47 protein-coding genes, 2 tRNA genes and 1 pseudogene (1 of these 50 running past the window's edge) are annotated in these 57,671 nt (G+C 67.2%); 38 read left to right on the forward strand and 12 right to left on the reverse strand.

Translation table 11 applies throughout. The features are described from left to right. Both HMPREF3165_RS05520 and HMPREF3165_RS05525 read left to right on the forward strand, forming a co-directional pair. Positions 1 to 311 (forward strand): annotated as a pseudogene (locus HMPREF3165_RS05520) (HNH endonuclease); the annotation flags it as partial. A gap of 21 nt (positions 312 to 332) precedes the next feature. After that, positions 333 to 3,731 carry an error-prone DNA polymerase gene (locus HMPREF3165_RS05525; RefSeq protein ID WP_070511434.1) on the forward strand — a complete coding sequence of 1,133 codons (3,399 nt, stop codon included), beginning with the start codon at positions 333 to 335 and terminating at the stop codon, positions 3,729 to 3,731. Positions 3,732 to 3,743: 12 nt separating this feature from the next. Here HMPREF3165_RS05525 and HMPREF3165_RS05530 read toward each other — a convergent pair whose 3' ends face one another. Further along, entirely contained in the window at positions 3,744 to 5,201 is a 1,458-nt protein-coding gene (locus HMPREF3165_RS05530; protein ID WP_070511436.1) for an AI-2E family transporter, read from the reverse strand. A gap of 69 nt (positions 5,202 to 5,270) precedes the next feature. Between HMPREF3165_RS05530 and HMPREF3165_RS05535 the strand changes: the two genes are divergently transcribed. Continuing rightward, entirely contained in the window at positions 5,271 to 6,182 is a 912-nt protein-coding gene (locus tag HMPREF3165_RS05535; protein WP_070511437.1) for a D-hexose-6-phosphate mutarotase, read from the forward strand. Positions 6,183 to 6,295: 113 nt separating this feature from the next. Continuing rightward, positions 6,296 to 6,386: transfer RNA gene (locus HMPREF3165_RS05540), tRNA-Leu, on the forward strand. A 66-nt stretch (positions 6,387 to 6,452) separates the two neighbouring features. Here the strand turns inward: HMPREF3165_RS05540 and HMPREF3165_RS05545 are convergent. Both HMPREF3165_RS05545 and HMPREF3165_RS05550 read right to left on the reverse strand, forming a co-directional pair. Continuing rightward, on the reverse strand, positions 6,453 to 6,950 hold the full coding sequence (locus HMPREF3165_RS05545) for a DUF805 domain-containing protein (protein WP_070511438.1): 498 nt from the start codon (positions 6,948 to 6,950) through the stop codon (positions 6,453 to 6,455). Between the two features lie 303 nt (positions 6,951 to 7,253). Next, positions 7,254 to 7,817: a DUF805 domain-containing protein gene (locus HMPREF3165_RS05550; protein ID WP_070511439.1), complete on the reverse strand. Its 564-nt coding sequence runs from the start codon at positions 7,815 to 7,817 to the stop codon at positions 7,254 to 7,256. Between the two features lie 209 nt (positions 7,818 to 8,026). On the opposite strand from HMPREF3165_RS05550, the gene HMPREF3165_RS05555 reads away from it, so the two are divergent. After that, on the forward strand, positions 8,027 to 9,289 hold the full coding sequence (locus HMPREF3165_RS05555; RefSeq protein ID WP_070511441.1) for an MFS transporter: 1,263 nt from the start codon (positions 8,027 to 8,029) through the stop codon (positions 9,287 to 9,289). Positions 9,290 to 9,298: 9 nt separating this feature from the next. On the opposite strand, the gene HMPREF3165_RS05560 is transcribed toward HMPREF3165_RS05555, so the two are convergent. Next, positions 9,299 to 10,648, reverse strand: coding sequence for a hypothetical protein (locus HMPREF3165_RS05560; protein ID WP_070511443.1), 1,350 nt, complete (start codon positions 10,646 to 10,648; stop codon positions 9,299 to 9,301). A gap of 119 nt (positions 10,649 to 10,767) precedes the next feature. Between HMPREF3165_RS05560 and HMPREF3165_RS05565 the strand changes: the two genes are divergently transcribed. Genes HMPREF3165_RS05565 through HMPREF3165_RS05575 form a run of 3 tightly spaced genes read left to right on the forward strand, consistent with a single transcriptional unit; the run spans position 10,768 to position 14,022 of the window. Further along, complete coding sequence (locus tag HMPREF3165_RS05565; RefSeq protein WP_070511445.1) at positions 10,768 to 11,907, forward strand: bifunctional GNAT family N-acetyltransferase/nucleoside triphosphate pyrophosphohydrolase family protein; 1,140 nt, start codon at positions 10,768 to 10,770, stop codon at positions 11,905 to 11,907. Between the two features lie 55 nt (positions 11,908 to 11,962). Beyond that, positions 11,963 to 13,477 (forward strand): MFS transporter, encoded by a 1,515-nt coding sequence (locus tag HMPREF3165_RS05570; protein ID WP_083303220.1) that lies wholly within the window; start codon positions 11,963 to 11,965, stop codon positions 13,475 to 13,477. Beyond that, on the forward strand, positions 13,474 to 14,022 hold the full coding sequence (locus HMPREF3165_RS05575) for a TetR/AcrR family transcriptional regulator (protein ID WP_070511449.1): 549 nt from the start codon (positions 13,474 to 13,476) through the stop codon (positions 14,020 to 14,022). Before HMPREF3165_RS05570 ends, HMPREF3165_RS05575 begins: the two co-directional genes overlap by 4 nt. A gap of 8 nt (positions 14,023 to 14,030) precedes the next feature. On the opposite strand, the gene HMPREF3165_RS05580 is transcribed toward HMPREF3165_RS05575, so the two are convergent. Further along, a complete protein-coding gene (locus tag HMPREF3165_RS05580) occupies positions 14,031 to 15,773 on the reverse strand; it encodes a pyruvate dehydrogenase (protein WP_070511451.1) in 1,743 nt (580 codons plus the stop codon). 124 nt (positions 15,774 to 15,897) lie between these two features. On the opposite strand from HMPREF3165_RS05580, the gene HMPREF3165_RS05585 reads away from it, so the two are divergent. The 7 genes from HMPREF3165_RS05585 to HMPREF3165_RS05615 all read left to right on the forward strand — a co-directional run bounded on the left by HMPREF3165_RS05585 (position 15,898) and on the right by HMPREF3165_RS05615 (position 23,532). Beyond that, complete coding sequence (locus HMPREF3165_RS05585; protein WP_070511568.1) at positions 15,898 to 17,949, forward strand: M3 family metallopeptidase; 2,052 nt, start codon at positions 15,898 to 15,900, stop codon at positions 17,947 to 17,949. A 48-nt stretch (positions 17,950 to 17,997) separates the two neighbouring features. Next, positions 17,998 to 19,098: an NAD(P)/FAD-dependent oxidoreductase gene (locus tag HMPREF3165_RS05590; protein WP_070511453.1), complete on the forward strand. Its 1,101-nt coding sequence runs from the start codon at positions 17,998 to 18,000 to the stop codon at positions 19,096 to 19,098. A 71-nt stretch (positions 19,099 to 19,169) separates the two neighbouring features. Then, on the forward strand, positions 19,170 to 19,502 hold the full coding sequence (locus tag HMPREF3165_RS05595; protein WP_070511455.1) for a DNA primase: 333 nt from the start codon (positions 19,170 to 19,172) through the stop codon (positions 19,500 to 19,502). Positions 19,503 to 19,690: 188 nt separating this feature from the next. Next, complete coding sequence (locus HMPREF3165_RS05600; protein ID WP_083303221.1) at positions 19,691 to 20,782, forward strand: siderophore ABC transporter substrate-binding protein; 1,092 nt, start codon at positions 19,691 to 19,693, stop codon at positions 20,780 to 20,782. Beyond that, the gene (locus tag HMPREF3165_RS05605) at positions 20,779 to 21,801 is read left to right on the forward strand and encodes an ABC transporter permease (protein ID WP_081386042.1); all 1,023 of its coding nucleotides are present in this window, start codon (positions 20,779 to 20,781) and stop codon (positions 21,799 to 21,801) included. The genes HMPREF3165_RS05600 and HMPREF3165_RS05605 overlap by 4 nt, the downstream gene beginning before the upstream one ends. Continuing rightward, positions 21,794 to 22,777 carry an iron chelate uptake ABC transporter family permease subunit gene (locus tag HMPREF3165_RS05610; RefSeq protein ID WP_141745019.1) on the forward strand — a complete coding sequence of 328 codons (984 nt, stop codon included), beginning with the start codon at positions 21,794 to 21,796 and terminating at the stop codon, positions 22,775 to 22,777. Before HMPREF3165_RS05605 ends, HMPREF3165_RS05610 begins: the two co-directional genes overlap by 8 nt. After that, on the forward strand, positions 22,774 to 23,532 hold the full coding sequence (locus HMPREF3165_RS05615) for an iron ABC transporter ATP-binding protein (RefSeq protein WP_070511459.1): 759 nt from the start codon (positions 22,774 to 22,776) through the stop codon (positions 23,530 to 23,532). Before HMPREF3165_RS05610 ends, HMPREF3165_RS05615 begins: the two co-directional genes overlap by 4 nt. Positions 23,533 to 23,570: 38 nt before the next feature. On the opposite strand, the gene HMPREF3165_RS05620 is transcribed toward HMPREF3165_RS05615, so the two are convergent. The 4 genes from HMPREF3165_RS05620 to HMPREF3165_RS05635 form a co-directional block, all read right to left on the reverse strand. Beyond that, complete coding sequence (locus HMPREF3165_RS05620; protein ID WP_029316682.1) at positions 23,571 to 24,551, reverse strand: aldo/keto reductase; 981 nt, start codon at positions 24,549 to 24,551, stop codon at positions 23,571 to 23,573. Positions 24,552 to 24,574: 23 nt separating this feature from the next. Continuing rightward, positions 24,575 to 24,796: a sulfurtransferase TusA family protein gene (locus tag HMPREF3165_RS05625; RefSeq protein ID WP_010615135.1), complete on the reverse strand. Its 222-nt coding sequence runs from the start codon at positions 24,794 to 24,796 to the stop codon at positions 24,575 to 24,577. 80 nt (positions 24,797 to 24,876) lie between these two features. After that, a complete protein-coding gene (locus HMPREF3165_RS05630; RefSeq protein ID WP_070511461.1) occupies positions 24,877 to 25,962 on the reverse strand; it encodes a YeeE/YedE family protein in 1,086 nt (361 codons plus the stop codon). A gap of 386 nt (positions 25,963 to 26,348) precedes the next feature. Next, entirely contained in the window at positions 26,349 to 27,278 is a 930-nt protein-coding gene (locus tag HMPREF3165_RS05635; RefSeq protein ID WP_233431527.1) for a RecB family exonuclease, read from the reverse strand. Positions 27,279 to 27,433: 155 nt separating this feature from the next. Between HMPREF3165_RS05635 and HMPREF3165_RS05640 the strand changes: the two genes are divergently transcribed. The 16 genes from HMPREF3165_RS05640 to pyk all read left to right on the forward strand — a co-directional run bounded on the left by HMPREF3165_RS05640 (position 27,434) and on the right by pyk (position 44,586). Continuing rightward, positions 27,434 to 28,555 (forward strand): CBS domain-containing protein, encoded by a 1,122-nt coding sequence (locus HMPREF3165_RS05640; RefSeq protein WP_070511574.1) that lies wholly within the window; start codon positions 27,434 to 27,436, stop codon positions 28,553 to 28,555. 160 nt (positions 28,556 to 28,715) lie between these two features. Then, positions 28,716 to 29,855, forward strand: coding sequence for a Dyp-type peroxidase (locus HMPREF3165_RS05645; RefSeq protein WP_070511576.1), 1,140 nt, complete (start codon positions 28,716 to 28,718; stop codon positions 29,853 to 29,855). Beyond that, a complete protein-coding gene (locus HMPREF3165_RS05650) occupies positions 29,852 to 30,646 on the forward strand; it encodes a family 1 encapsulin nanocompartment shell protein (protein ID WP_010615140.1) in 795 nt (264 codons plus the stop codon). The genes HMPREF3165_RS05645 and HMPREF3165_RS05650 overlap by 4 nt, the downstream gene beginning before the upstream one ends. Before the next feature lie 29 nt (positions 30,647 to 30,675). After that, positions 30,676 to 31,767 carry a tRNA (adenine-N1)-methyltransferase gene (locus HMPREF3165_RS05655; RefSeq protein ID WP_070511463.1) on the forward strand — a complete coding sequence of 364 codons (1,092 nt, stop codon included), beginning with the start codon at positions 30,676 to 30,678 and terminating at the stop codon, positions 31,765 to 31,767. Further along, positions 31,760 to 33,490 carry a proteasome ATPase gene (arc, locus tag HMPREF3165_RS05660; RefSeq protein ID WP_070511465.1) on the forward strand — a complete coding sequence of 577 codons (1,731 nt, stop codon included), beginning with the start codon at positions 31,760 to 31,762 and terminating at the stop codon, positions 33,488 to 33,490. Before HMPREF3165_RS05655 ends, arc begins: the two co-directional genes overlap by 8 nt. Next, positions 33,487 to 35,166: a proteasome accessory factor PafA2 family protein gene (locus tag HMPREF3165_RS05665; protein ID WP_070511467.1), complete on the forward strand. Its 1,680-nt coding sequence runs from the start codon at positions 33,487 to 33,489 to the stop codon at positions 35,164 to 35,166. The genes arc and HMPREF3165_RS05665 overlap by 4 nt, the downstream gene beginning before the upstream one ends. A 59-nt stretch (positions 35,167 to 35,225) precedes the next feature. Continuing rightward, entirely contained in the window at positions 35,226 to 35,438 is a 213-nt protein-coding gene (locus tag HMPREF3165_RS12840; RefSeq protein ID WP_083303222.1) for a ubiquitin-like protein Pup, read from the forward strand. A gap of 2 nt (positions 35,439 to 35,440) precedes the next feature. Then, positions 35,441 to 36,880 carry a Pup--protein ligase gene (gene pafA, locus HMPREF3165_RS05675; RefSeq protein ID WP_141745020.1) on the forward strand — a complete coding sequence of 480 codons (1,440 nt, stop codon included), beginning with the start codon at positions 35,441 to 35,443 and terminating at the stop codon, positions 36,878 to 36,880. 341 nt (positions 36,881 to 37,221) lie between these two features. After that, positions 37,222 to 38,391, forward strand: coding sequence for a hypothetical protein (locus HMPREF3165_RS05680; protein ID WP_256275074.1), 1,170 nt, complete (start codon positions 37,222 to 37,224; stop codon positions 38,389 to 38,391). Continuing rightward, positions 38,388 to 39,158 carry an imidazole glycerol phosphate synthase subunit HisF gene (gene hisF / locus HMPREF3165_RS05685; RefSeq protein ID WP_004564972.1) on the forward strand — a complete coding sequence of 257 codons (771 nt, stop codon included), beginning with the start codon at positions 38,388 to 38,390 and terminating at the stop codon, positions 39,156 to 39,158. Before HMPREF3165_RS05680 ends, hisF begins: the two co-directional genes overlap by 4 nt. Positions 39,159 to 39,568: 410 nt before the next feature. Beyond that, entirely contained in the window at positions 39,569 to 40,156 is a 588-nt protein-coding gene (locus HMPREF3165_RS12845) for a DUF4190 domain-containing protein (RefSeq protein WP_256275076.1), read from the forward strand. A 98-nt stretch (positions 40,157 to 40,254) separates the two neighbouring features. After that, entirely contained in the window at positions 40,255 to 40,644 is a 390-nt protein-coding gene (locus tag HMPREF3165_RS05690; RefSeq protein WP_070511580.1) for a DUF2752 domain-containing protein, read from the forward strand. Between the two features lie 27 nt (positions 40,645 to 40,671). After that, positions 40,672 to 41,034 carry a phosphoribosyl-AMP cyclohydrolase gene (hisI, locus tag HMPREF3165_RS05695; RefSeq protein ID WP_040321136.1) on the forward strand — a complete coding sequence of 121 codons (363 nt, stop codon included), beginning with the start codon at positions 40,672 to 40,674 and terminating at the stop codon, positions 41,032 to 41,034. 115 nt (positions 41,035 to 41,149) lie between these two features. Then, positions 41,150 to 41,974, forward strand: coding sequence for an indole-3-glycerol phosphate synthase TrpC (locus tag HMPREF3165_RS05700; RefSeq protein WP_009406010.1), 825 nt, complete (start codon positions 41,150 to 41,152; stop codon positions 41,972 to 41,974). Positions 41,975 to 41,998: 24 nt separating this feature from the next. Beyond that, the gene (gene lgt / locus HMPREF3165_RS05705; RefSeq protein ID WP_370991893.1) at positions 41,999 to 43,033 is read left to right on the forward strand and encodes a prolipoprotein diacylglyceryl transferase; all 1,035 of its coding nucleotides are present in this window, start codon (positions 41,999 to 42,001) and stop codon (positions 43,031 to 43,033) included. 122 nt (positions 43,034 to 43,155) lie between these two features. After that, positions 43,156 to 44,586 carry a pyruvate kinase gene (gene pyk, locus HMPREF3165_RS05710; protein ID WP_009405774.1) on the forward strand — a complete coding sequence of 477 codons (1,431 nt, stop codon included), beginning with the start codon at positions 43,156 to 43,158 and terminating at the stop codon, positions 44,584 to 44,586. A gap of 147 nt (positions 44,587 to 44,733) precedes the next feature. On the opposite strand, the gene HMPREF3165_RS05715 is transcribed toward pyk, so the two are convergent. Further along, positions 44,734 to 45,132, reverse strand: coding sequence for a cytidine deaminase family protein (locus HMPREF3165_RS05715; RefSeq protein ID WP_176747008.1), 399 nt, complete (start codon positions 45,130 to 45,132; stop codon positions 44,734 to 44,736). Positions 45,133 to 45,185: 53 nt separating this feature from the next. Further along, a tRNA-Leu gene (locus HMPREF3165_RS05720) sits at positions 45,186 to 45,262 on the reverse strand. A 54-nt stretch (positions 45,263 to 45,316) separates the two neighbouring features. On the opposite strand from HMPREF3165_RS05720, the gene HMPREF3165_RS05725 reads away from it, so the two are divergent. Continuing rightward, on the forward strand, positions 45,317 to 45,925 hold the full coding sequence (locus tag HMPREF3165_RS05725; protein ID WP_070511473.1) for an ANTAR domain-containing response regulator: 609 nt from the start codon (positions 45,317 to 45,319) through the stop codon (positions 45,923 to 45,925). A gap of 33 nt (positions 45,926 to 45,958) precedes the next feature. On the opposite strand, the gene HMPREF3165_RS05730 is transcribed toward HMPREF3165_RS05725, so the two are convergent. After that, complete coding sequence (locus HMPREF3165_RS05730; protein ID WP_256275079.1) at positions 45,959 to 46,597, reverse strand: PaaI family thioesterase; 639 nt, start codon at positions 46,595 to 46,597, stop codon at positions 45,959 to 45,961. A gap of 17 nt (positions 46,598 to 46,614) precedes the next feature. Here HMPREF3165_RS05730 and polA point away from each other — a divergent pair, with 17 nt between their 5' ends. The 6 genes from polA to HMPREF3165_RS05760 form a co-directional block, all read left to right on the forward strand. Beyond that, on the forward strand, positions 46,615 to 49,455 hold the full coding sequence (polA, locus tag HMPREF3165_RS05735) for a DNA polymerase I (protein ID WP_070511475.1): 2,841 nt from the start codon (positions 46,615 to 46,617) through the stop codon (positions 49,453 to 49,455). A gap of 310 nt (positions 49,456 to 49,765) precedes the next feature. After that, on the forward strand, positions 49,766 to 51,220 hold the full coding sequence (gene rpsA, locus HMPREF3165_RS05740) for a 30S ribosomal protein S1 (RefSeq protein ID WP_004564961.1): 1,455 nt from the start codon (positions 49,766 to 49,768) through the stop codon (positions 51,218 to 51,220). 201 nt (positions 51,221 to 51,421) lie between these two features. After that, a complete protein-coding gene (locus HMPREF3165_RS05745) occupies positions 51,422 to 53,167 on the forward strand; it encodes a hypothetical protein (protein ID WP_070511476.1) in 1,746 nt (581 codons plus the stop codon). Between the two features lie 99 nt (positions 53,168 to 53,266). After that, on the forward strand, positions 53,267 to 53,917 hold the full coding sequence (gene coaE / locus HMPREF3165_RS05750; protein ID WP_256275081.1) for a dephospho-CoA kinase: 651 nt from the start codon (positions 53,267 to 53,269) through the stop codon (positions 53,915 to 53,917). 423 nt (positions 53,918 to 54,340) lie between these two features. Continuing rightward, positions 54,341 to 56,437 carry an excinuclease ABC subunit UvrB gene (gene uvrB / locus HMPREF3165_RS05755; protein WP_070511480.1) on the forward strand — a complete coding sequence of 699 codons (2,097 nt, stop codon included), beginning with the start codon at positions 54,341 to 54,343 and terminating at the stop codon, positions 56,435 to 56,437. A gap of 239 nt (positions 56,438 to 56,676) precedes the next feature. Further along, positions 56,677 to 57,671, forward strand: the 5' portion of a protein-coding gene (locus HMPREF3165_RS05760; RefSeq protein ID WP_070511482.1) for a TerC family protein. It continues 10 nt past the right edge of the window; 995 of the gene's 1,005 nt are visible here — the first part of the coding sequence; its start codon is at positions 56,677 to 56,679; the stop codon falls past the right edge of the window.

Here is a 57,671-nt window from a genome sequence, read left to right on the forward strand (position 1 = left end):
CCCGCCTACCCAAGAGGATCGGGCCCCACCAGCGCCACGTCTCCGGCGCCGTCGTACCGGAGGACCTGAGCCAGCAGATCAGCCCCGACGTCCTCAACCGCCTCAACCGGGCCCTTGACAGAGCACTCGACGATCAGGTCCACGACCACACCGCTCTCGGCACCAACACCAACGGCAGCAGCAGGGCCCGGCTCGAGACTCGCGGCCCCCAACCCGGCCACAAACCCGGAGACTACGAGACCACCCCCTACCCGCAGGCCACCCACACCCTCGGACTCGCACCCCTCATCGACCAAACCCCACCCTTCTAACGCTCCAGGTGCCACCAATACATGACCGGACGTCACCGTTATGCCGAGCTCCACGCCCACTCCGCCTACTCCTTCCTCGACGGGGCCAACGAGCCCGATGACCTGGCCTCGGCCGCCGTCGAACTCGGGTTGGAGGCCCTCGCCCTGACCGATCACGACGGCGTCCCCGGCATCGTCAAGCACGCCCAAGCAGGCCGTGCCCACGGCCTGCCCACCATTCACGGCACCGAGCTCACCCTGGCCGACGGCTCCCACCTGCCCGTTCTGGCTCGCAACCCCACCGGCTACCGCCGCCTGGTGTCCGCCATCTCCCGGCACAACCTGGACGCAGGGCAACGTCAAGAACCGGCCCACGACCTGCCCACACTCGCCTCGGCTCTCCGCTCCGACCCCACCGGCCAGACCGAGGCGGCGGCGGGGACCTGCCTCGTCCTCACCGGTACCGCCAACGGCCCTTTGCGTCGGGCCCTGGGGGATCCACGTCGACCCGACGCCTGGGACCTGAAGGCGGCAGACACCTGCTTGGGACACCTGACCGAGCTCTTCGCCGCGCCTGACCGAGGCCGTCCAACCAGCACCACCACCGGTGACACACAGGTGGAGGGAGATGCCGCTGTGGGGCTGGCCGTCGAGATCACCCTGGATGGGGGCCCCACCGACGCCGCCCTCACCGAGACCCTGACCCGACTGGCTCACGCTCACCGGCTTCCCCTCGTGGCCACCGGGGCAGTGCGCTGCGCCCGCCCGGCCGACGCCCGCCTCGCCGATGTGCTCACCTCCACCCGCCTGGTCACCGACCTGGAAGGCGCCCGCGGTCACCTGCCCCCCATTGGCCGCTGGCTGCGAGGGGCCCAGGACATGGCGCTGCTCCACCGGCGCAGTCCCGGAGCCGTCGACCTGGCCGCCGAGCTCGCCGCAGACCTCGCCTTCGACCTGTCCCTCATCGCCCCCGACCTCCCCGACGCCGATGTCCCGGAGGGCCACACACCTGCCAGCTGGTTGCGTGAGCTCACCCGCCAAGGCGCCACCCGCCGCTACGGCACCCCGCAGGAGCACCCCCGGGCCTGGGAGGTGCTCAACCATGAGCTCGAGGTCATCGAGTCCCTGGGATTCCCCGGCTACTTCCTCATCGTGCACGCCATCGTCGAGTTCTGCGCACAGTCGGGAATCCTGTGCCAGGGGAGAGGCTCGGCGGCCAACTCCGCAGTCTGCTACGCCCTGGGCATCACAGCCGTCGACGCCGTCAGGCACCAGATGCTCTTCGAGCGCTTCCTGTCCCCGGGGCGAGCCGGCTACCCCGACATCGACCTCGATATCGAGGCCTGCCGCCGCGAAGAGGTCATCCAACACGTCTACTCCCGCTACGGCAGAGAACGTGCCGCCCAGGTCGCCAACGTCATCTCCTACCGCCCCCGATCCGCAGTCCGTGACGCCGCCCGGGCCCTCGGCCACCCCGCCGGAGTACAGGACGCCTGGGCCAAGCAGATGGAGCGGTGGACCTCAGTGCGTCCCGGAGGACTGTCCGGGCAGAACGACGAGGTCCCTGAGCCGGTCCTCGACATCGCGGAGAAGCTGCTGAGACTGCCCCGCCACCTGGGGGTCCACCCCGGAGGCATGGTCCTGTGCGGCCGCCCCGTCACCGAGGTCTGCCCGGTGCGCTGGGCCGCCATGGACAACCGCTCGGTCCTCCAATGGGACAAGGACGACTGTGCCGAGGCCGGCCTGGTCAAGTTCGACCTTTTGGGCCTGGGAGCGCTCACCGCCCTGCGCCTGGCCTTCACCACGCTGGCACAGCGGGGGCAGACCGTTCCCGACGCCGTGACGGAAGGAGAACTGCGCACCTCCCAGTCCGGCCGTCCCTGGGGGCTGCACACCCTGCCCGAGGAGGACCCGGCCGTCTACCGGCTGCTCACGGCCGCGGACACGGTCGGAGTCTTCCAGGTCGAGTCGCGTGCCCAGATGGCCACCCTGCCCCGACTCCGGCCCCAGACCTTCTACGACATCGTCGTCGAGGTCGCCCTCATCCGCCCCGGCCCCATCCAGGGCGACGCCGTCAACCCCTACATCCGCCGCAGGCTGGGGCGCGAGGAGGTCACCTACCTGCATGACTCCCTCAAACCCGCCCTGACCAAGACCCTGGGAGTGCCGCTCTTCCAGGAGCAGCTCATGCAGATCGCCGTCGACGCCGCAGGCTTCAGCCCCGCCGAGGCCGACAGCCTGCGTCAGGCCATGGGAGCCAAACGATCCATAGAGCGCATGGATGCCCTCCGCAACAAGCTCATAGCCGGAATGAGATCCAGAGGCATCGACGCGCCTACAGCGGAGACGATCTACAGCAAGTTGAGGTCGTTCGCCGAGTTCGGCTTCCCCGAGTCCCACGCCTTCTCCTTCGCCTACCTGGTCTACGCCTCAGCCTGGCTCAAGGCGCGCAAGCCAGAGGACTTCTACGCCGGGGTCCTGGCAGCCCAGCCCATGGGCTTCTGGTCCCCGCAGTCACTGGTCGCTGACGCTCGCCGCCACGGTGTGCGCGTCCTGCCCGCGGACATCAACCGCTCACTGGCGCAGGCCACCGTCGAGCAGCGGGAAGACCACCAGGGCGCCGGCCCATCAGACCAGTGGGAGCCGCTGAGGCCCCATCCCGCTGCCCCGTCCTCCCTGGACATCCACGATGATCTCGCAGTGCGCCTGGGCCTGGACCCGATCAAGGGGCTGGGGGAGCGGGCCGCGCAGGCCATCGTCACCGAGCGCCGTGCCCACGGCCCCTACCGGGACCTGGCCGATCTTGCACGACGCGTGAGTCTGAGCCGCTCCCGCCTTGAGTCACTGGCCGTCTCAGGAGCCCTGGACAGTCTAGGCGTGGAGCGCCGTCAGGCCCTGTGGGCTGCCGGAGTCCTCTCCGATGAGCACGGCCGACGTCGTGGCGCCTCCCGTCAGGGGCCGGAAGTGTGGTGCCAGCCCACGCTTCCGGGAACCGCCGTCGGCTCCCAGGCCCCAACCTTGCCGACCATGACCGACCGCGAGCGCCAGGCCGCCGACCTGAGCCTGACCGGAGTGTCCACGCAGGGCTCGCCCCTGAGGCTGCTGCGAGCCTCACTGACCGCCGACGGTGTGCTCAGCGCAGCCGACCTGGCGGATCAGGAGCATGGGAGCCGGGTGCGCGTCGCCGGCGTCGTCACCCACCGGCAGCGCCCCCACACTGCTTCCGGCATGATCTTCCTCAACCTGGAGGACGAGACTGGTCTGCTCAACGTCGCCTGCCGAGCCGGTATGTGGCGCCGCTACCGGAGCATCGGCAGACGCGCCGTCGCTCTCATCGTGCGCGGCACCGTGGAGAAGGGCGACGGAGTCGTCGCGCTCATGGCCGATCGTCTCCAGGTCCTTCCCGGTGTCCCGGGCACCGGCAGCCGGGACTGGTGCTGACAGCGGCACCCCTCACTCCTTGCGGGAGGAGTAGGCGGGCAGCTCGCCAGTGACCGGGGCGTCCTTGGTGTGCAGCTCGGAGTAGACGGACCAGAGCACGCTGATGAGCGGGACCGCGACGATCGCGCCGAGCAGGCCGGCGGCGTAGGTCCCCAAGGCGACACCGATGATGACCACCACAGGGTGCAGAGAGACCTGGCGACCCATGATGAGGGGCTGGAGGATGTGCCCCTCGATCTGGCCGATCCCGGCCACTCCCACGCCGACAACGATCATGGTGACAAAGCCGCCGGAGGCCAGGGCCACCACCATGGCCACGAGCATCGCCAGAGGTGCGCCGATGATCGGAATGAAGGCGCCAATGAACACGAGCACCGCCAGGGGTGCTGCCAACGGGATCCCCACCAGCTGGAGGAAGATCCCGGCCATGATGGCGTCGGTGAGCGCCACCAGCACAGTGCCGCGGGCGTACCCGGCGAAGGTGTACCAGCCGGCGCCCGCAGCCCGGTGGGTCGACTCCCGCATCGTGGCAGGCAGCTCGTTGAGGAACCAGCGCCACATCCTGCCCCCGGAGGCCAGGAAGAAGATCGTGACGAACAGTGCCAGGGCCAGGACCGTGAGCACATCAACGACCGCACTGGCGTTGGACAGCAGCTCCGAGGCCAGGGACGGGGCATTGGACTGCAGATAGTGCTGCCCCTGGCGCAGCCAGAGCTGGAGTTGGTGATAGATCTGCTGCTGCGTCAGGTGCAGCGGCCCATTCTCCAGGAAGTCCATGATGGTGTTGAGGCCATCGCCGAACTGGGACGCCAGGGAGCTCCACTGGCTGGTGACCGAGGTGACCACGTACGTGACCAGTCCGGCGATCGCACCGATGGTGGTGAGAAGTGCCAGGAAGGTCGCCGGGTAGCGGGGCATGATCTTGGCGAAGAGGTTGACCATCGGCTGGAGGATCGAGGTGAACACCAGTGCCATGAACAGGCCGATGAAGACCGGGATCACCTGCGAGGTGGCGTAGAAGATCAGGCCGATGACAATGATGATGCCCAGTCCCAGCCAGGCCCCCATGCCACCCCGCACCAGCCAGGCGGGTAGGGAGTCCATGACCGAGGAACGGGTCGTGACCGTCTCGGGGAAGGAGACCGAGGGGGCCACGCGCACATGAGTGGTGGACACCGGGGGAGCGGCCGGTCTGCTCTCCGCCTCCTCCGGAGTCGACTCCCAGTGCAGCTGGTAGTCGCGGTCCGCCTGCCTGCGCCTCTCCGCCCAGTCGATCCCCCGGTCCAGCGCCGTACGGGCGCTCTTGAGCCGGCTCAGCAAGCCACTGCTGCTGAGGGTCTCTCGGGCGGACTTCTTCCCCGAGCCGGGTCCCTGAACCGCCTGGTGGGAGTCGGAGCTCTGGGAGGACTCGGGAATCTCGGGCGGCGCGTCCTGTGTCGGCTCCTGTGACGGAGAGCTGTTGGTTGCCATGGGGTGAACGATCAGTCCTTCGCTGGATAACGGGCTGACGAAACACGCCCAGCCTACTAGCGTGGCCCCATGACCGCCCCGAATGTCGGCAATCCGACTCACCCCGCCGTGACGAACCAGCTGCGTCTGCCCCGCACCGCCGCGTTAGGGTCAGGGCGGGGAGGACAGCAGAGGCTCCTCATCGACGCCCCGGCCGGGGCCGCAGAGATCTACCTCCACGGCGCCACCGTGACCTCCTGGGTGCCGCGCGGCGGCTCGGAGGTCATCTTCACCTCCCGGCAGGCGGTCTTCGACGGCGCTACCGCCATCCGTGGAGGAATCCCCCTGTGCCTGCCGGAGTTCGGGGTCGGCATCAACGGTGACGCCGTACCGAAGCACGGGTGGGCCCGTATCGCCCCCTGGCGGCTGCTGACAGTCACCAGCACCGACGGCGGCGGTGTCCGCGCTCTTCTCAGCGTCAGTCGCGACCGCCTGACAGCGCTCTACGAGGTCGAGGTCGGAGAGACGCTGCGCCTGGGACTCAGCCTGCGCAACGAGGGGAGTGAGCCCCGCACGGTGGAGGCGGCCGCGCACACCTATCTCTCAGTCCACGACGTCACCGCCAGCCGCATCAGCGGGCTCGCAGGCGCCCCTTACAGCGACAACCTGGCTCGCAGCCCGCAGGAGGCCCACCACGTCCAGGAGGGCGATGTGACGATCCATGGCCCCGTGGACCGCATCTATGACTCCGCCGAGCCGATTACCGTCACTGATCCCGGGCATCAGCGCATCATCGGCATCGACAAGCGCAACGCGCCCTCGACGATCGTGTGGAACCCCTGGTCCACGCACAGCGCCCCGCTGCCGGACATGGCCGACGACGAGTTCCCTGCGATGGTGTGCGTTGAAAGCGGGGCGGTACGAGAGCACGCGCCCACCATCGAGCCCGGGGCAAGCTGGTCCATGCAGGTGACCGTGAGCGTCGAGAACACCGCAGTGTGATGGGAAGCACTTGAACGTGGCTTGGTGGCCTCGGTGGCCGCCATGCTAAGTTTCTCTGCGTCGCCAGGACGAGGGCCTGGCCAAGCCGCTGAAAGGCGGAGGAGACAACACAAGTCCGAGTGGCGGAATAGGTAGACGCGCTAGCTTGAGGTGCTAGTGCCTTATTAAACGGGCGTGGGGGTTCAAGTCCCCCCTCGGACACCACCAACAGATGATCCCCGGGACCGGAAGGTTCCGGGGATCATTGCGTTGTCCTTCAGGAGGCTTCGCTCAGCCCCACTCGGGACGGTAGAGGTCAGGTCGGGAACGCATGCAGCACATGATGAGCGGAACGATCCCCAGCCCAATGAAGTAGAAAAGCAGGAACAGCTCTGACTTTCCGGTGTCATGGAGACGGCGGGCCGTCACCGCGAGTGCCGGAATAATCATCGCGAGAATGTAGAGCAAGAATGCGCCACAGGTGATTATCAACGCCGGAGGTGTTTTACCGGGGTGCACGAATGATTCCGGAATCGTGATGATAACTATGATCGTATAGAAGGCAGAGGGGATAACTATCTGAAACAGTAGAAAAGGCCACCAGAACTCCGACTGGGAGGCGTATCCGCTGAACTGGGCGTAGCGCTGGAAGAAGCGCTTGACGGCCTCTCCCAAGCGCGCACGAGGAAGGGGGGCGACGTCGGGAGCCAATGACATGGGCCCGAACTGGTTGGGATCACCATATGGCGCCTGGTCGCCGTTGGGTGCGGGATCGGTTCCGTAGGACATGAATCCTCCATGTAAGGCGGGGAGAGGAGCGGTGGGTACCGTCATGGCTGAGAATACCCGTGCTGATGGGCTTTCTGGTGTCAGGTCGGCGCACGAGTCACATCCTAAGGGTAGAGGGGGTCCCTTCCTATGCCGGGTTACAGGGATACGGAATACCGGAAGAATGTCAGCCTAAAATACTCGATCCCACCAAGCTGCCATGAGTCAGGCGGGGGTTCACTTTCTCCCCGAGCACCGCCAATGCAATGGTCCCCGGAACCAGGAGGTTCCGGGGACCATCTATTGTCCTTCAGGAGGCTTTACTTAGCTCCACTCGGGACGGTAGAGGTCGGGGCGGGACTCCAAGCAGAGGAAGACCAGGAGCACTATTGAGGCACCGGGAATGAAAGCGATGAGCAACCAGAGCCCCGACTTTCCACTGTCGTGCAGGCGCCGTACCGTAAGGGCCAGGCCCGGGATAAATGTAGCTATCGCATAGGCGAAGTAGAGAAGCATGACGACGACCATCCCGATACCGGTACCGGTCCCGACATCGTCTGAGGAACCATCCGCCGCCGCACCAAGACCAATGACCATGAACAACAGGAAGTAGAGGCCAAGTCCGATGAGACCGTTGAAGAGCGCAACCCACCAGAACTCGGAGCGGGACGCATAGCCTCGGAACTGGGCGTAGCGCTGGAAGTAGCGCTTGACGGCCTCACCGAAGCCTGCTCCAGGCAGCGGGGCGATGTCGGGTGTCAGAGGCGGGGGCCCGAACTGTCCGAACTGGCTGGGGGCGCCGTAGGGAGTGGGACCACCGGGATAGGGTGCGGGACCGCCGTATGGCGCCTGGTCGCCATAGGGTGCGGGGCCGGTTCCGTAGGACATGAATCCTCCATGTAAGACGGGGCAGGGAGCGGGGGGTGCCCTCATGGTTGGGAGCACCCGGGCTGATGCGCTTTCTGGTGTCAGATCGGCGTACGAGTCACAGCCTAAAGGCACAGGGGAGGGCTCGTCACCTCGACTCCCTCCCGCTGCGGTGGGGAGTACTCCCTATGCCGGGCCACAGGACATCCACGTCGTTAGACTGAGCCCCCATGCACTCCGCCATTTCACTGAGCACCCCTCCAGGGACACGGCACAGTCCCGTGCTCATACGTGCACGCGCCGGGGTCTGTCTGGTGTTCCTAGCCAATGGTCTGGGATTCGCCAACCTGGTGCCGCGTTTCCCGGAGATCGTGGCTGGGTTGGGGCTGAGCAAGAGCGCCTTCGGGCAGGCTATGGCCGCGGCCAGCGTCGGTGCTCTGGTGGCGGGGCTGGCCGCGTCATGGCTCATCTCCCGCCTGACCTCGGCCAAGGTCGCCAGCCTGGGCATGCTCGTGGTTGCCCTGGCGCTCCTCGGAGCGGGGCTGGCCCGTTCATGGCTCGTCCTGGCGGTCTGCCTGCTGGTTGTGGGCGGGACGGACTCCATTGTCGATGTCGCGCAGAACGCTCACGGACTGCGGGTCCAGCGCCGTTGGGGCGCCTCCATCGTGACGAGCTTCCACGCCTCGTGGTCGCTGGGGGCGGTCCTGGGGGCAGCCATGGGTCAGGCCATGGCCGGAGCCGGAGTGGGGCTGGGAACCCACATGGTGCTGACGGCGGTGGTGTTGCTCGTCCTCTCGGTAGGCCCCCTGCTCGCAGGCTGGTTCCTCCCCGGCCATGATCGTGATGATCGCACCCCCGATCAGAACAAGGAGCTCGACGACGCCCCCGAGATGAGGCCGGCGACATCGCCTCGTCGAGTCCGACCGGTCACGATCCTCGTGCTCTTCGTCGTCGGACTGCTATGCGCGGCCTCGATGTTCCCCGAGGACGTCGCCATGAACTGGTCCTCCCTGTTCCTGTCCGAACAGGGCGCCGGTGCCGGTCACGTCGGGCTGGGGCTGGTGGCCCTTCAAGGAACGATGATCGTGGGGCGCCTGGTGGGCGACCGCATCATCGACGCTGTCGGTCAGCGGGCCGTGATCGCCTGGGGCGGAGCACTGGTCACCCTCGGAATGAGTATCGCCCTCCTGGTCTCCTCCGTACCCGGGACACTGCTGGGGATGGCGATCTCCGGGGCGGGGTGCGCCGTCGCCGTCCCCGTGACCTACTCCGCCGCCGACGACGTTGAAGGGCTTCCTCCCGGGCTGGGACTGACCATCGTGTCCTGGCTGGCCCGTCTGGCGGGTCTCCTGGCGCCACCGGTTGTCGGCCGGCTCGCTGACGATCACGGACTGTGGGTGGCTCTGGCCTACGGCCTACTGGGTGGCCTCATCATGGTCTCCTGCTGGCCGGTCCTGCGCCGCAGGCCTGCGGAGACTCAGCGGCCGGGCTGACGCGAGGGCTCAGACCAGTCCTGCCTGCTGGCGCAGCTCGCTGTCCTTCTTCCGAGTCCAGAGTCTGCCGATCGCGACGGTGGCGAGTGCCGCAGCGATAGCGACGAGTGCAAGGACCGAGTTCCATATCAGTGCGTGAGTGTGAGCATCCTGCGAGGAGGAGCCGGCCGAGAACGCAGTCTGATTCAGCATCACGGAGGCGAAGATGGAGAGAACAGCCACAACGAACTCAACCAGGAACACGATCGCAGCAAGGTTCCAATAGCGCTCGCGCCGGCGCGCATCGCACCACGCGGGCAAGGAGGGGGCGTCGACATCCTCCCAGCTGAGTTCCCGCGGCTCTTCTCCTCCGGGCATCATGCGGGGATACGAGACGAGGAGCCGGTCGCACTGCTTGGAGGCGTGGGAGAGGAGCGCGCCGAAAACGCTGACGCCGAGGAGCAGGGGAATGAGCGTGAGCTGTCCGGCGGCTATGAACAGCAGGAAGATCACGATCCCCACGAGCAGGAAGACTGAGGCGAAGACGGTCATGCCGACCAGGGCGCGCCGCCCCTGCCTGACGCGCTTGTCGACGTCGTAGGCATCCGGCCACGGGGGACCCATGCGCCCGTCACGAGTGACGCCACGCGCGAGGGACCCTCCGTTCGGGTGAGTGATGAGATCTCGGCGCAGGCCCGCCTCAATGTCCAGGGGACGCGAGGAGCCGGGCTCCTGCCCTGCCAGCTGGGTCAGAGTCTGACGCAACAGCCCCCACTGCTCCTCGGCCACGAACCTCGGAGTGCGCAGGGCCCATGCGCCGCGAGCGCAGGTGACCGCGACGGCGAGTGCCCCGAGGGCGAAGATGCTGGGAAGAACTGTGAAGACCTTCTGGATACCGGCGAAAGGGTCGCTCGGGGGCGCGATGGAGGGGCTTCGGTGGAAGGAGATGGCGAGGTACAGGCCGATTCCCGCCAGTCCCAGTGAGGCGGCGGTCTGCAGCAGTCGCAGCAGCATGCCCCCACTGAGCTGAACGGACAGCGCCGCCGTGCCCGGGTCGTAGGCGGCGATAGTGTGGTCTACGGTTTGCCGCACCTGCTGCTCACTTGCCGCGCTAGCCGGAATGGACAAGCGTTCCTTGACGAGCGCAAGGCCGGTCGGAGACCTTAGACCAGACTCGAAGCTCGGAATGTCATGGTGCTCCACGTAGCCGCGATGAGCTGAGTCGAAGGTGCTTCTCGTGTGCATGCTCTCCACGCGGGCGGGGACCCGCTGCTCGACCGTGATGACATCACCGCGTCTGCGTACCCGCACCGAGGGCAGCATCCAGCGGGGGATGGCGGGACCATGGCGGTGGCTCTCAGGCGTGGGGGCGGTAGTCACTCAGGCTCTTCTCGTTGGGGGACATCACCCTCGAGCATAGGCCCATGAAATGACCCGGGAGAGGAATTCGAGCGGCTCCTCACGAGTGAGGCGAGGCGGAGGCGTTAGCATCAGCCTCCATGGACTCCTTTGAGATGACCGTTGCTGCTGACGGCGACCTGCCCGCACTAGTCCTGTCGGTCCCCACCGGCGACGACCTCAACCGCATCACCGAGATCTGCCAGGACGCGGACATTCAGGAGTGGACCTTCGTCCCCCGCAACTATCAGCGCAGTGACGCGCAGTTCTTCGTCGAGCAGGTCGTGGCCAAGGGCTGGAGCGAGGGACGCGAGCTCACCTGGGCGATCCGCGAGGCTGATGCCGGTGCCCCTCCGGACCTAGTGGGCATGCTCGGCATCACCCTGAGCGGCCCTGAGAACGCTCGGACCGGCGAGGTCGGCTACTGGCTCGCTGCTGCGGCGCGTGGGCGCGGAACCATGACTCGCGCCGTCGCCGCCCTCATCGATACGGCCTTCGACCCAAGTGGCCCCCTGGCCCTGTCCGCTCTGCGGTGGCGCTGCGACATCCATGAGACGAGCCACGGCCCCGTGCCCAACTGGGCCTCCTGGAAGGTGGCCTGGTCCCTCGGCTTCCAGCGGGAAGGGCAAGTGCGCCGCTTCCTGCCCAACGATGGTCGGCTCCATGATGGCTGGATCGCCACCCTGCTGCCCGACGACCCGCGCGAGCCGCGAGCTCCCTGGGACGGCCCTGTTGAGACAGACGGCGTGCTTCCTCTGGTGGCTCACGACGGCGTCGGAGAGAGGGAGGGCGACGACCCCGAGGCCCTGGTGCGCCGCTTCCACCACGTCTACGGACTTCCCGTCCAGACCGACGGCGCCAGCCTCGAGCGCGAGAGTCTCGACATGCGCATGAGTCTCATCGCCGAGGAGTTCTCCGAGCTCGTCGGCGCCGTCTACGGGCAGGCCGCACGCGCCGAGATCGAGTCGAGCTACCGTCGCGCCGTGGCCGCTGACGACGGTACTCGCGACACCGTCGAGACCGCCGACGCCCTGGCGGACCTCATCTACGTCATCTACGGCATGGCCCTGGAGACCGGGATCGACCTGGCATCCGTGCTCGCCGAGGTGCAGCGTTCCAACATGTCCAAGCTGGGTGCCGACGGCAAGCCGGTCTACCGCGAGGACGGCAAGGTCCTCAAGGGGCCGGACTACTTCCCTCCGAATGTGGAGGCTGTGCTGCGCCGTCGCCGCCTGCGCTGAGAGGAGCCCTGCGACGCGGCCATAACTATACTGTGCGTGTAGTACAGTTCTGGCCGTGACTCGTACTCCTGGACTTCGCGCTTGGGCGGCCCTGGCCGTCCTGACCCTGGCCGTGACCCTGCTGGCCATCGACTCCACGGTGCTGGCTCTGGCCATCCCCTCGCTGAGTGCGGACCTGAGTCCAACGGCCAGCCAGCTGCTGTGGATTGGTGACATCTACTCCTTCACCCTGGCGGGTCTGCTGGTGACCATGGGCAATGTCGCCGACCGCATCGGTCGGCGACGCCTCCTGCTCATCGGGACGTTCGGCTTCGGAACGGCCAGCATCATGGCGGCCTTCGCTCCCAGCGCGGGAGCCCTTATCGCCGCCCGAGCCCTGTTGGGCGTCGGCGGTGCCACGATCATGCCCTCCACCCTCTCCCTCATCCGCAACATCTTCCCCGACGCCCGCCACCGCACCACCGCCATTGCGATCTGGTCCGCCGGCAGCTCGGGTGGCACCGCCCTGGGGCCCCTGGTGGGCGGAGTCCTGCTCGAGCGCTTCTGGTGGGGCAGCGTCTTCCTCATCAATGTCCCGGTCATGGCGGCCGTCATCGTCACGGGCCTGTGGCTCCTGCCGGAGTCCAAGAACGATCAGGGAGCCCCGGTGGACCTGGCCTCCGCGGTCCTGTCGGTCCTGGCCATCGTGCCGATCACCTACGCCGTCAAGTCCTTCGCGCACGACGGCCTCACCGTCGTTGCGATCGCGGCACTGGTGGGCGGTTTGGCCGCCGGCTGGCTGTTCATCAGGCGTCAGCGCACGCTGGCCACGCCGCTGATCGACGTCGAGCTCTTCCGGCGCCCCGCATTCACCTGGGCCATCGCGGCCACTGTCCTGGCGATCTTCGCGTTGGCCGGCCTGCTGTACTTCTTCTCCCAGTACCTCCAACTCGTCCGGGGCTACTCCACACTCCGAGCCGGCTTGACTGAGCTGCCCGCGTCGCTGGCCTCCATCGTGGTGGTCGCGGTCGTCGCCGCGGTGGTGCGCCGGCTCGGCAACGGTCGGGCGCTCGGAAGCGGCCTGCTGGTGGCCGCGGTGGGGCTGGTCGTGGTCGCGCTGGGGGAGTCCTACGGTGGGATCGTGGTCATCGGCGTCGGTCTGCTCGTCATCGGCGCAGGTATCGGCCTGGCCTTCACGGTCTCCACCGGAGCGGTCCTGGGAGCGGTGCCGGCGGACCGGGCAGGAGCGGCCTCGGCCATCTCCGAGACCGGTCTCGAGCTGGGTGTCGCCCTGGGGATCGCGGTGCTCGGCACGATTCAGGACGTCGGCTACCGGCTGCTGCTCGGACCCGCCCCCTCCAGTCTTCCGCAGCGGGTGGCCGAGGCTGCCGAGCAGTCCCTGGCCACCCTGGCGGGTGCCATCGACCTGAGCAACCCCGGGCAGGCCGAGCTGATGGTCCAGGCCCGGGAGGCGTTCACCTGCGCCATGCAGGCCACGGCCGTCATCGCCGCCGTCATCCTCCTGGGTGCGGGCGTCATGGCTGCCCGCCATGTTCCGGCCACGAGCGAGACGAGTGAGGAGTCTGCATGAGAACCTCGAAACGGGACCGCATCATCACCGGGGCGCTCGAGCTCGCCCACCGAGACGGCTTCGATGCCCTCACCTTCGACGCCCTGGCCGAGCACGTCGGACTGACTCGAGGCGGTGTCATCTACCACTTCCGCACCAAGACCGAGCTCTTGGAGGGGATCGCTGTGGCCTTCCAGGAACGGTGGCGGGCCGAGGCGCTGGAAGCACTGGGCAAGCCCCTGGAGGAGGCGAACCGCACCGAGCGCATCGAGGCCCTGGCGCGCTCCGTCCTCGATGGTGAGATCCTCCCCGGAGAGGTCAGCTTCATACTCTCGTCCACGCCGCAGGCCGAGACGATCAAGAACGCCTGGGACATGCTGCGTGACGAGTGGATCGGCGAGGTGGACGAGCTCAGCGCGATGCAGCGCGTGGCGCTGCTGGCCGTGGACGGATGGTGGGCGAACCGCGCTGTCGACAGCCGTAGCCGCAATCCCGATGAGCCCGCCATCGCCGAGCTCATCGTGTCTCTGGCTCGCGGTGAGGCCAGCGATGGCGGACGGCAGTGACAGCTCCCCTAGAAGCGGGGAATGTTACGCATGTTCGATGTCGCCATGCTCACGGCCTCACCCGCACCTCGATTAAGGACGATCTTGCTCATTGCTGTGGCGAAGCCGATCAGTTGCTCACCCGTGATCTCTGGAGGAAGCGACAGAGCGTTGGGGTCGGTGATGACCTCGACCAGTGCTGGGCCATTGAAGTCGAAGGCCTTCTGAAAAGCTCTGCGCAAGTCTCGTGGATCGTCAACGCGTTCGGCATGGAAACCGATCGACTGTGCTACTCCGGCGTAGTTGACGTCGTGGACATCAGTTCCGAAGTCGGGCAGACCATTGACCAACATCTCGAGCTTCACCATACCCAGGGTCGAGTTGTTGAAGACCACGACCTTGATCGGCAGGTTGTGCATACGGGCGGTCACGAGTTCTCCCATGAGCATGGACAGGCCGCCGTCGCCGGACACGGAGATCACCTGGCGATGGGGGTGGGAGACCTGTGCGCCGATGGCATGGGGGAGAGCGTTTGCCATGGATCCGTGCAGGAAGGAGCCGATGAGACGGCGCGTACCCAGCGGGTCGATGTAGCGTGCGGTCCACACGTTGCACATTCCGGTGTCCGCAGTGAAGATCGCGTCCCTGGCGGCGACCTCGTTGAGCACGTGGGCGGCATACTCGGGGGGAATGGGTTTGATCCTGTCCGCCTTGCGCGTATAGGCGCCAATGGGTGCCTTCATGATCTTGGCATGCTTCTTGAGCTGAGCCTTGAGAAAAGCGTCGGAGCGGCGTTTCTTAATATGCGGAATGAGAGCTTCGATGAACGGGATGACGTCTGAGTGAATCGGGTGAGAGACGTCGGTGCGCCGCCCCAGCTTCTCAGCGTGATTGTCCACCTGGACCGTCACGGTGTCCGGTAGGAACTGATCGTAAGGGAAGTCGGTTCCCAGTAGGAGCAGTACGTCGGCATCCTTCATTCCCTCGGCGGCGGCCCCGTATCCCAGAAGGCCCGTCATACCGACGTCGTAGGGATTGTCATACTGGATGAAGTCCTTGCCGCGCAACGAATGACCGATCGGTGCTTTGAGCAGGTCGGCCAGTGCGATGACTTCGTCATGAGCGCCCTTGACGCCGGCACCGGCGAAAATCGCCACCTTCCGAGATTTGTTGAGTAAGGCGGACACCTCGGCCACGTCTGCAGGGTTGGGTGACAGGGTGGCCGGTCTGGCCTTGGAATACTCGGGGATGGCGGCAGTGGCCTTCTCGTCGGAGACATCTCCCGGCAATGAGATCACGCTCACGCCGCTCAGGCTGACAGCGTGGCGGATTGCGGCGTTGACGACACGAGGGGCCTGCTTGGGGGTGGAGATGAGCTCTGAGTAGACCGAGCACTCGTTGAACAGACGATCCGGGTGGGTCTCCTGGAAGTAGGACTGGCCAATCTGGACGCTGGGGATGTGCGAGGCGATCGCCAGCACCGGGGCGCCCGAGCGCTGTGCGTCGTATAGGCCGTTAATCAGGTGAAGGTTGCCCGGACCGCAGGAGCCGGCGCACACGGAGAGCTCGCCGGTCAGCTGCGCCTCAGCCGCAGCAGCGAAGGCGGCGGCCTCCTCATGGCGTACATGGACCCAGTCGATCCCACCCTTGGCGGAACCGCCAGTCTTACGGACGGCGTCGACGATCGGATTGAGGGAGTCTCCTACGATGCCATATATCCTGCGGACACCGGCATCGACGAGCTGGGCCACGAGCTGTTCTGCGACATTCATGCGTCTCTCCCTGGAGATCCTGGATTCGAGTGACCCCATCAGGCTACGCCCAGTGCGACCATAGTCCTAGAATTGATGGCCTGTTGTGAACGAGAAGACCATCAGTGCATGGCACGATGGGCCCATGAGCGAGACCACCGACGGCACCGACCTCCCGGAGTCGAACGTCTTCGCCAAGCCATGGCCCCTCGATCTCGGCCTGCCCGGCTTCACGGCCGTGGACCACGCCGACATTGAACCGGCCATCCGCGCCGGGATGGCTGCCGAGCGCCAGGAGTGGGAGGCGATCGCCACCAACGAGGAGGCACCCACGATCGCCAACACCGTCGACGCGTTGGAGCGATCCGGTGAGCTATTGGAGCGGGCGCTGACGGTGTTGGACGCTCTGACCTCGGCCACCGACTGCCCGGACCTCGATGAGCTTGAGGAGGCCCTGGCCCCCGAGCTGGCGGCCCACTCCGATGCCTATCACCTCGACTCCCGTCTCTACCGACGCTTCAAGGCGCTCGACGAGCTCGTGTCCCAAGCCCCTGAGGGGCAGGCTGCGCGCGATGCCGACGGCGCCGTCATCGGTGCTGAGGCCGCCCGCCTCATCCGCCTGACCGTCGAGGAGTTCGAACGTAACGGCGTCGGCCTGGACGAAGCAGATACGCAGGCGCTCAAGGAGATCAACGCCCGCGTCAACGCGCTCAAGATGCGCTTCTCCGTCCTGGTCACCGAGGCCATGCATACCGCCGGGGTCACGAATGTCACGGTGCCGCCGGCCCTGGCCACCACCCGGCCCCACGGCGCCAGGCTCGCCCTGCTGGAGACCTCCATGAGCCGAGGGCTGGGGGAGCAGGGCGCCTTCGGCGACACCCGCGGCATCGTTCTGGAACTCGCCCGGCTGCGCGCCGAGCGGGCCGTCCTCCTGGGCTTCCCGCACCACGCCGCCCTCGTGGCCGCGGAGTCGGCCGCCCGCACCACCGAGGCGGTCTCAGAGCTGCTCGCCCGGCTCACTACGCCGGCCATGGACAACGCCCGCGCTGACGCTCAGGTCTACGCCGCCCGCATGGACCTGGACCCGCAGACCCAGGCCGGTGAGACCTTCGGGCCCGCCGACTGGCCCCTCTACGAGGCCGCTGAGCGCAAGGAGCGCTTCGGCGTCGACGACGAGGTGCTGGCCCCCTACCTGGAGCTGTGGAGCGTGGTCACCAAGGGGGTCTTCTACGCCGCTAACCGCCTCTACGGCATCACCTTCCACGAGCGCGAGGACCTGGCCGAGCACATGTACGCCCCGGGCGTGAAGGTCTGGGAGGTGCGCGACGGTGAGGACGCCCAGGCGCCGGTCCTGGGTCTGTTCGTCGGCGACTACTACGCCCGGGCGGGCAAGTCCGGCGGCGCCTGGATGGACAGCCTCGTCACCGGCTCAACGCTCTCCGGCCGCAAGCCGGTCGTCATCAACTGTTGCAATATCGAGCAGCCCACCTCCGGCCGGGTCCTGCTGACCTGGGATGAGGTCGTTACGTGCTTCCACGAGTTCGGGCACGCTCTGCATGCCCTGTTCTCCCAGGCCCGCTACCCCTCGGCCTCCGGAACGGCCGTGCCCCGCGACGTCGTCGAGTTCCCCAGCCAGGTCAACGAGAAGTGGGCGCTTCACCCTGAGGTGCTGTCCTCCTACGCGCGCCACGTGGACACCGGCGAGCCCATGCCCTCCGACCTCGCCGAGCAGCTGCGCGGCCAGGGCACCTTCGGCCAGGGCTACGCCACCACCGAGTACTTGGGGGCGGCTCTGCTCGACCAGGCCTGGCACACCCTGGCCCCCGACGAGGTCCCCGGAGACGTTGCCGAGGTGGAGGACTTCGAGCACCGGGCCCTGGCCCAGGCCGGAGTCGATGACGCGCTCGTGCCTCCCCGCTACCGCTCCACCTACTTCTCCCACGTCTTCGCCGGGGGCTACAGCGCCGCCTACTACGCCTACATCTGGAGCGAGGTCATGGACGCCGATGCCATCGAGTGGTTCACCACTGACGGCGCGATCGACGGCGACCTCGGCCTGAATCGTCGGGCTGGAGAGATCTTCCGTCGCGAGTTCCTCTCCCGCGGCGACTGTCGAGACCCCCTGGTCTCCTATCGGGCCTTCACCGGGCGTGAACCCGGCATCCTGCCTCTTCTTCAACGTCGCGGACTTGCCTGACGGGCGCAGTTCGCTTCTTCACCCTCTCATCACCGGAAGGAACACAATATGGCTCGCGTCACCATCGTCGGCGGTGGATACGGTGGCATCACCGCCGCCAAGGCCCTCGACGACGTCGCCGAGGTCACCCTCGTGGAGCAGAAGGACACCTTCGTCAGCCACGCCGCGGCGCTGCGCGCTGCGGTCGACCGTGACTGGGCGGAGAAGATCTTCCTGCCCTACGACAAGCTCCTCACCAACGGGCGCGTCGTTCACGGAACGGCGCTGACCGTGCGAGGCACCACCGTCGAGGTCTCCGGTCACGGGCAGATCGAGGCCGACTACCTGGTGCTGGCCACCGGGACCGCCTACCCCTTCCCCGCCAAGCACATGGAGTCCTCCTCCGTGATCGCCAAGGCCCGTATCGAGCGCGTCCACTCCAACCTCGAGCTGTCCTCGCGAGTGCTCATCTTGGGCGCCGGCGCCGTCGGCATCGAGCTGGCCGGTGAGATCACCTCGGCCTTCCCACAGGTCAAGGTGACCATGCTGGAGGCCGCCGACAGGATTCTGCCCGCCGGTGACTACAAGCCGGAGATTCGTGAGGCCATCGCCGACCAGCTCACCCAGCGCGGAGTGGAGATCCTCACCGGTGACTCCCTCAGCTTCCTGCCCCCGGTCGACGTCGGCGTGCTCTCGCCCTTCCGGGTCACCACCCAGGGCGGGCGCCAGCTCGAGGCCGACATGTGGTTCCGTGCCTACGGCTCGGCGGCCGCCACCGGATTCCTCAGCGAGGACTATGACGAGGTGCGCCACTACGACGGCACGATCCGCGTCGACGAGTACCTGCGCGTGGTGGACCACCCCGGTGTCTGGGCCATCGGAGACATCACCGACGTGCGCGAGTCCAAGCGCGCCGACGCCGCCCGCGCCCATGCCCGAGTGGTCGCCAGCAACATCGCCGACATGATCGCGGGCCGCGAGCCCTCCGCGACCTACACGCCCGGGACCGAGCGGATCATCCTGCCCCTGGGGCCCGACGGCGGTGCCTCCCAGATCCTGCGCGACGGTGTGCGCGTGGTCGTCGGCCCCGAGGAGACCAGCAAGATCAAGGGAGAGGACCTCTTCCTGGGCTTCATCCGTCAGGAGCTGGGAGTCGAGTCGGAGGCCTGATCGGGTCGACGTGGCCGGGCAACGCCGTTCGCCTGTGCGCTGCGCGGGGGATAGCCGGTAGTGTGTCCCACATGACGAACGATCCGCGGTCCGCACTCAACCGACTCATTGCCGCCTTCGAGGCGCACCTGGATGCTGCCGCGACCGGTGACGAGCTCTCCCCGGCCGTGGTCGCGGCCGAGAACGCCCTCCAGGACGCCTTCTTCACCTACGACGACTCGCTGTTCACCGCATACGGCATCGAGCTCCCCTTCGAGGCCTTCGACTCCGATGGCGACGATGAGGACGACGATGACGATGATGAGGACTACGACGACGGCGAGTACGACGAGGATGACGACGACTACGACGACAGCGATGATGACGATGATGAGGATGATGAGGACTACGACGACGAGGACTGACTGAGGTCCCTGACTGGACGGACGACGTTCCTCAGCCCATCTCTCGGCGGTGGGGCCCACGCGAACTGCGTGGGCCCCACCGCTTTGTCCTGGGTATGATACGGTTAAATACGGTAGGTAAGCCTTCCCTCAGTAGTTGTGTGCCTGTGACCCGTACTCGGTTGTCGCCCACGAAGATAGGAATCCTGATGCCCATGTCTCCGTCCCGCCGTCAGCTGCTCTCCACGACCGCGGCCACAGCCGGTCTGCTGGCTCTGTCCGCCTGTGGTTCGAAGTCCTCGAGCTCGTCAGGCACTGGGGCCGGCGCCGCCTCTGCCGGATCGAGCGCAGAGGCGGTGACGTACCCGGTCACCGTGAAGCATGCCCAAGGGGAGACCACGATCAAGGCGGCGCCCCAGCGCGTCGTCGTTCTCGACTACGGTGTCCTGGACTCCATGGCCGCACTGGGCCTGGCCGACCTCGTCGTCGGCATCCCCAAGACCGGTGGCAACCTGCCCAAGTCCCTGTCCCAGTTCCAGGACGATAAGTACAAGGATATGGGCGGCCTCAAGGAGCCCAAGCAGGAGGCCATCGCCGAGGTCGGGCCGGACCTGGTGATCGTGGCGAACCGGACCGCCAAGTCCTATGAGGACTTCTCAAGCAAGTTCACCACCATTGACATGACTGTCAAGCCGCAGGGTGCGAGTGCGACGGCGGCCGCGAGCCCCGATCAGGGTGGCCAGGGCGGTAACGGGGACAAGGGCAAGAAGAACGAGCCCTCTGCGTCGATGACGGAGATCCTCACCAGCCACTCCACGATCTTCGGCTCGATCTTCGGAAAGAAGAGCGCGGCGCAGGCCAAGGTCAAGGAGTTCACCGATGCTGCCGCTCAGGTGGCCACGGTGGCCAAGAACGCCGGCAAGGGCCTGTGCCTTCTCACCACCGGTGGCAAAGTGAGTGCCTTCGGCAAGGGCTCCCGCTTTGACGTCATCTTTGACGAGTTCGGTGTTACCCCCGCTGTTGAGAACATCGAGGCGGCGACCCACGGCGAGGCCGTCTCCTTCGAGTTCATCGGGCAGGCCAACCCTGATGTCCTCTTCGTCCTGGACCGCGACGCCACCATCGGGCAAGAGGGCTCCTCGGCCAAGGAGATTCTCGACAACGAGCTGGTCACCGCCACCAATGCCTGGAAGAACAACAAGGTCTACTACCTTGACGGCCCCGACTGGTACCTCCTGGGCGCCGGATTCGGAGTCAGTCTGCGCATGGCCAAGGAGATCAAGGGCGATTTGTCCGCATGAGCCCCAGGAACCCCGTTGCGGCCTGGGGACACAGGCCACGACGGTCGGGCCTGTCGCTCCTGGTCGGTGGTCTTCTGCTTCTGCTCGTCCTGGGACTCGTGTCGGTGTGTATCGGAGTGGCAGACTTCGATCCGGTGGATCTGGTTCGCACCGGTTCGCAGGGCCGCTCCATGCGCCTCTTCATGGTCTCGAGAGTGCCGCGCACCCTGGCGGCCGTGCTCGCCGGTTCGGGCATCGCTGTGGCGGGCGCCGTCATGCAGATGAGTGTGCGCAACCGTTTCGTGTCCCCGACCACGGCAGGCACGACTCAGTTCGCCGTCGTCGGGCTGCTGCTTGTGGCTCTCTTCGCACCGGGCACCAGTGTTCTGGCGAAGATGCTGGTGGCCTCGGCATGCGCGGTAGCGGGCTCGGCAGTCTTCCTGTGGCTCCTGCGACTGCTGCCCCACCGGCGCACGTCCGATGACGTCACGGTCCCCCTGATCGGCCTCATGCTCGGTGGCGTGGTCGGAGCGGGTACCACCTTCGTGGCCTGGCGCTACGACCTGCTGCAGTCACTAGGTTCCTGGACGGCCGGCGACCTGTCCCGGGTGCTGGCCGGCCGCTATGAGCTGCTCTGGCTGGTGGCGCTCATCGTCCTGCTGCTCTATCTCGCCGCCGACCGCCTCACTGTGGCGAGCCTTGGGGCGGAGACGGCCACCGGGCTCGGGCTGAGCTATCACCGCACCATCAACCTCACGATCATGGCCGCAGCCGTCATGACGGCGGTCAGCGTCGTCGTGGTCGGGAGCCTGCCGTTCCTCGGGCTCGTGGTACCCAACATCGTCTCCCGGCTCATGGGGGACAATCTGCGCCGGAGTCTTCCGATCATTGCCGTCGGTGGTGCTGTTCTGACGCTGGGGTGCGACGTCGTCGGACGTGTGGTCCGCTACCCCTACGAGGTTCCGCTGTCCGTCATCATGGGGGTCGTCGGCGCCGGCGTCTTCACCGTGCTCATCCTGCGAGGTGTGGAACGTGGCTGACGTGCTGTCCGGACGTCGTCGCCGGGAGAACCGGCGTTCCATCCTCCGCCTGGTGGTCGTCCTGCTCCTGGTGCTGGTGGCCAGCGGCGTCTTCCTGGTCATCAACGCCTTCGACCCGCTTCTGGTCCTGCCCTACCGGCTGCCCTCCCTCGGGGCGATGCTGTGTGTGGGATGGGCCAGTGGCGTGTCCACCGTCATGTTCCAGACGGTCACCGGCAACCGGATCCTCACGCCCTCCGTGCTCGGTCTGGATGCGCTCTACGCCCTGCTGCAGGTGGTTCTTCTTCTCGTGCTGGGGGCGGCGGGACTCTCCTCGCTGCCGGACCTGGGTGCTTTCGTCCTGACGCTTCTGGTGATGATCGGTGTGTCCGCGGCGCTCATGGGGGCCGTGCTCAGTGCCAGGCGCTCGGTGACCACTCTGGTGCTGCTGGGCATCGTGCTGGGAACCTTCCTGCGCTCTGGGACCACCTTCATCCAGCGGCTCCTGGATCCCAATGACTTCCTCATCCTTCAGGACCGGCTCTTCGCCTCCTTCGGCTCGATCAACCTCGATCTGCTGGTACTCTCGCTGATCCTGACCGCCGCGGTGTCAATTCTGGCGATCCGGGAGCTGCGGGCGCTCGATGTCGTGGCTCTCGGGCCCGACATCGCCACCGCACTCGGAGTCGATCACCGTCGTATCAGCCGGCGCGTGATGGTCATGGTGGCCGTGCTGGTATCCGTGTCCACGGCCCTGGTCGGGCCGATCATGTTCCTGGGCCTCCTCGTTGCCCACCTGGCCTACTGGGCCGCCGGTACCAACCGCCACGTGGTCACCGTGCCCATGGCGGCACTCGTCGCCATGCTCGTCCTCGTGACCGGACAGACAGTGCTGGCTCATGTCCTGGATGCCGACAACGTCCTGTCCGTCATCATCGAGTTCCTCGGCGGGCTCACCCTCATCGCCCTCCTCATCAGCTCCAGGAGACGTTCATGATCGCAGTTCGTAGCCTTGCCAAGTCCTACGGTGAGCGTCAGGTGCTCTCCGACGTCGACCTTGACCTGCCGGCCGGCGGAGTTATCGGGCTGGTTGGTGCCAACGGGGCCGGTAAGTCCACGCTGTTGTCCGTGATCGCCAGACTCCTGGGAGCCGACGCCGGCACGGTGGAAGTCGGTGGTCTGAACGTCGCCACCGCCCCGGGGCGCCAGCTCGCCACCGTTCTGTCCGTCCTCAAGCAGGACAACCATCTCGCCGTGCGACTGACTGTGCGTGACCTCGTGGGATTTGGCCGCTATCCGCACAATCGGGGACGCCCCACCGAGCACGATGAGACGATCGTCGACCAGGCCCTGGAGTGGATGGACCTGACAGAGTTGGCCGACCGCTACCTCGATGAGATGTCCGGTGGGCAGCGCCAGCGGGCCTTCGTCGCCATGGTGCTGGCCCAGGAGACTCCCTACATGCTCCTGGACGAGCCCCTCAACAACCTGGACATGGTCCACTCGGTGGCCATGATGCGTCGTCTACGCGCTGCCGCCCACGAGCTCGAGCGCACGGTCGTCGTTGTCATGCATGACATCAATATGGCTGCCGCATGGTCGGACCGGATCGTCGCCATGCGTGAGGGCCGAGTCGTCCTTCAAGGAACCCCCGAGGAGACCATGACCCGGGAGTGTCTGAGTGAGGTCTTCGGTATGGATGTACCGGTCCATGAGATCGACGGCAGGCGCATCGCCCTCGTCTGGGGCTGATACTCGCCAGGGGCCGCTTCACAGCAGCGCCGGGAGCTTTAGAAGCGCTCGGGGTAGCCGAGCTGGACGGAGGTGACCTCGTCCAAGGCGTGTCGGATCTGGACCGGAAGCTCCAGGTCGTCTGCCGACAGCACGCCCTGGAGCTGAGCCGGAGTGCGGGCACCCACAATGGTTGAGGCGATCCCGGGGGCATCGCGGGCCCAGGCAAGTGCGACCTCGGCCGGCTTACGGTCCAGGCCCGAGGCGGCAGTGGCCACGGCCTCAACCACACCCCGGTGCGCCTCGCCCAGGTAGGGGGACACGTAGGAGCGCAGGTGCGGGGAGGCGGCCCGTGAGTCCGGTGGAATCGTCGCCCGGTACTTGCCGGTGAGCACGCCCCGACCCAGGGGGGCGTAGCCGAGGATGCCGAAGCCCAGGGCCTGCGAGGCGGGCCGCAGCTCGCGCTCGATACCTCGGGAGAGCAGTGAGTGCTCCACCTCGACGGCCGCCAGCCCCGGACCCCGGCCGCACTCGCTGAGCAGATCATGTATGCGCACCGAAGCCCACGCGGGGTGGTTGGCGATGCCCACGTACCGGGTGCGCCCGGAGGAGACGGCCAGGCTCAGTGCGTGGGCCGTCTCCTCCAGGGAGGTGCTGGAATCGGGCACCTGGACCAGCAGGAGGTCCAGGTGATCGGTGCCCAGGCGGGCCAGGCTGGTGTCGAGCGTGTCCAGCAGCGAGCCGCGGGAGGCGTCAGCCACCGAGGACCGCTCCCCGGTTCGCCAGGTGCGCACACCGGCCTTGGAGACCAGGACGAGGTCCTGGCGATCCACGTGCTCGCGCAGGAGCATGCCGATCACCTCCTCGCTGACGCCCTCGCCGTAGGAGGCGGCGGTGTCCACGAGCGTGCCCCCGGCATCGAGGAAGATGTCGAGCTGTTCCTTGGCCTCGAGCTCATCGGTGTCCCGGCCCCAGGTCATCGTGCCCAGGCCCACGGAGGACACACGCAGGCCGGTCCGGCCGAGTCTCCTGTGCTCCATAGGCCTAACCGTAGCGGCTCGACCTACTTGCGTACGGTGATGGTCCAGGCCGCGTCGCCGGTGCGCTCGAACTCGGTGACGGTGTAGCCGTTGTCGGCGGCCCAAGCCGGCAGTGTCTGAGTCCCCTGGGTGCAGTCGAAGCCGATGACGAGCTCGTCGCCGACGCTGAGCTCCTCCATGGCCTCTTCGGCCTCGATGACGGGGAAGGGGCAGACCTGCCCGGTGGTCTCCAGAACAGTGCGCATGAGTGACTCCTTGAAGCGATGTGATGAGGGTTCGGGGGCGGTTGGGGCAGCGAGATGGTTGCGGGGGTTCTGGCGAGGCCTCAGACGGTGGCGGGCACGCGTGAGCCCGCCCGCTCGGCGCGACGACGCTGCCGGGGACGGATGAGGAGGAACCAGGCGGCCACCCCGACCCCCAGCACCTGGAAGACCAGTGCGATCCAGCCCTGCCAGGACAGGAGTGAGGTCTGCACCAGGGCGTTGCCGATGGAGCAGCCACCGGCCCAGGCGGCGCCGATCCCCATGAGGACACCGCCGGCGATGGAGCGCTGGATGACCTGGGCGCTGGGCACGCGGACGCGGAACTCGCCAGAGGCCTTGGCAGCGAGGTAGGAGCCGAGCAGGATGCCCAGGACCAGGAGCACACCCCAGTCAAGTCGCTCGACGTCCCCGGTGACGATGAGGTTCACCAGGTTCGACGACGGCGTCGTGATCCCCAGCCCGTCCGGGCGCCCCGAGGCCCAGGATGTGGGCCAGGCGATGACGGCGACGACGCCCACGAGGAATCCGGTGGCCAGAGGGTTCCACTGCTTCTCCAGCAGCAGGTGAGCCAGGCCCGTGCGCTGGGCGGGCAGCTGGATCTGAGCGGGACGGCTGCGCTCCAGAACGATGAAGCGGTGCACAACGAGCCCGGTGACGGCGGCCAGGATGACGACGCCGCCCCAGCTCGGCAGACCGATGGTGGCCGGGATGGTGGTCAGGTTGGTGACCCACAGTCCTTTGACCCAGCTCGTCACCCCCGACAGGAGTCCCGTCTTCGACGCGGCCGCCGTGGTGGCATAGGCCACGAGCGCGAACCAGGAACCGACCAGGCCCTCGCCGGCGCGGTAGTAGGTCCCGGTGGCGCAGCCGCCGGCCAGGACGATCCCGACTCCGAACAGGAAGGAGCCGACAACGGTGGCAACCACCGACAGCTTGGGGATCTCAGGGGTGATGGAGCCTGCTGAGGTCAGGACGGTGACTCCGACCGCCTGAACGGCGATGGCCAGCAGGAAGGCTGTGAACCAGCGCCAGGAGCGGGAGACCCACAGGTCCCGGAAGGCGCCGGTGATGCAGAAACGGCCCCGTTGGAGGATGAAACCGAGGACGGCTCCAACGATGAGCCCAGTGAGGATGGTGGGTGACGGCACGGTGCGGTCCTTGTCCGGCTGCTGCTGTCAGGTGCAAGCAGCCTGTGTGGGGACCGGTGACGCAGCACAGGTGGAAAGACAGAGACAGGCCACGTCATCCGGTGGGGGAGTGAGGTGGAGGCCTGGCTGGACGTGGCTGATGGGGCGCCGTCTCAGGGGCGCCGGGAGCCGGGGAGAACGATCTGTCTGAGACCGCCTCAGAACGCCCGAACCAGGCAGCGCATACACATGCCGGCTCCGCGCGAGGCGGTGCGGGCTGCGTGGGCCTGGACGACGTTCATGTGCTTCTCCATGGGGATCTGGGAAGTGCGTGGCGACGGTTGTCAGCCGTCATGGACTGTAATCGACGGCCTCTGGCCGTGGCAATTCCTGAACAATGGCCAAGATCAGGCAGCGGTGCGGCGTGCGGTCAGGAGGCGGGCGATCCCGTCATCGGGCACCTGCGGTGTGGTGCCGCCGAAGAGCGGGCACTGGGCCTGGAAGGCGCACCAGTCGCACAGCCGGGAGCGGCGGGGATGGAAGGAGCCGTTGCGAGCGCAGTCCTCGACCTCGTCCCACAGGTGCGCCAGGCGCGTCTCGGTGCGTTCCAGCTCGGCCAGGCGAGGATCGTGAGTCAGGACCCGTCCGTCCTTGAGATAGACCAGCTGGAGACGGGCCGGCGCCCGCCCGCGCAGGCGCCACAGCACCAGCGCGTAGAAGCGCATCTGGAACAGCGCCTCCTCCATGAAACGCGTGCCGGGGCTGCGCCCGGTCTTGTAGTCGACCACTCTCATGGCGCCGTCGGGTGCCACGTCCAGACGGTCCACGAAGCCTCGCAGGAGCAGGCCGTCTCCGGTCTCAGTCTGGACGAAGAGCTCGCGCTCGGCCGGCTCCAGGCGCTGGGGGTTCTCCAGGGTGAAGTAGGTGCGAATGAGTCTGCGGGCCTCCTCCAGCCAGGTCTCCACGTGGTCGGCGTCCTCGAACAGGTCCATGACCTCCGGGTTCTTCTCGCGGTGGGATGCCCACTGGCTGGGCAGGAGCTCGAGGGCCGCCTGTGGGAGGCGTTCCGAGGCCGGAAGATCGTAGAGACGCTCCAGTACGCCGTGGACCACGGTGCCCTTGTGCGTCGCCAGCGAACCGGGCTCGGGAAGGCGGTCGACCGTGCGCAGACGGAACATGAGCGGGCACTGCATGAAGTCCTTGGCCCGAGAGGGGGACAGGGCCGCGCGGCGTCCGCCGCCCGCGCCCGCTCCCGGACGGCCACTGGCACCCGGACCGGTGGGCCTGACGCCGGTCTGAGGCGATGAGCTGGATGCGGTGAGCGGCTCGTGGGGCATGGGGACGACGCTACCGCGAGGAGGTGACGCGGCGTCGGATCTGGCCGGAGGGCGCGGTCTTCCTCCACAGGCCGCACCCGCGGGGAGAGACATCCGCGGCTGTGGCCGCCGAGTGGATGCGGCTCCCGGCTGCCGACGGCGTTAGGCTCGCGCCCATGCCTGCCTCCACATCGACCGGCGAGTGGGTGATCGCCCGCGTCGGCGGTGCCCCCGTCGTCATCTCGCCGACCTCTCTCCTGCTCGGCCTGCTCATCGCCGGCAGCTGGTACCCGCTGGTCTCCTCGGCCCTGGGTGGTTTCGGCACCACAACGGTGCTGCTGGTGGTGGTCTCCACGGTCCTGGGTGTTGCGGCCTCGGTGCTGCTGCATGAGCTGGCCCACGGGCTGTTCGGAACTCTCATGGGCAGGCGACCCACCCGTTACGAGCTCTACCTGTGGGGCGGGCGAACATCCTTCGGGCCGGCACGCGAGTGGACCGCGTGGAAGGACCTGGTCACCTCCCTGTCAGGACCGGCCACCAACCTGCTCATCTGGGGCATCGGAACGTGGGTGCAGAACTCCGTCAGTCTGCCGGTTCCCGTCGCCTTCACCATATGGGCCGTGACCCTGGTCAACCTGGCCCTGGCCATTTTCAATGCCCTGCCGGGTCTTCCCCTCGACGGCGGCTACGCACTGGCCGCGCTCGTGGTCCAGGTGACCGGCAACCGGAGACTCGGTCTCAAAGTGGCCGGCTGGGGCGGGCTGGCGGTGGTCGGCGGTGTCGTGTGGTGGTGGATCCTGCGCCCACTCGTGCTTGACGGTCGCCAGCCCGACGCCTTCAACCTCATCCTGGTTCTCATGGTGGGTTGGTCGATCGTGGCCTCCAGCTGGCAGGTTCTCGAGCTCGGGGGAGGAGCCAGGGCCGCCTCGAAGCTGGACCTGCGCGAGCTGGCCAGGCCCCTGCACGTCGTCGGACCCGACACGCCTGTGTCCCAGGTGCGTGAAGCGCTGGCGCAAGGAGCCGCACTCGTCCTCGTGACTGATGGGCCCGAGCTGGTGGGCACGATCGATGCGGCCGCCCTCAAGGAGCTCGGGCTGTCGGACGCAGCAGGCTCGACCCCCACGCTCGGGGTGAGCGCCAGGCAGATTTGCACGGTGCTGCCGGCCGCGGCGGTGACCACCGACCTGACCGGCCAGGAGGCCGCCGATGCCATGAAACGAGCCCGGGAGGTCTCCCGCTGGCTGGTGCTCGTGGAGGCGGGGAGCCTGGCCGGCGCGGTCCCTACCGGCGCGCGCTGAGAGGCAGCGGTAACTGAGGTGACCACGACGACCAAACCGCCCGACCAGGTCACCGGAACATGATGCTCACCGGTTCCAACACCACTGCGGATGCTAACCTTTCACCTAGGATGAAATGCCTCCGGGCATCGGTATCAACGTCATCTTTGAAGGTGAAACCATGAGCGACGTCAACCCTCAGGACCTCTCTCAAGAGATTCTGGCTGCGCCGGCCAAGGCATCGATCTTCCTCACGGTGACTGTACGGAGCGGGGGCGAGTCCGTCGTCATCGATCTGCTGACTGCTGTGTCCGGGCTGACCCGGGCTGTGGGTTTCCGTTACCCCGAGACGATGCTCAGCTGCGTCGTCGGTATTGGGGCAGGCATGTGGGATCGTCTCTTCGACGTACCTCGTCCCGAGTACCTGCACGATTTTGAGGCACTTCAGGGAGGAAGGCACAGTGCCCCCTCGACGCCGGGAGACCTGTTCTTCCACCTGCGCGCCTCAACTCTCGACATGTGCTTCGAGCTGGCGCGCCAGATCATGCGCCGACTGGGCCCTGCGGTCAGTACCTACGATGAGGTTCACGCCTTCCGCTACCTCGATAATCGGGACCCTCTGGGCTTCGTCGACGGTACTGAGAGTCCGCGGGGGCAGGCGGCCGTTGCCGCGGCGCTCATCAACGAGGGCGCGTGGGCGGGCGGCAGCTACATCATTGAGCAGAAGTACGTCCACAACCTCACCGCTTGGGACTCATTGAGTGTCGAGGAGCAGGAACGCGTCATCGGTCGCACCAAGCTCGATGACACCCAGCTCCCCGATGATGAGCAGCCCACCAACAGCCACGTCACCATGAACACCATTGAGGACGCCGACGGTAACGAGCTCCAGATCGTGCGTGACAATCTGGCCTTCGGTGAGGCCTCTGGGGAGCAGGGCACGTTCTTCATGAGCTACGCAGCAGACCCACGCGTCACTGAGCTCATGCTCCGGCGTATGTTCCTGGGGGAGCCCGAGGGCAACTACGACCGCATCCTTGATTTCTCCACGCCTCTGACAGGATGTCTCTTCTTCGCTCCGCCGGCCGCCTTCCTCGACGACGCCGACCAGTACGCGAGGCCTTCTGTCCGACCTGAGCCGGGACCGCAGGACCCGACCCAGCCCGCCACTGAGCTGAGCGCCGCCAAGGACCTAGGGTTCAACGCATCGTCTGAGGCGCCGCGTGACCAGACACCAGATGACCACAGCAATGGTGCGGGTTCCACTGCCGCACCGTCCGATGGATCCCTCGGGATCGGAAACCTGAAAGGCCGAGTATGAACAATCTGCATCGTCAGCTGGCCCCCATCTCCGAGGCTGCGTGGGGTGAGATCGACCAAGAGGCGCGGCGCACCTTCATCCGCTGGATCGCTGGACGACGCGTCGTCGACGTCGTTGGACCCGACGGAGAGGAACTCGCGGCAGTACGCACCGGTCACCAGGTATGTGTGGACACCCCCTTCGAAGGCGTCCAGGCCCACCAGCGTCAGGTCCGCCAGATCGTCGAGCTGAGGGTTCCCTTCCGGGTCAGCCGCGAGGCCGTCGACGCCGTCGACCGCGGAGCCCAGGACTCCGACTGGCAGCCTGTGAAGGACGCCGTTGCTCAGATCGCCAGGGCCGAGGACGGCATTGTCTTCGACGGGCTGGCGAGCGCAGGCATCGAGGGACTGGTTCCCTCAAGCTCCAACCCTGCCGTATCGCTCCCACAGCCGAAGGATCTTCCTGACGCCGTTGCTGCTGCCCTCAAGGAGCTCCGCCTCGCTGGAGTTGAAGGCCCCTACGCCCTCCTGCTCTCCGCCGAGCTGTGGACCGCCGTTGCGGAGACCACTGATGACGGTTACCCCATTCGCAAGCACATCGATCGTCTCTTGGAAGGTGAGGTCCTGTGGGCTCCCGCCATCCAGGGAGCTGTCCTGCTGAGCACGCGGGGCGGCGACTACGAGCTGCACCTCGGCCAGGACCTCTCCATCGGATATCTCTCACACGATGCCGAGTCGATTGAGCTCTATCTCCAAGAGACGCTCACATTCCTCCCGTACACCTCTGAGGCGAGTGTCGTGCTGACGCACTGAGGTCGCACACCGGTCCTACACTCGCCCTGATGAGCGAGCAGACTGAGCACACGGTGAACTCACCCACGGAGTCCTCCCAGCGCCCCGCCCCCCAGGAGAACCTGGGGCAGGCCGGTCGCCGGGGCCCCTTCCGCTACGGCGAACGCATCCAGGTCACCGACACCAAGGGCCGCAAGAACACCTTCCTGCTCGACCCTCACGGCTACTTCCAGTCCGTGCGCGGCTCCTTCCACCACCGAGACGTCGTCGGCATGGACGAGGGCAGCGTCATCGAGACCGACACCGGCCACGAGCTGCTCCTGCTGCGCCCGCTCCTGGCCGACTACGTCCTGTCCATGCCCCGCGGCGCCCAGGTGGTCTACCCCAAGGACTCCGGTCAGGTCATCGCCATGGGGGACATCTTCCCCGGCGCCCGCGTCCTGGAGGCCGGCGTCGGCTCCGGCGCACTGACCATGAACCTGCTCTCCGCCATCGGAGAGGGCGGCCACCTGCTGTCCATCGAGCGCCGTGAGGACTTCGCCCAGATCGCCGCCTCCAACGTCGACGCCTGGTTCGGCCGCCACCATCCCGCCTGGGAGCTGCGCACCGGGGACTTCGCCGACGTCGTTGCCGCCCAGGTGGAACCCGGCAGCATCGACCGGGTGGTCCTGGACATGCTCGCCCCCTGGGAGAACGTCGAGGCCGCCTCCCAAGCCCTGGCCCCGGGCGGGCTCTTCCTGGCCTACGTGGCCACCGTCACCCAGCTCTCCCGCACCGTGGAGGCCCTGCGTCACAGTGGCTTGTTCACCGAGCCGGAGTCCTGGGAGTCCATGGTGCGCACCTGGAATATCGACGGGCTCGCCGTGCGCCCCGACCACCGCATGGTGGCGCACACCGGCTTCCTGCTGACCGCTCGTCGCCTGGCCGCAGGCTCCCGGCCCTTGACCCGCAAGCGCCCGCCCGCCCGCGGCGCCTACGACGAGGGCGGCTACTGGCTGCCCGACGACGTCAAGGAGCGCACCAGCACGGACAAGAAGGTCCGCCGCGTTCTGCGAGACTGCCGGGCCAAGCAGCCCTCCGACGCCACACCCGTTCTCAGCGGGAGCGCGGACGACAGCCAGGACGGCGCCAACCATGTCTGAGACGACTGCCGCCGACGCCGGCACACCCCAGCCACTGGGGATGCCCGCCAAGGACTTCACCAGCCACCAGCTGCGTGAGGCCCGCGCCCGGGCCGTCAGCCTGGCGGCCAAGAACGAGCGCCTGGTGACCGCTCTGGGCACCGCCCGCGAGCGTATCGCCGAGCTCGGCCAACAGCTCGATGCCGTCACCCACCCCCCGGTCACCCTGGGACTGCTCACCGGCCTTCCCCGCACGAAGGGTGCCGCAGGTGACACTGGCGATGCCGTCGATGCCGTCGATGCCGCCGATGCCGCCGACGCAGCCCAGCCCCGCGAGGTCGCCGTGAGCCTGTCGGGCCGCCAAATGCTCCTGCACGTCCACCCCGGCGTCGATGACACCGAGCTGCAGGTCGGGCGGCGCGTGGCCGTCAACGACCAGATGCTCGTCGTCGCCACCCTCCCCGAGCCCTGCACCGGTGAGGCCGTCACCCTCGAGGAGAGGCTCGATGACGCCCGGGTCCTGGTGACCACCGGCGCAGGAGGCACCCGGATCCTCACCCTGTCCTCGGCTCTTGGCCGCATCGCCGGGACCGCTGAGGGGATCAAGCCCGGTGACACCCTGGCCGCCGACCTGCGCGCCGACGTCGCCACGGCTCTCATCGAGCGCACCAGCGTCGAGCAGCTGGTCGTGGCCGAGACACCCGATGTCTCCTGGGCGGACATCGGTGGCCTGGGACCGCAGATCGAGCAGATCCGCGATGCCCTCGAGCTGCCCTTCACCCACCCCGAGCTGTTCCACGCCTACGGTTTGCGCGCACCCAAGGGGCTGCTGCTCTACGGCCCGCCCGGCTGCGGCAAGACCCTCATCGCCAAGGCCGTGGCCACCTCGCTGGCTGATTCGCCCAGCGCCTCGGGCAGCACGGGACGCCCGCCCGCGTTCCTCAACATCAAGGGTCCTGAGCTTCTGAGCAAGTTCGTCGGCGAGACCGAGCGCCAGATTCGCGCCATCTTCGACCAGGCCCGCAAGGCCGCCGCCGAGGACCGGCCGGTGGTCATCTTCTTCGATGAGATGGAGGCCCTCTTCCGCACCCGTGGCACCGGCGTGTCCTCCGACGTCGAGACCATGATCGTGCCCCAGGTCCTGGCGGAGATCGACGGCGTGGAGTCCCTGCGCAACGTCGTCATCATCGGGGCCTCCAATCGCGAGGACATGATCGATCCCGCCATCCTGCGTCCCGGGCGCCTGGACGTGAAGATCCGCATCAACCGGCCCGATGCGGCCGCTGCCGAGGAGATCCTCGCCCGGCACCTCACCGCGAACCTCCCCCTGGATCCGGCCGAGCTCGCCGCCCACGGGGGAGACCGCGAGGCCACCGCCGCCTCCTTGCGCCGAGTCGTCGTTGAGGCCCTCTACGCCCGCAACGAGGCCACCGCCGTCCTGGAGATCACCGAGGCCCATACGGTCAGTGGCGCCTCCACCCGCGTCCTTCACCTGGCCGACCTGACCAGCGGCGCCATGCTGGCCGCCATCGTCTCGCGCGCCAAGACCGCCTCCATCAAGGACGAGCTCGCCGGGGGAGCGGGCGGGCTGAGTGCAGCCAGGCTCCGCTCGGCCGTCGAGACCGAGGCGCGGCAGAACGAGGAGATCACCGGCGCGACCACCCCCGAGGGGTGGGCCCGGCTCATCGGCACCCGCACCTCGCAGATCCTCAGCGTGCGCAGACTCGGCAAGGAGAGCACATGAACGATGTTGGCTTTCAGCCCGGTCCGGTGACGCGACCCGTCGGTCTGGAGACCGAGTTCGGGGTCCTGCGCCCGGGCGACGCCTACGCCAACCCCGTGGTCCTGTCCACCCGCGTGGTGGAGGCTTACTGCGCCGGCGCCGGCGTGCCCACCGTACGGTGGGACTACGAGGGCGAGGACCCCCTGGCCGACCTACGCGGCGGCAGGCTCAGGCGCTCCGCCGCCCACCCCAGCCAGCTCACCGACGACCCTGCTCGCCCAGCGCCCTCGGGCGACGCACCGTCGGCCGATGCGGGGGAGACGGCAGACCCTCCGCCGGCCCCCTGGGGGTCGCGCGCCCGCCCCAGTGCCGCCGAGGCGGCGCTGCCCCGGGCCACCACTGCGGTCCTGGTCAATGGCGCCCGCTTCTACGTCGACCACGCCCACCCCGAGTACTCCTCACCCGAGGTCCTCACACCCCGCGACGCCCTGATCTGGGACCGCGCCGGTGAGGTGGTCGCCCGGCGCGCCATGACGGCCCTGGGTGACGAGGGCGATCGGGATGGGACACCGGCGGAGATCGTCCTGTACAAGAACAACGTGGATGGCAAAGGCGCCGCCTACGGCTCCCACGAGAACTACCTTGTGCGGCGCGATGTGCCCTTCGAGGAGCTGGCCGCGGTCCTGACCCCCTTCCTCGTCACCAGGCCCGTCATCGCCGGTGCCGGCCGGGTCGGGATCGGGCAGCGCAGTGAGCGCCCCGGATTCCAGGTCAGCCAGCGCGCCGACTATGTCGAGTCCGAGATCGGCCTGCAGACCACGTTCAACCGCCCCATCATCAACACCCGCGACGAACCGCACGCCGACAATGCCCGCTGGCGCAGGCTTCACGTCATCAACGGTGACGCCAACCGCTTCGACGTTCCCATCTACCTCAAGGTCGCCACCACCGACCTGCTTGTCTGGTTCCTGGAGCAGGCGTACACCGAGGGCTCCGGCCGGTTCAAGGAGGCTCTGGCCCGCCTCAAGGACCTGGCCATCATCGGCGACCCCGTGGAGGAGCACTGGGCGCTCTCCCACGACCCCTCCCTGTCACACGAGCTGCGAACCCAGGCCGGGGCCATGACCGCCCTGGAGGTTCAGCGCGCCATCCTCGACGCCGTCAGCCCTGCCGTCACCCGTGTGGAGGACGCTCAGGCCCATCGCGCCCTGGCCCTGTGGAGGCAGGTCCTCGACGCCCTGGAGCAGTGGCGCCACGACGGATCCGGGCCGGCCGCCCAGATGGTGGAGTGGGTCGCCAAGTACGAGCTCTGTGAGGGACTGCGCCGCAGGTCGGGAACCGGCTGGGACGATCCCCGCCTGGCCGCTCTCGACATCCAGTGGGCCGACCTACGACCGGGACGATCCGTCGTCGATAAGCTCGACGCCGCCGGCAGAATCCATCGGCTAGTCACTGACGCGGAGATCCAGCGTGCGGCCGACACGCCTCCCGAGGGAACGCGCGCCGCCGTCCGGGGAACCGCCATCCGCCGTCACCGGCAGATCGTGGGGGCCTCCTGGACCTGCCTCCTCCTCGACGTGCCGGGCACCCCCGCCCTGGCGCGTCTGCGCCTGCCCGACGACGTGGTCGTCGGCCCCGATGAGACGGCGACCATCCTGGAGGAAATTGGTCGCCGGGCGGCACCTGAGAGACACTGAGCCTCACAGTGCGCTCACCAGCAGTGCACCGCTGAGCAGGACGAGTGAAGGAGCAACGCATGACGCCGCAGCACACCAGTCAATCCCATGGACAGGTCCGCCGCGACGGTGTCGAGACCACCTCAGCGGACACTGAGCAGCAGATCAGTACCGGGACGTCGTCGGCCGGGCAGACCAGTGACGTCGACAGCATCCTCGATGAGATCGACTCGGTCATCGAGACCAACGCCGCGGCCTTCGTCCAGGGCTTCGTCCAGAAGGGCGGCCAGTGAGCATGAGCGGCTCACGGCCCTTGGCGCGGCGCATCATCGGGGTGGAGACCGAGTACGGCATCACCTGCGCCCCCACCACCGACGGCCCTCCTCCCATGGACGCCGACCACGCCGCCCGTGAGCTCTTCGATCCCGTGGTCCAGCGCTCGCGCTCCTCGAACGTCTTCACTCGCGGGGGTGCTCGCCTCTACCTGGACGTGGGCTCCCACCCCGAGTTCGCCACCGCTGAGTGCGATCGCCTGGAGGACGTGCTCGCTCAAGACCGCGCCGGTGAGCTCGTCATGGCCGATCTGGCCGAGCAGGCCAATGCGCGTCTGGCCGCAACGGGTGTTCCCGGGCGGATCCACCTGCTGAAGAACAACCGTGATGCCGAGGGCAACGGCTTCGGGTGCCACGAGAACTACCTCGTGCGCCGTCGTGGAGACTTCTGGAACGACGCGCGCACTCTCGTACCCCATCTGGTGACCCGGCAGATCCTCGTCGGCGCCGGCCACATCGCTGCAGACGGGGACACTCGGCGCGCCGCCGCCGGGCTGAGGGGCTACGTCTTCTCCCAGCGGGCTGACCAGATGTGGGACGCCGTCTCCTCAGCCACGACCCGTGCCAGGCCGCTTATCAACACCCGGGACGAACCGCATGCCGATGCCGAGCGCTACCGGCGCATGCACGTCATCGTCGGGGACTCCAACATCGCTCAGGGGTCCACCCTGCTCAAGGTGGCGGCCATGGACCTGCTCCTTGACTACCTGGAGCACGGGGGAGAGCTCGGCGACCTGGCCCTGGCCGATCCCATGAGGGCCATTCGCGACACCTGCCATGACATGAGTGGAGGGGTGCTCCTGGAACGGTCGGACGGGCGGACCATCACGCCGTTGGAGGTGCAGGCAGAGCACCTCGGGCGTCTGCGCGACCACGTCGCGCAGGGCGTCGAGGTCACCGCTCTCCACGAAGCCGCACTGGATCTGTGGGAACGAGGACTCCAGGCCCTGCGCCTGCAGCAGCCCGAGCTCGTGGACAAGGAGCTGGACTGGGCGGTCAAGCACCGGCTGCTGACCCGCTACTGCCAGCGGCACGACACCGATCTGACCGATCCCCGAGTGAGGCGCTTGGCCCTGGCCTATCACGACGTCTCTCCCGGTGGGGGACTGCGGCAGCGGCTGGAGGGCGCTGGGCTCCTGCGTCGATTCGTTGACGAAGCGACCTGCCGCCGGGCGGTCGATACTCCGCCGGCGACCACGCGCGCGCGTCTGCGGGGCGCGGTCGTCGCCCGGGCAGAGGACCTGCGCCGCGATGTGAGTGTCGACTGGGTGGGGGTTCGACTCGACGACGGCGTCTGCTCACCTGTTACCCTGAATGATCCCTTTTGTGCCGTGGACGAGCGCATCGATGCACTCCTGGAGAGCATGGGGCGTTCGGCAACCGATCCTCCCATCGGGGTGTGAACGGTGAGGCTCACGGCACTGATAAGGTGGCAGACGGAAGACGCAACATGAGTACTACCCCCTCCCCGGATCCCGAAGCGGGCATGCCCCTGACGCGGCGTCAGCGCCGTGCGCTCGAACGTGCTCAGCAGGCCCAGCGGGAGGCTGCGATCGGAGACTTGCCGGCACCCGCCCAGCCCGCTGTCCAGGCACGCCCGGTCGGTACTGCCTCCCCCAGTGACCGATCCGCAACCGGCACACCAGCGCCTCTCACAGTGCCGCAACCGCAGCCACAGCCGCAGTCCCGGTCTCAGCTGCAGCCTCAAGCGCCGGGCAGCAGCCACGATCCGCGCAGCGAGTACATGCCGGCCGCACGAGACGATCGCCCCGATCGACGCGATCTCCCACATGAGACCGGGCACCGGCAGGACGAGGTGCTCGCCGAGGCCCGGGAGCCGGAACCGACGCCGCGTCCACGGACCCTGGGCGGCCCGCTGGGGCGTATGCCGCGGGGGCCCCTGGCGGTCGGCCTGATCGGTGTCGTCGTTCTCGCCATGATCCTGGTGCCGCTGGCTGTCAACAAGCTTGTCTCCGGAAGGAACGGAACGGGCGCCAGCACAGCGGCTCAGTCGACCGTGCTGGATGGCAACGCCCCCCTCAGCCAGCTGCTGACGGTCAGCGGGCGGGTCGGATCGGGGGTGGCCCCCTCCGTCGAGCTGAACGGCGACGCCTCCTTGTCAGCCCCCGGCTCGGTACTGACCGACGTCGTCCAGACCGGGCAGGGGCGCGCTGTCTCCGCGGGGACGCCTGTGATCCTGCAGGTCTCACAGTTCTCCGGTCTCAACGGGCGCAACACGACGGGTAACGAGGCGGGGTACAAGCTCTGGCAGGGTCTGCTCGGTCCCGAGGTGGGTGACTACATCAACGCGGCGGTCTCCGGCCAGCGCGAAGGCGCCCGCGTCGTTCTTCGCGAGCCGGCTGAGGAGGAGGACGGCTCCAGGACGACGAAGATCACTGTCGTCGACCTCCTGCCCACTACGGCAACGGGGGAGGCGAAGCAGCCGGCGGAAGGCACCCCCACCGTGACTGAGGGACCGGACGGCTCCATCACCGTCAGCAGTGCCGGACTTCCTGCACCGACTCGAGCCTCCACGGAGATCCTCATCAAGGGCACCGGCCCCCAGATCGGTTCCCAGGATCGGCTTATTGCTCGTACCACGATGGTCAGCTGGACGTCGGGACAACCCCTCGACAAATCGACCTTCGGGCACCAGGAGCCGCCCAAGCAGCTCGACATGAGCAATGCGCTGGTGGGAGTCTCCCAGAACCTGGTTGACATCACGGTCGGCTCCCGGGTGGTCCTCTCGCTGCCCGCTGAGCAGGCGCAGGGGAAGGAACCAGTCGTCGTGGTGATCGACGTCCTGGCCAAGGACCCTGCTCAGCCTTCCGGAGCGTCCGGGGGTCGTGCGGGCAGTGAGTCGAGCGCCATTCCCGGCTCCTCCGCCGGCCCAACATCCAAGGAGCATTCATGAGCGTTGCCATCCGCATCATTCCCTGCCTGGACGTCAAGGACGGTCGGGTCGTCAAAGGTGTCAACTTCCAGGGCCTCAAGGACGCCGGAGACCCCGTGGAGCTGGCCTCCCGCTACTGCGCTCAGGGGGCCGATGAGATCACCTTCCTCGATATCTCGGCCTCCCACGAGGGGCGTTCCACCATGTTGGACGTGGTCTGCCAAACTGCCGAGCAGATCTTCGTGCCCCTGACAGTCGGTGGGGGAGTGCGTTCACTCGATGACGTGGACCTGCTGCTGAAGGCGGGGGCGGACAAAGTCAGTATCAACACCGCGGCCATCGAGGCCCCCTCGCTGTTGACGGAGGTGGCGCGGCGCTTCGGCAATCAGGTACTCGTCCTGTCCGTGGATGCGCGCCGGTGCCCCTCCGGCGTCTCGACGGCTTCCGGCTTCGAGGTCACCACGCACGGAGGACGGACCTCCACCGGCATCGATGCCGTCGCCTGGGCGGTGAGAGGAGTCAAGCTCGGTGCCGGAGAGATTCTCCTGAACTCCATGGATGCCGACGGGGTCACTCAAGGATTCGACACCGAGTTGATCGACGCTGTTCGTCGACAGGTCCAGGTGCCACTCATCGCCTCCGGCGGCGCTGGACGCCCACAAGACTTCGTCACGGCAGCCGACCATGGTGCCGACGGCGTTCTGGCAGCCTCAGTGTTCCACTACGGAGTGACGACCATCCCTGAGGCCAAGAATGCTCTGCGAGACGCGGGCCACCCGGTGCGTTGACGAGTATTTTCTGCTCCTGAAAAATTCTCGCGGGAATTGCCGGCATTCCCGCTATCGTTATGGGTTTTCTGGGGATGCAGGCGGCGAATGAGGGGCGTGCCACCAACAAGGGCATGTCCATTGCGGGTATCGCCTTGGGCGTCCTCTCCATCGTGCTGCTGATCGTTTCCTATGCTACTGGTCTGAATGAGCGGCTCATGAGTGGGTTCGAGTCCTAAGGTCCTCACCTCCCGCCTTCGCTCCGCCGCGCAGGGGCTTTGCCGGCTGTCTGCGCTGCGGGGCGAAGGGTTGTGGGAGCATGTCCATCCGGGCCGATGGGGTGTTCTCCCCGTTGAGATGAGGTTGTTCCCAGGGTGTGATACGTGTTCTCGTGTAGACTCAGTGCTGCGCTTCACACCAGGGAAGGAATAATGAGCGATTTGAATCCTTATCCGGCGGATCCTTATCATCAAGGAGCTGCTGGTACCCCATATCCGACCGACTTCGATGGTGTCTCCCAGTCTGCGTCGGCCGTGTCGTCGACCCAGAATGGTTACTACAGCGCGGACGCTCTTGGCGATCAGTCACCCCGCTTCCCGGCAGCATCGGGAGGCCAGATGGTTCCTTATCCGGGGGATGGCCAGCAGCCGTACAGCCAGGCCTATGGGCAGCCCTACAGTCAGCAGTATCCCTATACGCCGTCTTCTTATGGCCCGTATCCACCATATGGTCAGGGCGTGTACTGGGGGGCGCCTTACGATCCGCGTCGACATGAGGCGAACGCCCTCGGTGGGTGGGCGCTCGGGCTCGGTATTGCGAGTATCGTTGCGAGCTGTTTGTCTTTCGGCCTGATCTTGGGCATATCGGCGATCGTCGTCGGAGTCCTGGGAATGCGCGCCGCCAATGAGGGGCGTGCCTCGAACAAGGGGCTGTCGATAGCCGGAGTGGTGACAGGCGGCATTGGCGCTGTCATCGGTGCTGCCTATCTTATTCTGTTTATAGTGATGTTGTCTCAATGAACCGTATGTCTGAAAACTGCTACCCGACTGCGTCGACGAAGCACAAGCGCTCCGGTGAGCGTGCGGGACACGGGAGGCGGATCGGACTGGGCCTTCTGATGGTTCTGCCCTCCCTTCCCGGTGGCCTCATCGTGCTGCGCGCACTGACTCTGCCTCGCAATTCTCCGGGGCTTCCCGACCTCTGCCCGCTTCACCGCACCACCGGGCTGTGGTGCCCACTGTGCGGAGGCACCCGGGCGACCCGGGAACTCATGCACGGCGACCTGTGGGCAGCCATGGGTTACAACCCCTTCGCGCTCGTCCTGGAGGTGGTGGTCATGGTGATGGTGGCGCGCTGGTTGCTCGCATGGCTCCGAGGCCAGCGGCGGCCGCTCGTCACCGGTAGGGAGGGGATCCTTCTCGGGGTGGCGCTGGCCGTTTTCGCGGTGGTGCGCAACCTGCCAGGCATGTGGGTCTACTTCGGCCCTCTGCTCGGTCCTCCGGGCTGAGCAGCACCCGGCGTGCATAATGCGGTTGTGACTCTCGATTCCCAGATCTCTGCGCGCCTGAAGCGCAACGCGGACGGCCTGGTCTGCGCCGTCGTCCAGCAGCACGACTCACGTGAGGTCCTCATGGTGGGGTGGATGGACGATGAGGCGCTTCGGCGCACCCTGGAAGAGGGACGAGTGACCTTCTGGTCGCGGTCGCGGCGTGAGTACTGGCGCAAAGGTGATACGTCCGGACACGCGCAGTACGTCAAGTCCGTTCATCTGGACTGCGACGGCGACGCCCTCCTGATCGAGGTCGATCAGGTTGGAGCCGCCTGCCACACCGGTGAGCGCACCTGCTTCCTGGCCGGGGGTGATCTGGGAGCGCACGTGGGAGAGCGACCCAGCTGACCGCTCCGCGGCCAGTACGGTTTGGCGATTTGCAACAGACGGCCTCGGGCCGTCACGATGGATACGAACAGGCGCCCCACCGGAGCGCCGGCAAGTGAGATCGGGGAGGTGTGCGATGACCTCGTTCGAGGCGATGGTGGCTGAGGCCAAGGCGGCCGCCGACCGCCGCGCTTCGCTGGTTCCCCTGGCCCGCCTCAAAGAGGCCTCCCGCCTGGTTCCCGGTGCTATCAGCGCCCTGTCCAGCCTGCGCACCGATGACCGGGCGGTCACGGTGATCGCCGAGGTGAAGCGCTCCACAGCCACGTTCGCGGATCTCAGCGGCGTCGGGGATCCGGGGATGCTGGCCTGCTTCTACGCCGCCGGCGGCGCCGCCTGCGTCTCAGTGGTCACCGGGCCGAGCGCTACGCGAGGCTCCCTCAAGGACCTGGACGCCGTCAGGGCCTCAGTGGATCTTCCCGTCCTCGCCAACGACCTGGTGGTCACGCCCTACCAGGTGCACGAGGCCCGGGCTCACGGCGCCGATCTGCTCATGCTCGATGCCCGCCTCGAGACCCTGGTGCTTGAGGGACTCATCGAGAGGGTCCACTCCCTGGGGATGGGCGCCGTCGTTGAGGTCCGTACCCGCCGTGAGGCGCTGACCGCGGTCGATGCGGGGGCCTGCATCGTGGCCATCGACACCCGCGATCCCGACACCCTGGCCGTCGACTGCAGCCTGTTCGATCAGGTCACTGACGTTCTGCCGACGCAGGTCGTACGGATCGCGGCCGGAGGAGTCAGAGGTCCGCACGATGTCATGAGCTTCGCGCGCTGCGGGGCCGATGTCGTCCTCGTCGGTGAGGCCATCATCCGCTCCACCGACCCCCAGCAGTTCGTTGCCGAGCTGGTCGCCGCCGGCGCCCACCCGGCACTGATCCCCTCCGCCCACCGAGAGGTTCTCTGAGTGCCTGTCGCCACCCTTTCCGCCATGATGTCAACGATGCCCGCGATGCCAACGTTGTCGGCGATGCCGTTCACGGCCGCGCTGAGAGAGGGCATACCGAGCCCTTCCTCGGCCGTGTGGTACCTCGGCCCCATCCCGGTGCGGGCCTATGCGTTGTGCATCCTCACCGGAGTCTTCGTGGCCGTGTGGTGGTCGGACCGGCGCTACCGGGCCCGGGGAGGCCGACCGGAGCTGGTCCTCGACGTCGCCATCGTGGCCGTGCCGGCTGGAATCGTGGGAGCTCGTCTCTACCACGTGGTCACCTCGCCCGACGACTACTTCGGCCCCAACGGCGACCTGGCCCGTATCCCACAGACATGGCAGGGGGGCCTGGGAATCTGGGGAGGTATCGCCGGCGGGGTCCTGGCCGGGGTTCTTCTTCTGCGCCATCGCGGCCTGCGGGTGGCTCCGCTGGCCGACGCCGTCGCCCCGACGCTGCTGGTCGCTCAGGCGATCGGTCGCCTGGGGAACTGGTTCAACCAGGAGCTCTACGGCGCCCCGACGACGCTGCCCTGGGGACTGCGGATCGACGACGCCCACCTGCCGGCGGGCTCCACCTACCCGCCCGGCACCCTGTTTCATCCGACCTTCCTCTATGAGGCCCTGTGGAACCTGGCCGGAGCGGTCCTCCTGGTGTGGATCGGCAGAAGGATGGTCGCCCGCAGCGGGGTCACAGGCGGCAGGCTGCTATGGATCTACCTCATGGTCTACACCGCAGGCCGGGTGTGGATTGAGATGCTGCGCATCGACGAGGCCGAGACGGTCCTCGGCCTGCGACTGAACGTGTGGACCTCCATCGTCATCTTCCTCGTCGGCGCCATTGGACTGATCCTCTCCTCGCGACGTCCCTTGAGCGACGCCATCGACAGGCCGGGGCACAGGGCGAGGAAGGACGGATCAGCGGCCGATGAGGACGACTCCGCCGAGGACATCGCCGCCGAGCATGACTCGTCTGAGGACGCCTCACCCGCAGAACCTGCTGCCGCGGAGTCGGCCCGCCCGGACCAGGCGGATTCGTAGCGACCGAATCGGGGACCCGCCGGCCACTCCGGCGGGAGACAAGTGGGTGAGGATGGTCGCAACCTGACGACTGACGAGATTCCTCCTCGTGCGCAGGGCCCGGTGTCCCGTATTCTGAACCCATGCGTAGAGCCAAGATCGTATGTACCCTCGGACCCGCTACCGACTCCCCCGAGCAGGTGCAAGCGCTCGTGGACGCCGGCATGAACGTCGCGCGCATCAACCGCTCCCACGGTCGCGCCGAGGACCAGGAGGAAGTCATCGGCCGTATCCGGGAGGCCGCCGACGCTTCCGGCCGCGCCGTCGCCATCCTCGTCGACCTCCAGGGCCCCAAGATCCGCCTGGGGCGGTTCGTGGACGACCAGAAGGTCATGCTCAACAAGGGCGACGAGTTCACCATCACCATTGACGACGTCCTGGGCACCGTCAAGCGCGCCTCCACCACCTTCAAGGGACTTCCCGGCGACTGCCGCCCCGGTGACCGGCTCCTCATCGACGACGGCAACGTCGCGGTGCGCGTCGTGGCCGTCACCGACACCGACGTCGTCACCAAGGTCGAGGTGCCCGGCTACGTCTCCAACAACAAGGGCATCAACCTGCCCGGCGTCGCCGTCTCCGTGCCGGCCCTCAGCGAGAAGGACCGCGAGGACCTGCGTTGGGCCCTCAAGATCGGTGCCGACCTCATCGCCCTGTCCTTCGTGCGCGACGCCGATGACATCAAGGACGTCCACGAGATCATGGACGAGGTCGGCGTGCGCATCCCGGTCATCGCCAAGATCGAGAAGCCCCAGGCGGTGGAGAACCTCTTCGACATCGTCTCCACCTTCGACGGCATCATGGTGGCCCGTGGCGACCTCGGTGTGGAAATGCCCCTGGAGGCCGTCCCGCTGGTGCAGAAGCGGGCCATCGAGCTGGCCCGCCGCCAGGCCAAGCCGGTCATCGTGGCCACCCAGGTCCTGGAGTCCATGATCCAGAACCCGCGGCCCACGCGGGCCGAGGCCTCCGACTGCGCCAACGCCATTCTCGACGGCGCCGACGCCGTCATGCTCTCCGGTGAGACCTCCGTGGGCGCCTACCCCATCGAGGCCGTGCGCACCATGGCCAGCATCATCGAGAACGTCGAGGAGCACGGAGGGGAGCGCATCCCCGGCCTGGGCTCCTACCCGCAGACGCGAGGTGGGGCACTGACCCGCGCCGCTGCGGAGATGGGCGAGCACCTCGACGTCACCTACCTGGTGACCTTCACCCAGTCCGGTGACACCGCCCGGCGCCTGTCTCGTCTGCGCTCGCCGCTTCCGCTGCTGGCCTTCACCCCGCTGCGTGAGACGCGCAACCAGCTCGCCGTCTCCTGGGGCGTGCAGTGCTACGAGGTGCCCGAGGTCCAGCACACTGACGAGATGGTGGCCCAGGTCGATGAGATCCTTCAGGACAAGCATCTGGCCCAGCCCGGGGACACCGTCGTCATCGTGGCCGGAATGCCTCCGGGCACGCCCGGCTCGACCAACTCGATCCGTGTCCACACCGTCGGTGAGACGGGCGACTACAAGGTCTGAGCACCGGTTCTGATCCGTCGAGGGGTCTCCCACCTATCACCGGGAGGCCCCTCGATCCGGTTCAGGGCGACGGGTTCCGGCATCTGCTTGCCGCTGATGAATCGGTGGGGGCAGGACACCGCAGAGTGGAGCTCTGCGGTCACAGCCTCATCGCCGTAGCCACCACTGGGGAGTCAGATCGGCAAGAGTCATGGTCTTCCCGGCAGCGAAGTCGATCATCACCTCGATGTCCCCGAACCGGCTCGGCATCAGCTGCGTCATCATTTCTCGACATGCTCCACACGGCGGACCGGTACGGCCGTCGCGCATGATCGTCAGAACCCGTCGAATCGCATCCTCACCGTTGGTCATCATGTTGAGGATCGCGTTGCGCTCGGCACAGATTCCCAGGGTGCAGGCGGTATCCACGCAGACGCCCGTATAGATTCTTCCCGAGGACGACTCCACTGCAGCTGCGACACCGCCCGCCTCGATGTACGAGGACACGTGACGAGGACGTTGAACAGCTTTGGCCGCTTCGTACAGTGAGACCCACGTGGTGCTCAAGGTGCTCTCCATCTGACTGGTCTGTCCTGAGGTGGGGGTGGGTAGGGACTTGCTGGTACCTCCGGTGGGACTCGAACCCACAACACTCCGATTTTGAGTCGGATGCCTCTGCCAATTGGGCTACGGAGGCACGCCGTCCGCTCTGCGGGGGCGCTAACAGCGAGATCATACTAGGATCACAGCCGTGAGCAATGAGTCCAGCACCACCAAGTCCCGCCGGGTGCTCGTCGCTGAGGACGAGACCCTCATCCGCCTTGACATCGTCGAGACTCTCACCGACGCCGGCTACGAGATCGTCGCGGAGGCCGCAGATGGTGAGGAGGCCGTCCGCCTGGCTGATGAGCATGATCCCGACCTGTGCGTTCTTGACGTCAAGATGCCGGTGACCGACGGCATCACCGCGGCGGAGAGGATTCTCGAGAAGCACAACTGCGCCGTCATCATGCTGACCGCCTTCTCCCAGACCGAGCTCGTCGAACGAGCGAGCGCCGCCGGCGCCATGGCCTACGTCGTCAAGCCCTTCACCCCGGCGGACCTCATCCCGGCACTTGAGATCGCCATGTCCCGGCACGAGGAGATCCTCTCCCTGGAGAGTGAGATTTCCGACCTCACCGAGCGCTTCGAGACCCGCAAGCGCGTCGACCGGGCCAAGGGGCTGCTCATGGAGCGCATGGGGCTGAGCGAACCGGAGGCCTTCCGCTGGCTGCAGAAGACCTCCATGAACCGGCGTCTGACCATGCGCGAGGTGGCCGACGCCGTCATCGAGCAGGTCGGTTCAGCCAAGAAGGACTGAGCACCCACTGATAGCCCAGTGCGGCGCAGCGCCTCAGGTGAACAGGCTGCGCAGCGTCCCGACGGCGATGGTGCGCTCATCGTCGTCAGTGACCGTTACCTGGTAGACCACGGTACGACGGCCGCGGTGCAGGGGAGTGGCGGTCGCCTTCACCCAGCCCTGGGACACGGCGCGCAGGTGGCTGACCGTCAGCTCCGCCCCGACCGGGACGGCGTCGTCGGGCGCGCCCGCGCGCGCGGCCACGGAGGCAGCCGTCTCGATGAGCGCGGCGGTGGCACCGCCGTGCAGGATCCCGACGACCTGTCGGGCCCCGTCGACCGGCATCCGGACCTCGGTCCGATGAGCGTCGCGAGTCACCACCTCCATCCCGAGGGTCTCCATGAGCGTGCCCTCTTCACTGTCCTCCAGCACCGCGTGCAGTGCCGAGGAAGCGGAGACGGCAGAGCCCGCGGGACGCGGATCCGGGAACGGGCGCCTGGCAGGGTCCGGGAAGGCCACGGCTGATGCGCTCGCTCCGGAGTAGGAGGCCGCAGTGACGCGGCCCACGGGGCCCAGCGGCCCGACGACCGCCGGCGAGCTGGGGGAGTCGGCGGAGACAGGAGAGGCCTGAGAGTCACTAGTGTCCCCTACGCTGATGGGGGAGACGGGCGAGTCGGACTGTGGATGGCTCATGGGCCTAGGCTGGCACGGTGAGCACCACCGCGACCAGCCCTGCGACGAGTCCAACACCTCAGTCCCCCTCGGACCCGGTTCCCGAGCGGCTTCTTCTCATCGACGGACACTCAATGGCCTTCCGTGCCTTCTACGCCCTGCCCGTCGACAACTTCACCACGTCGACCGGTCAGTCCACCAACGCCGTCCACGGCTTCGTCTCCATGTTCCTGTCGCTGCTGGACAGCGAGCGGCCCACCCACGTGGCCGTCGCCTTCGACCTGCCGGGAGGCACCTTCCGCACCGAGGAGTACGCCGAGTACAAGGGAACCCGCGATGAGACCCCGCAGCCCTTCCTCGGGCAGGTCGAGCTCATCCAGGAGGTCCTGGAGGCCATGGGCGTCACAGCGCTCACCGCTCCGGGCTACGAGGCCGACGACATCCTGGCCACCCTGGCGGCCTCCGCCCAGGCTGAGGACATGGAGGTTCTCATCTGTTCGGGGGACCGCGACTCCTTCCAGACGGTCACTGAGCGGTGCACCGTGCTCTACCCGGTCAAGGGCGTGTCAACACTGCGCCGCATGACGCCTCAGGAGGTGGAGGAGCGCTACGGGGTGACGCCCGAGCGCTACCCGCACCTGGCCGCCCTGGTCGGCGAGACCAGTGACAACCTGCCCGGGGTTCCGGGGGTGGGCCCCAAGACCGCCGCCAAGTGGCTCAACCTCTATGACGGGCTCGACGGCGTCATCGCTCACGCGGACCAGATCAAGGGCAAGGCCGGACAGTCGCTGCGCGATCACCTCGACGACGTCGTGCGCAACCGCCGCCTCAACCGCCTGCTCACCGACCTGGACCTTGGGATCGAGCCCCGCACCGACCTGCGCCTCACGGGTGCCGACCGCGCCGGCCTGGCGCGCGTGTTCGAGACCCTGGAGTTCCGCACCCTGCACCAGCGGGCGCTGCGCATCCTGAGCTTCGCCGACACCTCCGACCACGCCGAGCCGAGTGAGGCAGACGAAGCCGGTGCCTTGAACGCGTTGAGCGACTTGGAGATCGTCTCGCTGGGACACGATCTAGCCGCGGGGCGGCTGGCTGAATGGTTGAAGACCAGCCTGCCGGCGGATGACGACAACGGCACTCGCCCCCTGGGTGTGGATGTCGTCGGTGTCCTCAGGCCTGTGGAAGGCGATGCCGCGCTCGTGTCACTGTCCGATGGCTCTCGGGCGGTCGCCATCGACCTGACTGAGGTCCTGCCCGAGGACGAAACAGCCCTGGCCCGGCTCCTGGCCGACGTGGAGCGTCCCAAGCTCGTCGCCGACGCCAAGGGGAGCTGGCACGCGCTGAGCGCCCGGGGGCTCACGCTCGACGGCGTCGTCGCAGATCCCTCCCTGGCCGGCTACCTGTGCCGCCCTGAACAGCGCAGCTATGACGTCGAGACTCTCACCCAGCGTTGGCTCGGCATCGACCTGGCCGCAGTCAACGAGGGCGGTGCCGGGGGTGACGGCGGCTCCGGTGAGTCCCAGAGCGCATTCGACCTCGAGGCCCTCACCTCTCAGGAGGCCGTTGCCCCCTCCCACCTGGCCAGTGCGCGCCGGGCCGCCGCCCTGCTCCCGCTCCAGGCCGTGCTCGATGAGCAGATGGCGGCTCGTGACGCCGCCGGACTGTTCACCGACCTGGAGATGCCCGTGGCCGCAACCCTGACCGTCATGGAGGACGCCGGCATCGCCGTCGACGACGCCGTGCTCCAAGCCCGCCAGACCGAGCTCGACGCCCGCGTGACTCACGCTGCCGAGGGCGCCTACGCCGCCGCCGGGCGAGAGCTCAACCTCTCCAGCCCCAAGCAGCTCCAGGCCGTCCTGTTCGATGAGCTGAAGATGCCCAAGACCCGCAAGACCAAGACCGGCTACACCACGGACGCCGACGCCCTGGCCGGGCTGTATGCCAAGACCTCGCACCCCTTCCTGGAGCACCTTCTTGAGCACCGCGACGCCATCAAGCTGCGGCAGACGGTTGAGGGACTGCGCAAGGCGATCCAGGCCGACGGGCGCATCCACACCACCTTCCAGCAGACCATCGCCGCCACGGGGCGCCTGTCCTCCACCGACCCCAACCTGCAGAACATCCCGGCACGTCACGAGGAGGGGATGCGCATCCGCGAGGCATTCACCGTCGGCGAGGGCTACGAGTGCCTCATGACCGCCGACTACTCCCAGATCGAGATGCGCATCATGGCGCACCTGTCCGCGGACCAGGCGCTGATCGAGGCCTTCCGCAGCGGGGAAGACCTGCACCGCTACGTCGCCGCCCTGGTCCACGGCATCGAGGTCGAGGACGTGACCGCCCAGCAGCGCAGCCACGTCAAGGCCATGAGCTATGGACTGGCCTACGGCCTGTCGACCTTCGGGCTGGCCCGTCAGCTCGGTATCGACAACGCTGAGGCAGCCGATCTGAGGAACGCCTACTTCGCCAGGTTCGGAAAGGTCCACGACTACCTGGAGTCCGTGGTGGAGCAGGCGCGCCGAGACGGATACACCGAGACGATGTTCGGACGGCGCCGCTACCTGCCCGACCTGACCAGCGACAACCGGCAGCGCCGTGAGATGGCTGAGCGGGCCGCCCTCAACGCCCCCATTCAGGGCAGCGCCGCCGATATCGTCAAGAAGGCCATGATCGATGTCGACAGCGCGCTGCGCGAGCAGGCCCTGACGAGCCGCATTCTTCTGCAGATCCACGACGAGCTCCTCATCGAGGTCGCGCCCGGAGAGGCCGAGGCTGTTGAGAGCCTCCTCAAGGAGCAGATGGGTGGGGCAGCAGAGCTCTCGGTCCCCCTGGACGTCGCCGTCGGACGAGGGCGGACCTGGCGTGAGGCCGCCCACTAGAGCCCCCTCCACGTCCCGCGCTCATTGCCTGAAGAAGCCGGTGATATACGAATGAGATCGTCACGTCATCCTTTTGACATCAAGTCGTCAGATGACGTGAGCGATTGCACGCATGTACGGGATAATGCTTGAGCATCGTCTAGTTACGGATTCGTCACGTACTGCTAAGGTTCATTCGTGCGCTCCTGGGCGTCTCCTATGAGACTGATCCAACCAGGTCGATGAATTGGTCCGGGCCGATTCACGTCACTGGGGAGCACGCGGTCCCTATCAACCCGATCCAACTATCCGCATTCGGAGCATCCACTCAATGACAACCACTACGCCCAGCCCCGCCCCGGTCGCCGTCAACGACATCGGTTCGACCGAGGAGATCCTCGCCGCCGTTGACGAGACCATCAAGTACTTCGATGACGGCGATATCGTCGAGGGCACTGTCGTCAAGGTCGACCGTGATGAGGTCCTCCTCGACATCGGCTACAAGACCGAAGGCGTCATCCTCGCTCGCGAGCTGTCCATCAAGCACGATGTCGACCCCGACGAGATCGTCTCCGTCGGCGACGAGATCGAAGCCCTCGTCCTGCAGAAGGAGGACAAGGAAGGGCGTCTGCTCCTGAGCAAGAAGCGCGCGCAGTACGAGCGCGCCTGGGGCACCATCGAGCGCATCAAGGAGGAGGACGGCGTCGTCACCGGCTCCGTCATCGAGGTCGTCAAGGGCGGTCTCATCCTGGACATTGGCCTGCGCGGCTTCCTGCCCGCCTCCCTGGTGGAGATGCGTCGCGTTCGCGACCTCCAGCCCTACGTGGGCCGCGAGCTCGAGGCGAAGATCATTGAGCTGGACAAGAACCGCAACAACGTGGTCCTCTCCCGTCGCGCCTGGCTCGAGCAGACCCAGTCCGAGGTCCGCACCAACTTCCTGCAGACCCTGCAGAAGGGGCAGGTCCGCTCCGGTGTCGTGTCCTCCATCGTCAACTTCGGTGCCTTCGTGGACCTGGGTGGCGTCGACGGTCTGGTCCACGTCTCCGAGCTGTCCTGGAAGCACATCGACCACCCCTCCGAGGTCGTCGAGGTCGGCAACGAGGTCACGGTCGAGGTCCTGGACGTCGACTTCGACCGCGAGCGCGTCTCCCTGTCGCTCAAGGCGACCCAGGAGGACCCGTGGCAGGCCTTCGCCCGGACCCACGCCATCGGCCAGGTCGTTCCCGGCAAGGTCACCAAGCTCGTTCCCTTCGGCGCCTTCGTGCGTGTCGAGGACGGCATCGAGGGCCTGGTCCACATCTCCGAGCTGGCGCAGCGTCACGTCGAGGTCCCCGAGCAGGTGGCCAAGGTCGGCGACGAGGTCTTCGTCAAGGTCATCGACATCGACCTGGAGCGCCGTCGCATCTCCCTGTCGCTGAAGCAGGCCAACGAGGGTGTCGACCCCGCCTCCGAGGACTTCGACCCCAGCCTCTACGGGATGGCGGCCGAGTACGACGAGCAGGGCAACTACAAGTACCCCGAGGGCTTCGACCCGGAGACCAACGAGTGGCTCGAGGGCTACGACGCCCAGCGCGAGGCGTGGGAGGCCGAGTACGCGGCTGCTCACGCCCGCTGGGAGGCCCACAAGGCCCAGGTCGCCAAGGCCCTGGAGGAGGAGCAGGAGTCCGGTGCTCCGGCAGCCCCCGCCGGCGGCACCTCGTACTCCTCGGCGCCGTCGGAGGCCTCCGGCACGCTGGCCTCCGATGAGGCCCTGGCCGCTCTGCGCGAGAAGCTCACCGGTAACTGAGCATCCGCACCTTTTCAGTGGTCAGGACTGATCTCTGACATCATCTGAGGGTCTCTGCCTGCTCCGCAGGCAGAGACCCTCAGACGTCCGGTGCCTTCTCCCCATCGCTCAGGTGACGTGCCTGTGCGAGGCTGTGGTCGGGCCCCGTGCTCCCTGCTTCCTAGAAGCCGGAACCAGAACGTGACGACCGTTGGAGACGATATGAGCTATTGGGGCGACATTGCCCGTGCTCTGGAGGATGTCGACCCCATCTGCCCCAGCCGCGTCGCTGCAGCGGCCCTGTGGAAGGCGGTTGCCGCCGACGACGTCGAGGGGGCGGATGCGGGGAGCGCGCCCGATGGGGTGGTGGAGGCGGTCTGCGCCATCGACCGGGCTTGGCTGGTTCAGCTGGGCCAGGACCCGGACACGAGCAGAACGAGCCTTGAGCAGGCGACCGCTTTCTGCCAAGGGATTCGGGCGGCTCACGGCCGTTCGACGCTCCCGCTGCGTTACGCCCAGGTGGAGCTCTCCGCCGTCCTCGGCCTCAGGGACGAGGCCCTCGAGCAGCTCCGTGAGGCCAGACTCTTCTCCTTCGGCAAGACCGATACCGGAGCCGTGCTGGCCACCGCCCGTATGCACGATGACTACTCCGGCGTCATCAGCACAACCACGGCCACACCCAAGCGCGCCGAGGCCGATCCCGTGGAGAGCGCACGGGGGCTGGGCGCGGTGCTGGTTCCCTACCTGGCCCACCAACGCATCGTCGAGGCCGAGGACGCCTTCGCCTCCTTGAGCCTGCTCCACCTTCCAGATGCCGTGTCACTCCAGAGCCTGGCGGACAGGCTCGAGTACCTGGGACTGTCCTCCCAGTGGCAACGGGCCATCGCACTCATCCGTCACAGCCCTATGAAGGCCGTCTCTGAGGCCTCGGCCTGGCAACTGATGAACACCGCTGTCGGACTGGCCCTCGTCATGAGGGCGGCCAACCGGGCGGACTACGGAAAGCACGCCCTGGGTGCCTCGCTGAGCTGGACAACGCCGTGGGGGAACCTGGAGCTCACGGCCTGGGACACCGTCGGCCACGCCTATGACGTCATGACCGGCTTCGTGCGCGGCGTCGCTCACCGCTTCGATGTCCGCAACGGCAACAACGGCGTGTCGTACCGGGTCGAGATGAGGATGGCCGCTGAGGCCGCAGGTCTGGCCAGCCGGTCCTACGGGACGGTGACGAGCGCCGTACCGGCAGATCGTGCCCGGTTGCGTAACCAGGGAGCGCTGCTCAAGGAGGTCCGCGAGCTGCTCACGCTGTCTCGTGGTTATGGCATGGAGTCAGTGCGACAGCGCGCCATGTCGACCGCGGAGACGGTCAGCGCCTCACTGTCGGAGGTGGTGGATGACTCCACCTTGGAGCTGGTCGTCGACCTTCGCCTGGCCTTCGGCCGGCTGCTGGCGGCACTTGGCGCCAATGAGCGCGCGGAGAAGGAGCATCTCGACACCGCGGAGCTGAGCCTGAGCCAGGGGTGGACGGAAACGGCCTGCGCCGCCCTGGCTCTGGCTTCGCACGCCGCTCAGGCCCGCGGGGACCGCGCTTCCAGCGGCAGGGCATGGCACCAGTGCCGTGACGCGATGGAGTCCTGGCCGATGAACCGGCCAGGAGAGCGCTGCGGGATACTCGTCGACGCCGTCGGCGACCCTCTGGTCGCTGTGCAGGTCCTCTCAGCCCTGGCGGAGGTCCTGGTCGACGGGGTGGAGGAGGACCATACTCGTGCACCGATCATCCGCGAGATCATCTCGCGGGCCTCGGAGCAGGCCTCCCGGTGCGTGAGTCCCCCGCAGGGCGCGGTGGAGTCGCTGGCCCGGGTCGAGGAGCGCATCGCGCCCTACGGGCGGGGCCGGGGAGGAAGAAGGCGACCCGGTTCGACCACCACGATCACGACTGACGGCCAGGCGGCCGCAGGGGGCAAGTGAGCTGGCACTGACAAGGCGAGGCTGCGCCCGGTGGACACCGGTGCCTGCTGTATCACCACGCGCTGGCCCGGCCCGGGCAGGTCACGGCATGATGGGACCATGCGCCACACACCTGTACCCCGTCCCACTCGTCGTCCGAAGGACCGAGCCCTGCGCGTGGGGCTCACCGGTGGCATCGGCTCAGGCAAGTCGACGGTGGCCTGCCTGCTCGAGGAGCGCGGCGCGGTCGTGACCAGTGCTGATGAGGTCGCTCGCGACGTCGTCAGCCCGGGCAGTGACGGTCTTGCGGCAGTGGTGGCCGAGTTCGGGGAAGGGATTTTAGCCCCGGACGGCTCCCTGGACCGCAGTGCCCTGGGGCGCCTGGTCTTCTCCGACGACCTACGCCGTGCCCGCCTGGAGGAGCTCCTCCTGCCCCTGATCGCAGCAGAGGCGTGGGCTCGGATGGGTACGGTTCCGGCCGGGCAGGTGGCGGTCTACGACGTTCCTCTCCTCGTCGAAGGACAGATGCAGGACCTGTTCGATCTCGTCATCGTCGTCGAGGCCCAGCTCGAGCTGCGTCTGGAGCGGCTCGCTGCGCGGGGGATGACCCGTGACGAGGCGCTGGCTCGTATCGCTGTGCAGGCCACCGACGAGGAACGCCGAGCCGTCGCCGACGTCGTCGTGTCCAACTCCGGGGCGCTGGAAGACCTGAACGCCGAGGTCGACAGGCTCTGGAGCACCCGGATCCTGGAGCCGGGAGCCACCGCCTGACGGCAGGGGAGACCTTCCCATCGGCGGACACCGCGCCCACTCCTACAGTGGGGCGGAACCGAGAGGTAGATCCGGAAGGCAGGTTCAGCCCGAGCAGCTGTTGCGTCGAGAGGTGGTGCGGGCGGGGCCGAGGGCTCCGACGATGGTGGCGGAGACGGCGACGATGAAGGCCATGAGGGATCCTTGGACTCAGGGGATGACGACAGGGCGCAGGGGCGGGCCTCATGGGCATCCACATGAACGTGGGACGGGACGACCCGGCGTCCTGCGAGAACCACCGTAATAGGTGAACTCGATTGAAAGGTTCCTTCCCGGATACAAAGACGTATCTGTGTGGTGACGGCCGGATCGCAGGATGATGAACGAGGTGACCGCGCGGTCAGAGGTGTCCATGGTGTCGGTCGGACCGCGTAGCCTGAGGGCATGCGTCCCGTTACCGAGCTCCAGCGCGCAGCCAAGCCCTTTGAGGTCGTCAGTCCCTACTCACCCAGCGGGGACCAGCCCACGGCGATCGCCGAGCTGACCGAGCGCCTCCGGGCGGGGGAGAAGGACATCGTCCTGCTCGGTGCCACGGGAACCGGCAAGTCCGCGACCACCGCCTGGCTCGTCGAGCAGGTCCAGCGCCCTACCCTCATCCTGGAGCCCAACAAGACCCTGGCCGCCCAGATGGCCGCCGAGTTCCGTGAGCTTCTCCCGAACAACGCAGTGGAGTACTTCGTCTCCTACTACGACTACTACCAGCCCGAGGCCTACGTCCCGCAGACGGACACCTTCATCGAGAAGGACTCCTCCATCAATGACGAGGTCGAGCGCCTGCGCCACAGCGCCACCAACTCCCTGCTCACCCGCCGGGACGTCGTCGTGGTCTCCTCGGTCTCCTGCATCTACGGCCTGGGCACCCCCCAGGAGTACGTGGACCGGATGACGCCCCTGGAAGTGGGCCAGCAGATCGACCGGGACGATCTTCTGCGGCGTTTCGTGACGATGCAGTACACCCGCAACGACATCGACTTCACCCGGGGCACCTTCCGCGTGCGTGGCGACACGGTGGAGATCATCCCGATGTACGAGGAGCTCGCCATCCGCATCGAGTTCTTCGGGGACGAGATCGAGGCCCTGGCCACGCTGCACCCCGTGACCGGGGACGTCATCGACACTGTCGAGCAGGTCTTCGTCTTCCCCGCCTCCCACTACGTGGCCGGCCCCGAACGCATGCAGAAGGCCATTGAGGGCATTGAGGCCGAGCTCGCCGAGCGTCTGGCCCAGCTCGAGCACGACGGCCGTCTCCTGGAGGCCCAGCGCCTGCGCATGCGCACCACCTACGACCTGGAGATGCTTCAGCAGATCGGCATGTGCTCGGGGATCGAGAACTACTCGCTGCACATCGACGGGCGCGAGACCGGCACCCCGCCCAATACCCTCCTGGACTACTTCCCCGAGGACTTCCTCCTCGTCATCGATGAGTCCCACGTGACCGTCCCCCAGATCGGCGCCATGCACGAGGGGGACGCCTCCCGCAAGCGCACCCTGGTCGAGCACGGATTCCGTCTGCCCTCCGCACTGGACAACCGCCCCCTGACCTTCGCCGAGTTCGAGGACCGCATCGGTCAGACCGTCTACCTATCGGCCACCCCGGGTGACTACGAGACCCAGCGCTCCGACGGCGTCGTCGAGCAGATCATCCGGCCCACGGGACTGGTGGACCCCAAGGTCGTCGTCAAGCCCACGCAGGGACAGATCGACGACCTGCTCGAGGAGGTGCGCGCCCGTGTGGAGCGCCAGGAGCGGATCCTGGTGACCACCCTGACCAAGCGCATGGCCGAGGACCTGACCACCTACCTCGCCGAGAGGGGCGTGCGCGTGGAGTACCTCCACTCCGACGTCGACACGCTGCGACGCGTCGAGCTCCTGCGCGAGCTGCGGCTGGGGCGCTTCGACGTCCTGGTGGGCATCAACCTGCTGCGTGAGGGCCTGGACCTGCCGGAGGTCTCGCTCGTATCCATCCTGGACGCGGACAAGGAGGGCTTCCTGCGCTCGACCCGCTCCCTGGTGCAGACCATCGGACGTGCCGCCCGCAACGTCTCCGGCGAGGTCCACATGTACGCCGACACCATCACCCCGGCCATGGCTGAGGCCATCGAGGAGACTGAGCGCCGCCGCACCAAGCAGCTGGCCTACAACGCCGAGCACGGCATCGACCCGCAACCGCTGCGCAAGAAGATCGCCGACGTCACCGACATGCTCGCCCGCGAGGACGTCGACACCGCCGACCTCCTGGCCGGCGGCTACCGGGGCCATGAGGACTCCTCGGTGCGGGCCCGACGCAAACACGCCGCCGAGGCCACCGTGCGCGAGAAGCTCGCCGGGGCGGCGCAGGGCGACCTCGCCGAGCTCATCAACGAGCTCACCCAGCAGATGCACGCCGCCGCCGAGGACCTCCACTTCGAGCTCGCCGCCCGGCTGCGCGACGAGATCCAAGACCTCAAGAAGGAGCTGCGCGCCATGCGGGCCGCCGACTGATCTCACAGCCATGAGTGACTCGACGTGGCTACGTCGAGAGGAAGCGTCCCGTTAGACTCTCAGGCGTTATACACGGAGGGGAGTACTCCCAACCAACGGCGACGTCGTCATCACGGCGGTGCGGGCACCACATCAGTCCTGCGTTCCCGGCGTCGCGGCCAGAGTGAAGCGCGCCTTGAGCGCCTGTCCACGTGGCGGGAGGAGACCTCCGGTACCAGTTCCGTACCGGAGGAGAACACGTGGACGTCCACATCCTGGGGTGGATCGGCCTGGCGGCCATCATCCTGACCCTCATCGTGATCGACATCGTCGGTCACGTGCGCACCCCCCACGAGCCCACCATGAAGGAGGCCGCCGTCTGGTCGGTGGCCTATATCGGCATGGCCCTGGTCTTCGGCGGCATCGTCTGGTTCGTGTGGGGCGGGGGCTTCGCCCAGGAGTACCTGGCCGGCTACATCACCGAGAAGGCGCTGAGCATCGACAACCTCTTCGTCTTCGTCATCATGATGTCCTCCTTCAAGGTGCCCCGGAAGTACCAGCAGGAGGTGCTGCTCGCCGGCATCGTCATCGCCCTTATTCTCCGGCTCATCTTCATCCTCGCCGGCGCCGCGCTCATCGAGAACTTCTCCTGGGTGTTCTACTTCTTCGGAGCCTGGCTCCTGTGGACCGCCTTCTCCCAGGCCCGGGAGGGCGTCCAGGAGCCCGACGACGATGACGAGGAGTACAGGCCTAGCGGCTTCGTCAAGCTCGTCGCCCGCGTCATCCCCATGACCGACGGCTTCGTGGGCGGCAAGGTCATTCACCGCCACGCCGGGCGCACCATGATTACTCCCATGATGCTGTGCATCATCGCCATCGGCACCGCCGATGTCATGTTCGCCGTCGACTCCATCCCCGCGATCTACTCCCTGACCAGCGAGCCCTTCCTGGTCTTCTCCGCCAACGCCTTCTCCCTGCTGGGCCTGCGCCAGCTCTACTTCCTCATTGACGGGCTGCTCGACCGGCTCGTCTACCTCCACTACGGCCTGGCGGTCATTCTCGGCTTCATCGGCTTCAAGCTCATCGTTCATGCCCTGCACACCAACGAGGTGCCCTTCATCAACGGGGGCCAGGAGTGGCACGCCATCCCCGAGGCGTCGATCGGAGTGTCCCTGAGCGTCATCATCACCACCGTCCTGGTCACGGTCATCGCCTCGGTCCTCAAGTCGCGGGCAGATGCCCGGCGCGTGGAGGC

The organism is Actinomyces sp. HMSC08A09 (assembly GCF_001807465.1).
GTDB lineage: Bacteria > Actinomycetota > Actinomycetes > Actinomycetales > Actinomycetaceae > Actinomyces > Actinomyces oris.

Coding starts and splice junctions, on each gene's coding strand:
- coaE (WP_256275081.1), top strand. CDS start 53,267: ATGCGCCACACACCTGTACCCCGTCCCACTCGTCGTCCGAAGGACCGA.
- HMPREF3165_RS05545 (WP_070511438.1), bottom strand. CDS start 6,950: ATGTCCTACGGAACCGATCCCGCACCCAACGGCGACCAGGCGCCATAT.
- HMPREF3165_RS05625 (WP_010615135.1), bottom strand. CDS start 24,796: ATGCGCACTGTTCTGGAGACCACCGGGCAGGTCTGCCCCTTCCCCGTC.
- HMPREF3165_RS05595 (WP_070511455.1), top strand. CDS start 19,170: ATGACGAACGATCCGCGGTCCGCACTCAACCGACTCATTGCCGCCTTC.
- HMPREF3165_RS05690 (WP_070511580.1), top strand. CDS start 40,255: ATGGTTCTGCCCTCCCTTCCCGGTGGCCTCATCGTGCTGCGCGCACTG.
- HMPREF3165_RS05745 (WP_070511476.1), top strand. CDS start 51,422: ATGAGCTATTGGGGCGACATTGCCCGTGCTCTGGAGGATGTCGACCCC.
- pafA (WP_141745020.1), top strand. CDS start 35,441: ATGAGCGGCTCACGGCCCTTGGCGCGGCGCATCATCGGGGTGGAGACC.
- HMPREF3165_RS05550 (WP_070511439.1), bottom strand. CDS start 7,817: ATGTCCTACGGAACCGGCCCCGCACCCTATGGCGACCAGGCGCCATAC.
- HMPREF3165_RS12845 (WP_256275076.1), top strand. CDS start 39,569: ATGAGCGATTTGAATCCTTATCCGGCGGATCCTTATCATCAAGGAGCT.
- HMPREF3165_RS05650 (WP_010615140.1), top strand. CDS start 29,852: ATGAACAATCTGCATCGTCAGCTGGCCCCCATCTCCGAGGCTGCGTGG.
- HMPREF3165_RS05655 (WP_070511463.1), top strand. CDS start 30,676: ATGAGCGAGCAGACTGAGCACACGGTGAACTCACCCACGGAGTCCTCC.
- HMPREF3165_RS05565 (WP_070511445.1), top strand. CDS start 10,768: ATGGACTCCTTTGAGATGACCGTTGCTGCTGACGGCGACCTGCCCGCA.
- HMPREF3165_RS05555 (WP_070511441.1), top strand. CDS start 8,027: ATGCACTCCGCCATTTCACTGAGCACCCCTCCAGGGACACGGCACAGT.
- HMPREF3165_RS05590 (WP_070511453.1), top strand. CDS start 17,998: ATGGCTCGCGTCACCATCGTCGGCGGTGGATACGGTGGCATCACCGCC.
- HMPREF3165_RS05620 (WP_029316682.1), bottom strand. CDS start 24,551: ATGGAGCACAGGAGACTCGGCCGGACCGGCCTGCGTGTGTCCTCCGTG.
- HMPREF3165_RS05605 (WP_081386042.1), top strand. CDS start 20,779: ATGAGCCCCAGGAACCCCGTTGCGGCCTGGGGACACAGGCCACGACGG.
- HMPREF3165_RS12840 (WP_083303222.1), top strand. CDS start 35,226: ATGACGCCGCAGCACACCAGTCAATCCCATGGACAGGTCCGCCGCGAC.
- pyk (WP_009405774.1), top strand. CDS start 43,156: ATGCGTAGAGCCAAGATCGTATGTACCCTCGGACCCGCTACCGACTCC.
- arc (WP_070511465.1), top strand. CDS start 31,760: ATGTCTGAGACGACTGCCGCCGACGCCGGCACACCCCAGCCACTGGGG.
- hisF (WP_004564972.1), top strand. CDS start 38,388: ATGAGCGTTGCCATCCGCATCATTCCCTGCCTGGACGTCAAGGACGGT.
- HMPREF3165_RS05680 (WP_256275074.1), top strand. CDS start 37,222: ATGCCGGCCGCACGAGACGATCGCCCCGATCGACGCGATCTCCCACAT.
- HMPREF3165_RS05700 (WP_009406010.1), top strand. CDS start 41,150: ATGACCTCGTTCGAGGCGATGGTGGCTGAGGCCAAGGCGGCCGCCGAC.
- HMPREF3165_RS05530 (WP_070511436.1), bottom strand. CDS start 5,201: ATGGCAACCAACAGCTCTCCGTCACAGGAGCCGACACAGGACGCGCCG.
- lgt (WP_370991893.1), top strand. CDS start 41,999: ATGATGTCAACGATGCCCGCGATGCCAACGTTGTCGGCGATGCCGTTC.
- HMPREF3165_RS05640 (WP_070511574.1), top strand. CDS start 27,434: ATGCCTGCCTCCACATCGACCGGCGAGTGGGTGATCGCCCGCGTCGGC.
- HMPREF3165_RS05645 (WP_070511576.1), top strand. CDS start 28,716: ATGAGCGACGTCAACCCTCAGGACCTCTCTCAAGAGATTCTGGCTGCG.
- HMPREF3165_RS05665 (WP_070511467.1), top strand. CDS start 33,487: ATGAACGATGTTGGCTTTCAGCCCGGTCCGGTGACGCGACCCGTCGGT.
- uvrB (WP_070511480.1), top strand. CDS start 54,341: ATGCGTCCCGTTACCGAGCTCCAGCGCGCAGCCAAGCCCTTTGAGGTC.
- rpsA (WP_004564961.1), top strand. CDS start 49,766: ATGACAACCACTACGCCCAGCCCCGCCCCGGTCGCCGTCAACGACATC.
- HMPREF3165_RS05575 (WP_070511449.1), top strand. CDS start 13,474: ATGAGAACCTCGAAACGGGACCGCATCATCACCGGGGCGCTCGAGCTC.
- HMPREF3165_RS05535 (WP_070511437.1), top strand. CDS start 5,271: ATGACCGCCCCGAATGTCGGCAATCCGACTCACCCCGCCGTGACGAAC.
- HMPREF3165_RS05585 (WP_070511568.1), top strand. CDS start 15,898: ATGAGCGAGACCACCGACGGCACCGACCTCCCGGAGTCGAACGTCTTC.
- HMPREF3165_RS05525 (WP_070511434.1), top strand. CDS start 333: ATGACCGGACGTCACCGTTATGCCGAGCTCCACGCCCACTCCGCCTAC.
- HMPREF3165_RS05580 (WP_070511451.1), bottom strand. CDS start 15,773: ATGAATGTCGCAGAACAGCTCGTGGCCCAGCTCGTCGATGCCGGTGTC.
- HMPREF3165_RS05635 (WP_233431527.1), bottom strand. CDS start 27,278: ATGCCCCACGAGCCGCTCACCGCATCCAGCTCATCGCCTCAGACCGGC.
- HMPREF3165_RS05600 (WP_083303221.1), top strand. CDS start 19,691: ATGCCCATGTCTCCGTCCCGCCGTCAGCTGCTCTCCACGACCGCGGCC.
- HMPREF3165_RS05615 (WP_070511459.1), top strand. CDS start 22,774: ATGATCGCAGTTCGTAGCCTTGCCAAGTCCTACGGTGAGCGTCAGGTG.
- HMPREF3165_RS05730 (WP_256275079.1), bottom strand. CDS start 46,597: ATGAGCCATCCACAGTCCGACTCGCCCGTCTCCCCCATCAGCGTAGGG.